Annotated in this window: 60 protein-coding genes, 3 tRNA genes, 1 rRNA gene, 1 pseudogene and 1 other annotated feature; of the genes and pseudogenes, 57 read left to right on the plus strand and 8 right to left on the minus strand. The window is 40.0% G+C overall.

All coding sequences use genetic code 11. From position 1 onward, the window contains the following. Window positions 1–215 (plus strand): 16S ribosomal RNA (locus A3GQ_RS0113850); the annotation flags it as partial. A 422-nt stretch (window positions 216–637) separates the two neighbouring features. After that, window positions 638–1198, plus strand: a complete 561-nt coding sequence (locus A3GQ_RS0113855) for a hypothetical protein (protein ID WP_028777558.1) — start codon at window positions 638–640, stop codon at window positions 1196–1198. A 321-nt stretch (window positions 1199–1519) separates the two neighbouring features. Here A3GQ_RS0113855 and A3GQ_RS0113860 read toward each other — a convergent pair whose 3' ends face one another. Next, window positions 1520–1915, minus strand: coding sequence for a hypothetical protein (locus tag A3GQ_RS0113860; RefSeq protein WP_028777559.1), 396 nt, complete (start codon window positions 1913–1915; stop codon window positions 1520–1522). Between the two features lie 634 nt (window positions 1916–2549). Here A3GQ_RS0113860 and A3GQ_RS26315 point away from each other — a divergent pair. Next, entirely contained in the window at window positions 2550–2729 is a 180-nt protein-coding gene (locus A3GQ_RS26315) for a phage holin family protein (protein ID WP_281170838.1), read from the plus strand. A 69-nt stretch (window positions 2730–2798) separates the two neighbouring features. Here A3GQ_RS26315 and A3GQ_RS0113870 read toward each other — a convergent pair whose 3' ends face one another. Further along, window positions 2799–4388: an MATE family efflux transporter gene (locus tag A3GQ_RS0113870; RefSeq protein WP_028777560.1), complete on the minus strand. Its 1590-nt coding sequence runs from the start codon at window positions 4386–4388 to the stop codon at window positions 2799–2801. Window positions 4389–4784: 396 nt separating this feature from the next. After that, a complete protein-coding gene (locus A3GQ_RS0113875) occupies window positions 4785–5660 on the minus strand; it encodes an AraC family transcriptional regulator (RefSeq protein WP_028777561.1) in 876 nt (291 codons plus the stop codon). Between the two features lie 166 nt (window positions 5661–5826). Between A3GQ_RS0113875 and pnuC the strand changes: the two genes are divergently transcribed. Both pnuC and A3GQ_RS0113885 read left to right on the plus strand, forming a co-directional pair. Continuing rightward, complete coding sequence (gene pnuC / locus A3GQ_RS0113880) at window positions 5827–6456, plus strand: nicotinamide riboside transporter PnuC (RefSeq protein WP_028777562.1); 630 nt, start codon at window positions 5827–5829, stop codon at window positions 6454–6456. A gap of 12 nt (window positions 6457–6468) precedes the next feature. Beyond that, the gene (locus tag A3GQ_RS0113885; RefSeq protein WP_051271830.1) at window positions 6469–7509 is read left to right on the plus strand and encodes an AAA family ATPase; all 1041 of its coding nucleotides are present in this window, start codon (window positions 6469–6471) and stop codon (window positions 7507–7509) included. Between the two features lie 35 nt (window positions 7510–7544). On the opposite strand, the gene A3GQ_RS0113890 is transcribed toward A3GQ_RS0113885, so the two are convergent. Further along, window positions 7545–7763, minus strand: a complete 219-nt coding sequence (locus tag A3GQ_RS0113890) for a hypothetical protein (RefSeq protein ID WP_028777564.1) — start codon at window positions 7761–7763, stop codon at window positions 7545–7547. A 163-nt stretch (window positions 7764–7926) separates the two neighbouring features. Here A3GQ_RS0113890 and A3GQ_RS0113895 point away from each other — a divergent pair, with 163 nt between their 5' ends. From A3GQ_RS0113895 to A3GQ_RS27135, 10 genes are all read left to right on the plus strand, one after another. After that, window positions 7927–8715: an SDR family NAD(P)-dependent oxidoreductase gene (locus A3GQ_RS0113895; RefSeq protein ID WP_156877728.1), complete on the plus strand. Its 789-nt coding sequence runs from the start codon at window positions 7927–7929 to the stop codon at window positions 8713–8715. Continuing rightward, entirely contained in the window at window positions 8712–9482 is a 771-nt protein-coding gene (locus tag A3GQ_RS0113900; protein WP_028777566.1) for an SDR family NAD(P)-dependent oxidoreductase, read from the plus strand. Before A3GQ_RS0113895 ends, A3GQ_RS0113900 begins: the two co-directional genes overlap by 4 nt. 285 nt (window positions 9483–9767) lie before the next feature. Further along, a complete protein-coding gene (locus A3GQ_RS26320; RefSeq protein ID WP_083964243.1) occupies window positions 9768–9941 on the plus strand; it encodes a sigma factor G inhibitor Gin in 174 nt (57 codons plus the stop codon). Between the two features lie 95 nt (window positions 9942–10036). Further along, window positions 10037–11455: an aminotransferase class I/II-fold pyridoxal phosphate-dependent enzyme gene (locus A3GQ_RS0113915; protein ID WP_028777567.1), complete on the plus strand. Its 1419-nt coding sequence runs from the start codon at window positions 10037–10039 to the stop codon at window positions 11453–11455. Window positions 11456–11475: 20 nt separating this feature from the next. Continuing rightward, a complete protein-coding gene (tmk, locus tag A3GQ_RS0113920) occupies window positions 11476–12096 on the plus strand; it encodes a dTMP kinase (RefSeq protein WP_028777568.1) in 621 nt (206 codons plus the stop codon). A gap of 135 nt (window positions 12097–12231) precedes the next feature. Continuing rightward, on the plus strand, window positions 12232–13035 hold the full coding sequence (locus tag A3GQ_RS0113925; RefSeq protein ID WP_028777569.1) for a PSP1 domain-containing protein: 804 nt from the start codon (window positions 12232–12234) through the stop codon (window positions 13033–13035). A gap of 80 nt (window positions 13036–13115) precedes the next feature. Next, window positions 13116–13472: an initiation-control protein YabA gene (locus tag A3GQ_RS0113930; RefSeq protein ID WP_028777570.1), complete on the plus strand. Its 357-nt coding sequence runs from the start codon at window positions 13116–13118 to the stop codon at window positions 13470–13472. A 42-nt stretch (window positions 13473–13514) separates the two neighbouring features. Continuing rightward, the gene (locus tag A3GQ_RS0113935; RefSeq protein WP_028777571.1) at window positions 13515–13778 is read left to right on the plus strand and encodes a GIY-YIG nuclease family protein; all 264 of its coding nucleotides are present in this window, start codon (window positions 13515–13517) and stop codon (window positions 13776–13778) included. Further along, a complete protein-coding gene (rsmI, locus tag A3GQ_RS0113940; protein ID WP_028777572.1) occupies window positions 13771–14646 on the plus strand; it encodes a 16S rRNA (cytidine(1402)-2'-O)-methyltransferase in 876 nt (291 codons plus the stop codon). The genes A3GQ_RS0113935 and rsmI overlap by 8 nt, the downstream gene beginning before the upstream one ends. 168 nt (window positions 14647–14814) lie before the next feature. Then, a complete protein-coding gene (locus A3GQ_RS27135) occupies window positions 14815–15216 on the plus strand; it encodes a hypothetical protein (RefSeq protein ID WP_156877729.1) in 402 nt (133 codons plus the stop codon). A 148-nt stretch (window positions 15217–15364) separates the two neighbouring features. Here the strand turns inward: A3GQ_RS27135 and A3GQ_RS24465 are convergent, their stop codons facing one another. Beyond that, a complete protein-coding gene (locus A3GQ_RS24465; RefSeq protein ID WP_037465050.1) occupies window positions 15365–15637 on the minus strand; it encodes an AbrB/MazE/SpoVT family DNA-binding domain-containing protein in 273 nt (90 codons plus the stop codon). A 189-nt stretch (window positions 15638–15826) separates the two neighbouring features. Between A3GQ_RS24465 and A3GQ_RS0113960 the strand changes: the two genes are divergently transcribed. From A3GQ_RS0113960 to A3GQ_RS28075, 6 genes and pseudogenes are all read left to right on the plus strand, one after another. After that, the gene (locus tag A3GQ_RS0113960; RefSeq protein ID WP_028777574.1) at window positions 15827–16777 is read left to right on the plus strand and encodes a DNA double-strand break repair nuclease NurA; all 951 of its coding nucleotides are present in this window, start codon (window positions 15827–15829) and stop codon (window positions 16775–16777) included. 15 nt (window positions 16778–16792) lie between these two features. Further along, entirely contained in the window at window positions 16793–18631 is a 1839-nt protein-coding gene (locus tag A3GQ_RS0113965) for an ATP-binding protein (RefSeq protein ID WP_028777575.1), read from the plus strand. 501 nt (window positions 18632–19132) lie between these two features. Continuing rightward, window positions 19133–19846: a hypothetical protein gene (locus A3GQ_RS0113970; protein ID WP_028777576.1), complete on the plus strand. Its 714-nt coding sequence runs from the start codon at window positions 19133–19135 to the stop codon at window positions 19844–19846. 365 nt (window positions 19847–20211) lie between these two features. Next, window positions 20212–21174 (plus strand): GDP-mannose 4,6-dehydratase, encoded by a 963-nt coding sequence (locus tag A3GQ_RS24470; RefSeq protein WP_037465105.1) that lies wholly within the window; start codon window positions 20212–20214, stop codon window positions 21172–21174. Window positions 21175–21690: 516 nt separating this feature from the next. Continuing rightward, window positions 21691–22419 (plus strand): NAD(P)-dependent oxidoreductase, encoded by a 729-nt coding sequence (locus A3GQ_RS0113980; RefSeq protein ID WP_028777577.1) that lies wholly within the window; start codon window positions 21691–21693, stop codon window positions 22417–22419. A 14-nt stretch (window positions 22420–22433) separates the two neighbouring features. Further along, window positions 22434–22686, plus strand: a pseudogene (locus A3GQ_RS28075) (DUF2269 family protein); the annotation flags it as partial. On the opposite strand, the gene A3GQ_RS27140 reads toward A3GQ_RS28075, so the two are convergent. After that, the gene (locus A3GQ_RS27140; protein ID WP_156877730.1) at window positions 22637–22789 is read right to left on the minus strand and encodes a hypothetical protein; all 153 of its coding nucleotides are present in this window, start codon (window positions 22787–22789) and stop codon (window positions 22637–22639) included. The pseudogene A3GQ_RS28075 and the gene A3GQ_RS27140 overlap by 50 nt on opposite strands. A gap of 181 nt (window positions 22790–22970) precedes the next feature. Next, window positions 22971–23193 (plus strand) — a binding site (T-box leader). Between A3GQ_RS27140 and metG the strand changes: the two genes are divergently transcribed. The 12 genes from metG (at window position 23191) to spoVG (ending at window position 32156) form a co-directional block, all read left to right on the plus strand. Next, window positions 23191–25209: a methionine--tRNA ligase gene (gene metG, locus A3GQ_RS0113990; protein ID WP_281170839.1), complete on the plus strand. Its 2019-nt coding sequence runs from the start codon at window positions 23191–23193 to the stop codon at window positions 25207–25209. Its footprint overlaps the feature before it by 3 nt. An 80-nt stretch (window positions 25210–25289) precedes the next feature. Beyond that, window positions 25290–25814: a signal peptidase I gene (gene lepB, locus A3GQ_RS0113995; RefSeq protein WP_028777579.1), complete on the plus strand. Its 525-nt coding sequence runs from the start codon at window positions 25290–25292 to the stop codon at window positions 25812–25814. 28 nt (window positions 25815–25842) lie between these two features. Further along, entirely contained in the window at window positions 25843–26610 is a 768-nt protein-coding gene (locus tag A3GQ_RS0114000; RefSeq protein ID WP_028777580.1) for a TatD family hydrolase, read from the plus strand. A 14-nt stretch (window positions 26611–26624) separates the two neighbouring features. Continuing rightward, window positions 26625–27176, plus strand: a complete 552-nt coding sequence (gene rnmV / locus A3GQ_RS0114005) for a ribonuclease M5 (protein ID WP_037465052.1) — start codon at window positions 26625–26627, stop codon at window positions 27174–27176. Then, a complete protein-coding gene (gene rsmA / locus A3GQ_RS0114010; RefSeq protein WP_037465054.1) occupies window positions 27173–28063 on the plus strand; it encodes a 16S rRNA (adenine(1518)-N(6)/adenine(1519)-N(6))-dimethyltransferase RsmA in 891 nt (296 codons plus the stop codon). Before rnmV ends, rsmA begins: the two co-directional genes overlap by 4 nt. A gap of 65 nt (window positions 28064–28128) precedes the next feature. Then, entirely contained in the window at window positions 28129–28602 is a 474-nt protein-coding gene (locus A3GQ_RS0114015; protein WP_028777583.1) for a ribonuclease H-like YkuK family protein, read from the plus strand. A gap of 106 nt (window positions 28603–28708) precedes the next feature. Beyond that, window positions 28709–28990 (plus strand): biofilm formation stimulator Veg, encoded by a 282-nt coding sequence (gene veg, locus A3GQ_RS0114020; protein WP_028777584.1) that lies wholly within the window; start codon window positions 28709–28711, stop codon window positions 28988–28990. Window positions 28991–29265: 275 nt separating this feature from the next. Continuing rightward, window positions 29266–29451 carry a small, acid-soluble spore protein, alpha/beta type gene (locus A3GQ_RS0114030; protein ID WP_028777585.1) on the plus strand — a complete coding sequence of 62 codons (186 nt, stop codon included), beginning with the start codon at window positions 29266–29268 and terminating at the stop codon, window positions 29449–29451. Window positions 29452–29646: 195 nt separating this feature from the next. Then, a complete protein-coding gene (gene ispE, locus A3GQ_RS0114035) occupies window positions 29647–30540 on the plus strand; it encodes a 4-(cytidine 5'-diphospho)-2-C-methyl-D-erythritol kinase (RefSeq protein ID WP_028777586.1) in 894 nt (297 codons plus the stop codon). 23 nt (window positions 30541–30563) lie between these two features. Next, window positions 30564–31397: a pur operon repressor gene (gene purR, locus A3GQ_RS0114040; RefSeq protein WP_028777587.1), complete on the plus strand. Its 834-nt coding sequence runs from the start codon at window positions 30564–30566 to the stop codon at window positions 31395–31397. Continuing rightward, window positions 31394–31771, plus strand: a complete 378-nt coding sequence (locus A3GQ_RS0114045) for a RidA family protein (protein ID WP_028777588.1) — start codon at window positions 31394–31396, stop codon at window positions 31769–31771. The genes purR and A3GQ_RS0114045 overlap by 4 nt, the downstream gene beginning before the upstream one ends. Before the next feature lie 91 nt (window positions 31772–31862). After that, window positions 31863–32156: a septation regulator SpoVG gene (gene spoVG / locus A3GQ_RS0114050; RefSeq protein ID WP_028777589.1), complete on the plus strand. Its 294-nt coding sequence runs from the start codon at window positions 31863–31865 to the stop codon at window positions 32154–32156. A gap of 122 nt (window positions 32157–32278) precedes the next feature. Here the strand turns inward: spoVG and A3GQ_RS0114055 are convergent, their stop codons facing one another. Further along, on the minus strand, window positions 32279–32923 hold the full coding sequence (locus A3GQ_RS0114055) for a DUF4328 domain-containing protein (RefSeq protein ID WP_028777590.1): 645 nt from the start codon (window positions 32921–32923) through the stop codon (window positions 32279–32281). Between the two features lie 221 nt (window positions 32924–33144). On the opposite strand from A3GQ_RS0114055, the gene glmU reads away from it, so the two are divergent. The 10 genes from glmU (at window position 33145) to A3GQ_RS0114105 (ending at window position 44839) form a co-directional block, all read left to right on the plus strand. Next, window positions 33145–34554, plus strand: coding sequence for a bifunctional UDP-N-acetylglucosamine diphosphorylase/glucosamine-1-phosphate N-acetyltransferase GlmU (glmU, locus tag A3GQ_RS0114060; RefSeq protein WP_028777591.1), 1410 nt, complete (start codon window positions 33145–33147; stop codon window positions 34552–34554). A gap of 14 nt (window positions 34555–34568) precedes the next feature. Next, window positions 34569–35516, plus strand: a complete 948-nt coding sequence (locus A3GQ_RS0114065) for a ribose-phosphate diphosphokinase (protein WP_028777592.1) — start codon at window positions 34569–34571, stop codon at window positions 35514–35516. A gap of 38 nt (window positions 35517–35554) precedes the next feature. Then, a complete protein-coding gene (gene pth / locus A3GQ_RS0114070; protein WP_028777593.1) occupies window positions 35555–36130 on the plus strand; it encodes an aminoacyl-tRNA hydrolase in 576 nt (191 codons plus the stop codon). A 34-nt stretch (window positions 36131–36164) separates the two neighbouring features. After that, window positions 36165–36392, plus strand: a complete 228-nt coding sequence (locus A3GQ_RS0114075) for an anti-sigma-F factor Fin (protein WP_037465057.1) — start codon at window positions 36165–36167, stop codon at window positions 36390–36392. Between the two features lie 76 nt (window positions 36393–36468). Beyond that, window positions 36469–40014: a transcription-repair coupling factor gene (gene mfd / locus A3GQ_RS0114080; RefSeq protein ID WP_028777595.1), complete on the plus strand. Its 3546-nt coding sequence runs from the start codon at window positions 36469–36471 to the stop codon at window positions 40012–40014. Beyond that, window positions 39998–41026, plus strand: a complete 1029-nt coding sequence (locus A3GQ_RS25760) for a peptidylprolyl isomerase (RefSeq protein ID WP_028777596.1) — start codon at window positions 39998–40000, stop codon at window positions 41024–41026. Before mfd ends, A3GQ_RS25760 begins: the two co-directional genes overlap by 17 nt. A 139-nt stretch (window positions 41027–41165) precedes the next feature. After that, a complete protein-coding gene (gene spoVT, locus A3GQ_RS0114090; RefSeq protein ID WP_028777597.1) occupies window positions 41166–41708 on the plus strand; it encodes a stage V sporulation protein T in 543 nt (180 codons plus the stop codon). Window positions 41709–41956: 248 nt separating this feature from the next. Then, entirely contained in the window at window positions 41957–42337 is a 381-nt protein-coding gene (locus A3GQ_RS0114095) for a hypothetical protein (RefSeq protein ID WP_028777598.1), read from the plus strand. Window positions 42338–42586: 249 nt separating this feature from the next. Beyond that, window positions 42587–44176 carry a putative polysaccharide biosynthesis protein gene (locus tag A3GQ_RS0114100; RefSeq protein WP_037465060.1) on the plus strand — a complete coding sequence of 530 codons (1590 nt, stop codon included), beginning with the start codon at window positions 42587–42589 and terminating at the stop codon, window positions 44174–44176. 255 nt (window positions 44177–44431) lie between these two features. Continuing rightward, entirely contained in the window at window positions 44432–44839 is a 408-nt protein-coding gene (locus A3GQ_RS0114105; RefSeq protein ID WP_028777600.1) for a hypothetical protein, read from the plus strand. A 423-nt stretch (window positions 44840–45262) separates the two neighbouring features. Here A3GQ_RS0114105 and A3GQ_RS0114110 read toward each other — a convergent pair whose 3' ends face one another. Beyond that, window positions 45263–45466 (minus strand): hypothetical protein, encoded by a 204-nt coding sequence (locus tag A3GQ_RS0114110; RefSeq protein WP_028777601.1) that lies wholly within the window; start codon window positions 45464–45466, stop codon window positions 45263–45265. Between the two features lie 324 nt (window positions 45467–45790). Between A3GQ_RS0114110 and yabN the strand changes: the two genes are divergently transcribed. From yabN to A3GQ_RS0114185, 14 genes are all read left to right on the plus strand, one after another. Continuing rightward, window positions 45791–47272 (plus strand): bifunctional methyltransferase/pyrophosphohydrolase YabN, encoded by a 1482-nt coding sequence (gene yabN / locus A3GQ_RS0114115; protein WP_028777602.1) that lies wholly within the window; start codon window positions 45791–45793, stop codon window positions 47270–47272. Then, a complete protein-coding gene (locus A3GQ_RS0114120; protein WP_028777603.1) occupies window positions 47259–47516 on the plus strand; it encodes an RNA-binding S4 domain-containing protein in 258 nt (85 codons plus the stop codon). The genes yabN and A3GQ_RS0114120 overlap by 14 nt, the downstream gene beginning before the upstream one ends. 68 nt (window positions 47517–47584) lie before the next feature. Then, window positions 47585–47869 carry a sporulation protein YabP gene (gene yabP / locus A3GQ_RS0114125; protein WP_028777604.1) on the plus strand — a complete coding sequence of 95 codons (285 nt, stop codon included), beginning with the start codon at window positions 47585–47587 and terminating at the stop codon, window positions 47867–47869. Beyond that, window positions 47866–48408, plus strand: coding sequence for a spore cortex biosynthesis protein YabQ (yabQ, locus tag A3GQ_RS0114130; RefSeq protein ID WP_028777605.1), 543 nt, complete (start codon window positions 47866–47868; stop codon window positions 48406–48408). Before yabP ends, yabQ begins: the two co-directional genes overlap by 4 nt. Beyond that, on the plus strand, window positions 48395–48766 hold the full coding sequence (locus A3GQ_RS0114135; RefSeq protein ID WP_028777606.1) for a septum formation initiator family protein: 372 nt from the start codon (window positions 48395–48397) through the stop codon (window positions 48764–48766). The genes yabQ and A3GQ_RS0114135 overlap by 14 nt, the downstream gene beginning before the upstream one ends. 155 nt (window positions 48767–48921) lie before the next feature. Then, window positions 48922–48998: transfer RNA gene (locus tag A3GQ_RS0114145), tRNA-Met, on the plus strand. A 6-nt stretch (window positions 48999–49004) separates the two neighbouring features. Then, window positions 49005–49080 (plus strand) — tRNA-Met (locus A3GQ_RS0114150). A gap of 15 nt (window positions 49081–49095) precedes the next feature. Next, window positions 49096–49172, plus strand: a tRNA-Met gene (locus A3GQ_RS0114155). Window positions 49173–49260: 88 nt separating this feature from the next. Next, the gene (locus A3GQ_RS25765) at window positions 49261–49749 is read left to right on the plus strand and encodes a ribonuclease FAU-1 family protein (protein ID WP_169818298.1); all 489 of its coding nucleotides are present in this window, start codon (window positions 49261–49263) and stop codon (window positions 49747–49749) included. A gap of 265 nt (window positions 49750–50014) precedes the next feature. Further along, complete coding sequence (gene spoIIE / locus A3GQ_RS24490) at window positions 50015–52459, plus strand: stage II sporulation protein E (protein ID WP_051271845.1); 2445 nt, start codon at window positions 50015–50017, stop codon at window positions 52457–52459. Between the two features lie 99 nt (window positions 52460–52558). Next, on the plus strand, window positions 52559–53968 hold the full coding sequence (tilS, locus tag A3GQ_RS0114170) for a tRNA lysidine(34) synthetase TilS (protein WP_028777608.1): 1410 nt from the start codon (window positions 52559–52561) through the stop codon (window positions 53966–53968). A gap of 77 nt (window positions 53969–54045) precedes the next feature. Continuing rightward, complete coding sequence (gene hpt, locus A3GQ_RS0114175) at window positions 54046–54594, plus strand: hypoxanthine phosphoribosyltransferase (RefSeq protein ID WP_028777609.1); 549 nt, start codon at window positions 54046–54048, stop codon at window positions 54592–54594. A gap of 129 nt (window positions 54595–54723) precedes the next feature. After that, entirely contained in the window at window positions 54724–56709 is a 1986-nt protein-coding gene (gene ftsH, locus A3GQ_RS24495; protein ID WP_037465062.1) for an ATP-dependent zinc metalloprotease FtsH, read from the plus strand. Window positions 56710–56898: 189 nt separating this feature from the next. Next, window positions 56899–57660 (plus strand): type III pantothenate kinase, encoded by a 762-nt coding sequence (locus tag A3GQ_RS0114185; RefSeq protein ID WP_028777610.1) that lies wholly within the window; start codon window positions 56899–56901, stop codon window positions 57658–57660. Window positions 57661–57671 lie beyond the last annotated feature (11 nt).

A 57671-nucleotide genomic window follows, 5' to 3' on the forward strand; every position in this document is an offset into this window, starting at 1 on the left:
TGAAGCTGGAATCGCTAGTAATCGCGGATCAGCATGCCGCGGTGAATACGTTCCCGGGCCTTGTACACACCGCCCGTCACACCACGAGAGTTTGTAACACCCGAAGTCGGTGACAGAACCCTTAGGGGACTGAGCTGCCGAAGGTGGGACAGATGATTGGGGTGAAGTCGTAACAAGGTATCCCTACCGGAAGGNGGGGATGGATCACCTCCTTTCTATGGAGTACCTTTTGGTACAAATTCGGTTACCAAATAATCAGGCGTGTTACTCACTCTTCGGTTTTCAGGGAATAAATGAGACCCTAGTACATAAGTACTAGGGTCTTTTGATCTTATAAGGGTATTCTGTACAATTTCTATTTGGATTGCATTCATATATGGAGTAGGTTAAAAAGATGATTCTAAGTTATTATTAGACATCTTGTATAAGTATTTTTTATTGGTTTTCATTACGATTTCTGAAATACATGCTAAGTTAACATAAAAAATGTAAATCTTATCGTTTATCATTTGAATGGATGTGAATTGATTTCGTTATCATGTGCTATTGAGGAAATTGAGATATAGAGTAGCGTTCCTAACATAATTCGATTAATATAAATGTAATCCGTTCCTTGCTCATCACACGAGGATGTGTCATGACAGTCGTTATCTTTGATGTGGTCGTGGCCATTTTGGTCATGTTGTACCTGTCCAAGGTCAACAAGAGCGCGAATGGGATGGTCAAGAAGTATCTGATCGTCCCAGTCATTCTCATCTGGGTACATCTGGTGGGGAATGCATTGCAGGAGAACAACATCGGTCCGGAGTTCCTTCAAGGACATCTTCACGACCTTGGTGTTGCTGCCATGTGGTGTATGGTGGTGCTAAGGTACTTCGTACACCCTAGCACTACGATCCCGTATTACCAGAAGGCCGTTGCTACCGCGAATTCTGTCTTGAAGCTCACTGTTCCTTTGCATGGAGTTACCACACTCTTGTGCATTGGTTACAAGGTAAGCCAGGTCACCGTGTTCCGTGAGGAGCATATCGCAAAGGGCTACTCCGGAATGCTGGACGTCGCAGACATTGCGGCACTCTGCGTCGGCTTCCTCGTCATGGTCGTCAACCACTACCTCCTTCGTGGGTCGGTTCGTCGCCAGATGAAGGGAGCTATCCCGAAAAACGACATGTTCCGTCTCTCCTCAAGTGATGGATAAGTCGAGCTGAAAAGTGTCGATTAGCTAAGAACAACTGCTGTCGATACAAACGACGCTCGGTAACTTGGAGAGGTTGCCGAGCGTCGTCGGTTATTATACTTTTTCCATTACTCAGGTTGGTTTATCGATGCTTCACCTGCTGTAAATGGTGTTGCACCTTCATAGAGTAAGTGCATCACCATTCCTACTGCTGCGTGGTTAAAGTTATGACAACATGATCCATCCAGATCCCAGGGTTATCAGCGATGATCGCCACTTCATAAGTATGAGTCCTGACCCTCTATGAATAGATAGTCTTTTTACAAAAGTTTTTTCAAGTGCTTAGTATTCGTTGTTGATCCATCCGTAGGAATTACATCTATTATTGTCCCAGGACGAATAAATATTGTCACATTTCAAGTACAAATAATATCTATTGGTCAATCCATAAACTGTTCCACTCGTGGAACCATAAGTATACAATTTCCCAAATCGAACGATTACTCCAGTCCAAGTATCTCTTATATACCATTTTACGTCGAAGTCAGTATAGTTCTCCACCTTGTATTTGATGTAACCGCTTGAATTTGGACCAATCCGACTGGAAACATTAGAGCTGGTAGAACCATAAATCTGGACAGTGGCCCAACTAGCAGCATATGTGTGTAGTTGAAATGCAAAACTAAAGACCATTGCTAAAATTCCGGCGACTGTAGCCATAGTATATTTCTTTCGCAAGATACTCACCTTTTATCCTTTATTGTTTGGAACAGATGACCTCGATTTTAAAATAGTCCGAAATAATGCGTTTTACCTATTCTTTAGGTATCTCCTTAATATAAATCCACTCATTTTTTCATCCTATACGAGTGTGAAACGTAAAGCATAATAACTTTGGGTGCAGTGAAGTTACGCATTTTTTGCTACAAAACACTTTTGTAATCGCTATCATTTGAATGATCATTGTTTTTTTCGGTTTTCTACATTACTATTTCAGACGGAATGCTATAAAGACTAGTGATAAGAGCCTAACAATTCAAGTGAGTTAAATCCTACCCCGCTGTACTCACCCCCTTCCTCAGAGAATTATTCTAATAGTAATTATTTTTATACATTTAGTCAATTGCTATTTTTTTATATTTGGAGAATATTATGATTGTCTTTGCATGTATAGTTTATGCTTTCAAGTAGATGGATCATAAATCGTAGGAGAACAACATTGGTCCGGAGTTCCTTTAAGGACATCTGCACGACCTAGGTGTTGCTGCAATGTGGGGTATGTTGGGGCTAACGTACATCGTACACTCTAACACTGCGATCCGATATTACCAGAAGGCAGCTGCTACTGCGAATTCTGTCTTGTATTTGGCAGATCAAGTGGCTTTTATCACTTGTCACCTTAGGTATGTTTGGATTGATCATTAGTATCGTGTTGTTTTGGGGACTTAGTTTCTTTGTAGATGGCTTTGATATTGATGGTGTTGTACCAGCGGTTCTTGGAGGTTTGATTCTGACGATAGGATCATCGCTTGCAAGTGGTTTAGTGAAATAAGATTGTTGATCCAAATAGGTCTGAACAGTGCTACACACTCCCTAGCGAGAAGGAGTGTGCTTTTTTAGCCTATTGAGCATCCTTGTCTACTGCTTCTCGGCTCCACTTTGGCATCCAAATCGGAAACCACATCGGAAGCCAAGCAGGAGTCCATGCAAAGCCCGTCAAGATCCATTTCTGGTTTTTCTTTTTCTGGGTTTTCTTTGGGGTTTCCGCAGGAATCCACTTGCGCGAATAAAACCGAACTACGCAACTCAGACAGAGGATGGTCCAGTAGACCAGTTGCATGTAATAGATGAACTTGTAATCCCACCCCTTGTGGATTGCAAACAGGACTCCACCGAACAGAACCAGAGCGGCAATGAGATTACTTGTGAACTGACCTTTTTTGTACGAGACCCCTCGAAGGGATCGAATTGCAACAAGCTGAACAGCCCAAATGGCATCCATGATCACCAGAACCGAAAGCATCCAGTGGCTCATGGAGATGATATGGGCATCATCCGTAAACTGGCTAATGATCCATTCCCCTGTGAAGAGTTGGACTCCCCACATGATAGCCGAGCCTACAGACACGATTGCGATGGCCCAGTTACAGTATCGGAGGGCTTCGTTGTATCTCTTCTTTCCGAAACACTCTCCGACAAATGGGGCCACAGAACTGGCAAAGCCTTGGACCCATGCCACAGTCAGCAGCATCTTGATCTGCCTTGCAATGTGCCCAGCCGCATACACTTCCGTTCCATACTGGAGCATGGTCCGGTTCATGTAGAACAGGGCCAACTGATGCACCAGCCCTGCACCAATCATGGGAATAGCTTGCTTGACCAGCTTTTTCTGAAGCATCTTATGACGACGCCACGAATTGCTGTCAGCAAAAATCTTTTTCTGTACCTTCCTCCATGTGTAGTTCAGCTGAAAGAGATTGTGGATGGACGTCATGCCAGTCCAGTTGTCAGACAAAGAACTTCTGCCAAAGATCTTTGTCCTGACCGCTAGCCACGTGAATACCAGTCCAACGAGGTTAGCGAGAACAGTTGCCAATGCTGCTCCCTTTACTCCCCAATCAAAGGTAAAGATGAATACATAACCCAGTGGCAAGTGGATCACATTCATCGTTACCCCAGCGACGAAAACAGCCTTACTGTCTTTGATTCCGAGGAGAATATTGGTCATCATTCCCATCATGCAAGGGATGATGGCACAACCACCCACAATTCGCAGATAGTCTGCTGTTTCTGAAGTCGTTTGGGAGTCGGCTCCAAACAGGATCTGAACAAGCACAGGAGCAAGACAGATGAACAGAGCCCCAAACAAGAAACCAAACTTGATCGAAAGGAGGATTCCTTGGGCCGCACCCAACCGAATCTGCTTGAGTTTGGATGAATCAGACAGAAGATTCTTGTCCTTTTCATCCAAAAGATTCTTGCCTCCTCGGCTCTGAGATACGAACACACTTATCTCACTTGCGATTGTGCCGGTAACCTGTTGCTGGATCAAAAACAGGATGCTGCTTGAAATCCCTACAGCGGTAACCGCCACCAAACTGATCTTGGACACCATCCATGCATCAACAAGGTTTAGGCTATTCTGGGATAGGCTTGTGAAAATACCAAACCATCCCATCTTTCCGAGCTCACGAAGATGTTTGAAACGCACAGCAACTCCTTTTGTTGTTGAAGGGGAGAGTTAACAATATTATATTGTATTTTTAATATAACTAATATTTAAATTTTCGATTTATCCTTTTTTATTTGTTTCACACTATTTAGTGGTACGCTATTCATTGAAATATGCTGTGTTAAAATCAAATAAGATACAGTGGAGCAAGAAAATAGGAGAGAAGCCTATCACATTATGACTTTCAAAAAATGAACATCCTTACTTTTTAACGTGGTGTCGGATTGTGTTTCTGGATGAATGAAATATTCTATTTTGGAAGGATAAAAAACAGTATTTTATGATAAAAAAGTTATTAATGGGTTTTGTACGGAAAGATAAAAACAGACTTGAAATAGCTTTCAAGTCTGTAAGCTGGATTTTTATATTGGGTAATCAGCGTGATTTTTGGACAGGTATCCAGATCTCACTTTTGTATGAGGTAGAAGTTGTGTCTTTGCATTCGTTCCATAATATTTCAGGGCCTTCTACCTGTTCGTAATGAGAAGATGGGAACCACTCGGAATAGATTCGTCCCCAAATGTTTTGTAAGGTGTTTGGAAATGGCCCAATAGATTCAAATACAGCCCAAGTATAAGCAGAAACTTCAAGACAATTCCAATTTGCTGGAGATTCCTTGGTTGTTGCTACTCCAATATAATGATCAAGCTCTCCTTTTTCCTCCATTCGCCCTTCAGAAAAATTAGTAGATGCACTAATGATTCCTTTTGGTTCGATATTGGATAAGTTTTTTAGCTCTCTAATCATATCATCGTCTAAGCTCTTCACCATAGAAGTCATTTCTGGATTTACTCCATGAAAGATGATAGGTACTCTTTTTTTCAGACCTACAATCCGAAATGCTTCTTTTTCCTCTATTCGGTATCGCATCTCTTCGCCCCCTTGAATGGTTAATTGGAAGGTCATCCGCGGAAAGGCTTTTAGGATTTGTTTCTTTACTGTGACTTCAGATGGAGAGATACCATGTAGTTTTTGAAAAGCTCTCGAAAAAGAGTCTGCGGAACGGTAGCCATATTCGACTGCAACATCTATGACTCGAAATTTTCGTTCCATTAAGTCAAAAGCAGCAAGGGTTAGGCGTCGGTTACGGATGTATTCAGATAAGGATACTCCAGCAAGAAAGGAAAACATTCTTTTGAAGTGATACTCTGAACACAGACTTATCCTAGCTACTTCTTGGTAATCAATTTCTTCCGTCAAATGAGTTTCGATATAGTCTATCGCATCATTCATTCTTTTAAGCTCATTCACGAGATGACCTCCCTCATACATAAAGCATAACAAGGTTTATTTGGATACATCCGACTTTTGGTGCACCAATTAGTCGGTAGGTATTTTTTCATTTTCATTTTTTTTCGATATGGTAATGTATTTATTATAAAAATAAATACTAGCTAGATTGGATTGATTTTACTTTATGAAAAGAATTTATGGAGAAGGTTTACTGTTTGTTTGTATGGCTATTTGTGTATGGCTTTCCACATCGGCTTTGGAAATGGTCGCAACCCTGACTGGGTTGTTATGTGTTTGGCTCACTACCAAAGAAAATATTTGGTGTTGGCCTATTGGATTGATCAATGTTGGTTGTTTTTTTGTGATGTTTTATGAAGCCAAACTATATGCAGACATGACCCTGCAAATATTGTTTTTTATCCTTAGTATCCAAGGCTGGATCATTTGGTTGACCAAAAGACAAGATGCAAGTGTAAGACCTACAAGAAGGTTATCTGCTCGAATGAAGTGGATTTTACCGATTATTCTTGTTTTGGCAACCATTGCTTGGGGATATGTTTTGACCCATTATACAGATGCCTCGATTCCGTATTTGGATGCGTTTATCGCTACGCTTAGTATCATTGCACAGTTTCTATTATCCAGTAAAATCTTAGAAAATTGGTATGGGTGGATCGTGGTTGATGTATTATCGATTGGAATGTACCTCTATAAAGAACTGTACTCGGTGGCCTTTCTATACTCCGTTTTCCTTGTTCTTGCTATCTTAGGGATGATTTCTTGGAAAAAAACATATTCACTTGCAAAAGAATAAAGGATGTTGACCATGAAAAAAGTAAAATCAAATCGAGAGGGATCTAAAAAGATTGGTCTTACACTTGGAAAATTTGCTCCACTTCATCAAGGGCATCAATTTATGATGGAAACAGCTATACACGAAATGGATGAAGTAATTGTGATTATTTATGATAGCCCTGAGACGATAAATATTCCATTGCCTGTTCGTGCGAGATGGATTAGAACCTTATATCCCACAGTCGAAGTGATAGAAGGTTGGGATGGACCATTGGATATCGGTGATACACCTGAGATCAAACAAAAACAGGAAAACTATATATTAGGATTATTAAAAGGCCGCAAGATTACACATTTTTATTCAAGTGAATTTTATGGAGATCACATGAGTAAAGCTCTTGGTGCAATAGATCGGCGAGTGGACGAGAGTCGTGAAAAATATCCGATCTCAGGAACCGAGGTACGCGAAGATCCATATCTGAAACGAAACTATGTAGCTCCAGTTGTATATGCCGATTTTATAACCAAAGTCGTTTTCCTTGGAGCTCCCTCAACAGGAAAATCAACAATAGCACATCAATTAGCAGAGGAGTTTCAGACAGTATGGATGCCAGAATACGGTCGAGAGTATTGGGAGGAACATCAAGTTGATAGACGCTTAACAAAAGAGCAATTAGTTGATTTGGCAAATGGACATATAGAACGAGAGCAGCAAAAGATAATGAAAGCAAAGGAATATTTGTTTGTAGACACCAATGCAATAACAACTTATCTCTTTTCACAAGATTATCATGGGGAATCCCACCAAGAGTTGATTCAACTGGCTGATGAAGCCAGCACAGGATATGATTTGGTTTTCCTATGTGAGGATGATATACCTTATGAAGATACATGGGACCGTTCTGGAGCTGTTCATCGAAGTATCTTTCAGAAGAAAATAAGAGCAGATCTATTGGAGCGAAAAATACCGTATTTTTCATTAAAAGGAACATTGATTCAACGTATAGAGAAAGTAAAAAAGGTATTACAACGATTTCAGAAGTACGATAGCTTAGGAAGACTGTTTATGTAATCTGCTTTATGAAACATGTTTTTGTTCTGGAAAGATCACATTAAATATAAAACATGAATGAAAAGCATTTCAGTATGAGATACGATAGGTGTGTAAGAGCTGTCCCAGAAAGATATATGGATAAAATCTTCGTTGCTGAAGTGGCTGAGCTCTCGAAATGGAGCTAGTTCTTTGCCGGATGGACTTTCCTGAGTGAAAGTCCACCCGCACACATTTACTTTTGTTACTTCCCCAAGTAACTGGACTTTCTTCATCGATTTAATCTTCTGTGAAACGGATCTTTATGTTTGGGAATTTCCCATAAAATGTGAAACAATGAGTGGAAAATGTACTTTATTTGTGTTTTTTTATGATGATTCTTTTACATATTGTTCAAGTATAAAAACATATACCTGCTAAGATAAAGGAGTTTTGAAGTTGAACGGTACGGTACTTATTACAGGTGCTTCGAGTGGTATTGGCTGGGAGTTGGCTTTGCTTTTTGCTGAGGCAGATTACCATGTTCTTGCTGTAGCGAGAAATGAAATAAAACTGAAGGAATTGCAACAAACGGTACAACAAAAATACGGGGTGGAGCTTGACTATATTCCCAAAGATTTGGTGCAACCTCAAGCTGTTGATGAATTAATAGCGGAACTAGGGCAGAGATCTCTTTCCATTGATTTTTTAGTGAATAATGCTGGTTTTGGATTATATGGGCCCTTTATAAAGACAGATGCGAAAGATGAGATGGATATGATCACTTTAAATGTAGGAGTCTTAACTCATCTTACGAAAAGCCTTATACCTCATATGATGGAACAAAAACGAGGTGGAGTCCTAAATGTTGCCTCTACCGCCTCTTTTCAACCGGGTCCCTTAATGGCGGTTTATTATGCAACCAAAGCATATGTCCTTTCTTTTTCGGAGGCATTGGCAAATGAATTGATTGGTACGGGAGTGACAGTTACGGCATTGTGCCCTGGTCCTACTGCTACAGGGTTTGAAAAACGAGCGAATTTGGGAACATCGAAGTTATTTCAGAGTGGAGTAATGGATGTTAAATCCGTTGCAAAACATGGATTTCATGGCTTTCTAAAAGGTAAAGCAGTTGTGATACCTGGTTGGAAAAATCGCATTTTAGCAAGCTCTACTCGTTTTGTCCCCAGAAATATCGTCACCAAAATCGTGCGTAAACTTCAAGAAACACGAGGTGGGCAGAGTTGAACCGAACAGCTTTAATAACAGGAGCTTCTTCTGGTATTGGAGAGGCATTTGCGGTTGAGCTAGCAAAACAAGGCTATGATGTTGTTTTGTTGGCTCGCTCTAAGGATAAGTTAGAAGATCTTGCAGCACGATTAGAGGAGTATCCGATTCGAATCGAGACAATTGTTCAAGATTTAAGCGTAGAATATGCGGCAAAGATCATAAAAGAAAAAGTAGAGAAATATGGCTTATCTATCGATTTTTTAGTGAATAATGCTGGATTTGGAACAAGCGGAGAGTTTTTATCTAATACAATGGAACTCGACCATCAACAAGTGATGGTCAATGTAGCATCTGTATTGGATTTAACACATGTATTTTTGCCTTCTATGGTAGAACGTGGTCATGGGACAATTATCAACTTAGCATCCTTGATTTCGTTTGTACCTATGCCATATATGAGTGTATATGGAGCGACGAAAGCATTTGTGCTTGCCTTTTCTCAGACATTAGCGGAAGAATATCGGCATAAAGGTATAGACATACTAGCCCTTTGTCCTGGTCCTACGGAAACCAAATTTTTTGAAGTTGCAGGAAGTAATGCAAGTGACGGAATGAAAATGCGAACTTGTGATCAAGTTGTAAAAACCGCTTTTCGTGCTTTGGCAAATCGAAAAAGTGTAGCGATTGATGGATTTGCTAATACCATTCTTGCTCAGTTGCCGCGTTTTGTAAGTCGGAGTAGCTTAACCAAAGTTATAGGAAGACAGATGCGAAAAAGAAATTAAACTCTTCTTCGAAAATGAGCAATGAAAAACGCACAAATGCGTGCCAAAATTAATAATGGTATAAAGTAAGCAAACAAAAATGTTATCATTGTTTTCGCTACCATTTGACTATCCCCTTTTGCTTTACCATTCCTTTTACATAGAAAAAATATACAAAAAATAAAGCTCATTTGTTCTAGACAAGGGAAATTTCTAATAGAAGTAAAAGAAAACAACTTGTATCTTTATCGGCAAATTGGGAATAATAACAATAGAAAGAATGCTAGATAAAGGTGGGCGGGTAAAATGAAACCATGTGAAGAACGAGAGGTCTGTATCGTTTGTGAAAAAGAAAGAAGAGATGTCCTCCATATTCTCGATCAGCCAATTTGCACCGTTTGTGAACAGGACATTGCTGGAGTAAATGTATCTGATTTGGCGTATGATTTTTATATAGCCAGACTAAAAGAGATTTGGTAGGATTTTACGAGAGATGTTGAACGAGGCGACTCTTATGGAGGGTCGCTTCTTGTTGGTGGAAAGTGCATTTTTTATATGAAATGGGAGCAGCAATGATGGATCACAATCGAGTACCATTGTGGGAAGCACTAAAAAAACACAAATCGTTTACCAAGGCAAACTTTCATGTACCTGGGCATAAAGCAGGACAAGCATATGATCAAGATGGATATCGCGATTTTTCCAGTATTCTACCTTTTGATTTGACCGAAGTAGGGGATTTAGATGATCTACATGCCCCAGTAGGTGCGATAAAAGAGGCACAAGAATTAGCTGCTGATGCGTTTGGTGCTGTTCATACTCGGTTTTTGGTGGGAGGGACAACAGCGGGGATACTTGCATCCATTTTGTCGATATGCCAACCAAATGACAAAATAATCGTGGCAAGACATTGTCATCAATCTGTTTTTCATGGATGCTTTTTGGCCGGGGCAACTGTGATTCCCATACCTTATACGATTGATCCTGCCTCAGGCTTGGAATTACCTGCTTCGTCCAAAGTGACTGAGCAATTGCTCAAGGAACATCCCGAAGCAAAAGCGGTAATTCTCACCAGCCCCACTTATTTTGGAGTGGTGCAACAAGTGAGAACCCTATCTGAAATCGCCCACCGCTATCAAGTTCCGTTAATTATTGATGAAGCACATGGAGCCCACTTTGGTTTTCATCCGAATCTCCCCACATCTGCTATGTGCAGTGGTGCGGATATAAGTATACAATCCTCTCACAAAATGCTACCAGCCATGACCATGTCTTCTATGTTGCATATAAATAGTAGATTAGTCGATACAGGCCAAGTAGATTTGTATCTGAAAATGATTCAATCCAGTAGCCCTTCCTATCCATTGATGGCATCACTTGATTTAGCTAGGCGTTATATGAGGACAAAAGGGGAAAAGCAGCTTTCCCTTACGTTGGAACGCGTTCGTTCTTTTCGAGAGAAACTAGAAAAGATACCATCAATACAAGAATTAAAGATATCTATTAACATGGACCCATTGAAACTCTCCATAGAAAGTGAATATTATACAGGATATGAATTGGCGGAAATATTGGAAGGAAAGGGAATATATACAGAGTTAGCAGATGAACAAAAAATACTTGTTGTTTTTTCAGTTGGTACAAAACAAGTAGAATTGGATTATTTGCATCAGACTTTGACCGATTTGCATATGGACAAGCAGGTAGCAAAATCGAAAACTAAACCTATGCTTCTGGCTCCAAGAGAAGGAGAGATTCTTCCTTATGCCGAATGTAGAACAAGAGAACGCTGCTTTATTCCAGTGAAACAAGCATTTGGAAAAAGAAGTGCTACTCATTTGGTTCCTTATCCTCCAGGCATTCCTCTCCTGTTAATGGGTGAACGTATTCACCAAGAAGTTATAGACTATCTATTGTTTTTACTAGCATCAGGTGGAAAAGTTCGTGGATTAATCGAGCATCAAGGGGAGTATTGGTTGTATGCATATCATTAAATAAAATGAGGTCACCTATCATGGAAGGCATTTTTATAACATTCGAAGGAATTGAAGGTGTAGGTAAGTCCACTCAAATCGCAAAAGTATATGAATATTTATCGAAAGACTACTCTGTTATTCAAGTACGGGATCCTGGAGGGACCGAGATTGGAACGAAAATTCGCGAAGTTTTGTTGGATCCTTCTATAAAGGAACCGTTTGCGATGTTTACAGAACTTTTTTTATATGCAGCTTCTCGAGCACAACTCATGAATCAAGTTATTGTTCCTGCTCTCAGGAACGGGACAATAGTTTTATGTGATCGATTTATTGATTCTACTATTGCATATCAAGCATATGGAGCTGGGGTTCCCTTAGCTGATGTTCATCAAATTAACTGTCAAGCAATTGGGGACTATTTTCCAACTAGGACCTACCTATTGGATCTTTCGCTTAAGGTATCGCAAAAAAGGCTTTCTCAACGTAGCATGGGAAAAGATCGAATGGAACAGAAATCGTTGAAGTTTCATGATCGTGTTCGACAAGGATATTTGAAATTAGCAGAAGAGAATAAAGAACGTATCAAGCTGATCGATGCTACGAAAAACAAAAAAACTATCTTTCAAGAAATAGTTCAAGATCTCCACACGTACATATAATCCCAAGTATTGGATTTCTTTTCATTTGCCGAAGCGAATCTACCGATGATAGAATAGAGATAGATAGTGTTTGAAGATAGATGAACAACTCAATGGGATATGGATATCCCCCAAGAGTTGGAGGGTTGATCAGCCATGCTAAAAGTAATAGGTGTCCGCTTTAAAGAAGCGGGTAAGATATACTTCTTTAACCCTGATGAGTTACAGATGGAGCGTAATTCATCTGTAATTGTAGAAACTGTCAGAGGGGTCGAGTTTGGAAAAGTAGTTTGGGGTGTTCGCTATGTAGAGGAAGATGAAGTAGTTCTTCCTTTAAAACGTGTTATTCGTCTAGCAACAGCAGATGATACCCATAAACAGCAATCCAATCAAACTGCTGCAGCCGAAGCGTTGCAAATATGCTCAGAAAAGGTGAAAGAGCATCAACTAGAGATGAAATTAGTTGATGCAGAGTATACCTTTGACCGCAATAAATTAATATTTTATTTTACCGCAGATGGTCGTGTTGATTTTCGAGAGTTAGTTCGTGATTTGGCAGCGGTTTTCCGAACACGAATAGAGCTTAGACAGATCGGAGTTCGAGATGAGGCAAAAATGTTAGGCGGGATTGGTCCCTGTGGGCGCGTTCTTTGTTGTTCTTCTTTTTTAGGTGATTTTGAGCCTGTATCGATAAAAATGGCGAAAGATCAAAATCTTTCTCTCAATCCAACCAAAATCTCTGGATTATGCGGACGATTGATGTGTTGTTTGAAATATGAGAATGATAATTATGAGGAAACGAAGGATACATTACCAGATATTGGTGATGCGGTGTTTACTCCAGAAGGACTTGGTCAAGTGATGCTCCTCGATTTGATAGAAAGAAGAGTAAAAGTTCAGCTGGAAGCTACAGGAACCATGGTAGAACACTCGCTAGATGAAGTTACTGTTGAAGCGTGAGCTTCTATTGCCCCCTACGAGCTAGTTTGTAAGAGAAAAGGATGAAATGCTTGTCCTTTGGAAGAAGGTGGGGTGGAGATTTGGATAAACAAGCCATTTTTAAACGTGTTGCGCAAGTAGAGGAACAGATCGGTGAATTATACAAAGAGTTGGGTGGTTTGAAATCGGAAATTGTACAGCTCATGGAAGAAAATACACGTCTCACCCTCGAAAACGACCAACTACGTAAGTTACAACAAGAAGTTTCCCATGAAAATGCTTCAACTTTCGTAGATGAAGCGGGCCAAACAACTCTACACCAAAGTATCGGAAATCATCATTTGATGAATCTGTATGATGAAGGATTTCATATATGTAATGTACACTATGGTCGGATGCGTACAGATGGTAATTGTTTATTTTGTATCGCTTTCCTTGATAAGACCAAAGAAGATTAAAACGCCGGCATGCCGGCGTTTTTCTTTCGAAAGGGAAGATTTATGTACACGGTTTATATATTAGAATGCCAAGATGGAACATACTATACAGGCATTACCAATAGACTAAATACCCGGTTGAAACAGCATCAATTAGGCAAAGCTTCGAAATATACACGTGCACGTCTTCCCGTGCGATTGGTGTACCAAGAAGCAGCAATCGATAAATCACATGCACTAAAAAGAGAAATCGAAGTGAAATCGTGGCCAAGAACAAAAAAGCAAAAGTTAATCGATACTTATGTGGGAGAACCAGTAGATGAATAGACAAAAGAGTTTTGCAAATGACCACCTTGAGACAGGCAAATTATATATAGTGGGAACACCCATTGGAAATTTAAATGAAATGAGCCCAAGGGCAGTCCAGACGCTAAAAGAGGTAGATCTGATTGCTGCGGAAGATACTCGACATACACGCAAACTGCTTTCTTATTTCAATTTTTCTACTCCACTAACCAGTTTTCATGAACATAATCAAGAAAGCAAAAAAAGGGAAATCGTTGAACAGCTATTAGCCGGCAAATCGGTAGCTGTTGTGAGTGATGCAGGTATGCCAGCTATTTCGGACCCGGGAGAAGTATTAGTCGATGCAGCACTACAAGCTGGCATATCCGTTATTCCTGTATCAGGGCCGAATGCTGCCCTAAACGCGTTGGTAGCTTCTGGCATCGCTGCACAACCTTTTACGTTTATTGGCTTTCTTCCTCGTCAGAAAAAGGAACGAAAGAAAGAGTTAGAAAAATGGGCGAAGATCCCGACGACCCTTATCTTCTATGAAGCGCCTCATCGTGTAAAACAGATGTTGCAAGATAGCTTTGCAATACTTGGGAATCGACAGATTGCTATTGCTAGAGAATTAACCAAAAAGCATGAAGAATGGCTTCGAGGGACGATTGAAGAAGTTTTGACCTATGTCCAGCAGACAGAGGCATTAGGAGAGTATTGTGTTGTGATCGAAGGAGCTTCTGAAGATACGAAGGAAGAACAAACCAATTGGTGGGATGAGTTAACCATTATCCAACACGTCGAACACTACATAACAGATGGAATGGATAAAAAAGCAGCAATTCGTCAAGTAGCAGACGATCGGGAAATACCAAAAAGAGAAGTTTATCAGATTTATCATGAGCATTGATCTGTATAGAGGAAACTTGCAGTAAAACTGCCTGAGGAAAAGGGAGAAAACGAGATTACAATGACCATGAAGTTTTTGGAAAAATAAAGTTCTGATAGCTTACATTTATTGTGGGATTTGATACAATAACTTCAGACACAGACCATCCACGTTCTCCATGGAGGAACCATGCAGGAGATGTCCTACACTCGATCCTGTCGAGTCTCAGAAGAAGTCCGCAAGCGAGCATATTTCTGCTTGGCCGTACTGGTCAAGCTCAACAGCGAGGAACGGTACTTCCATCTGCTGGAGGAAGCGATCAACGAATTCCTCTCTGAGGTAGTGAAGAGTTGTTGGAGTTCCTTCAACAACTCGTTCGACTGCTGGGAGATGGAGAACTCCATCACTACTGCCTTGGATGATTGGCAGAGGTTGCTCGAAAGCGTCGAGACTGTCGATGAATCCCAGAGGTGGAAGTACATCGAGTGTGGCCAGCAGTACGCGATCCTTTGTCTCCGTCCCCTCAAGGAGGACATGGATGACAGGCGCCGTCTTCGTGATCTCCTCCGCAGCATGACTCTCGCTGCGTAGAACGTGGGCCCCTCGGATCTGGGAGAGCACTTCTCCCCGATTCGAGGCCACGCAAATATTTCATATTTTAATAGAAGAAAACCGAGCATAATCGCTCGGTTTTCGTATGTGTTTCTGTGTTGCAATATGTTATGTTTGATAGGAGAAATTACTCAGCAGTTACTTTGTTTCCATTGATCAATTCGTACATTTCTTCGATACACTTGCGGCTTACTACTTTATTTTTATAACGAACTGTTTCATCCACTTCGCCAGTGAAGATACAAGCTGGTTCATATTTTTTCAATACGATGCGCTCGCCATCTACATAGATTTCAAGAGCGTCTTTTTCACCAATACCTAAAGTTCGACGCAATTCGATAGGAATCACCACTCGACCTAATTCGTCCACTTTACGTACAATACCTGTAGATTTCAACATACTTGATTTCTCCTCTCAATTCTGATCTTTGGAGTTATTTTTTTCTCTTTATAATTGCCGTCAAATTTCGACATCATTTAATTCTTCCTCATCATACCAGCGATTCCCAAACCAGTCAATATAACAATAGGGTAATTATAGAAAATTTCTTGAAGAATGTTGGAAACTTGTTAGGAAAAGGAGAGAGCCATGTTACCAGTATCAGTAGAGCTTAAAAATAAGTTAAAACAAGTGAATGAATCGTTAAGAAAGCAGTATCCAAGTACGAATTATCAGCCTTACGAGATTCGACAAAAATTGCAAGAGGCAGGGAAGTTTCATCGATTTGACAAATTTCAAAAAAATGAATTAAACCATTTACTAGGAGATAAGAGTATCGTTGGTGTGGATGGATCTGTAAATTCTACCAAAGGTACGGAAAAGAGAGTGTTATCTGTTTTCCAAGCATTGGCAAAAGCGACGAGAGGTGGAGAAAAATGGGCTGCTGATGTCTATACGCCGCTTTTAGAAGAAGAAATGGAAAAAGAGCAAGAACCTGCGCGTCATGCAAGAAAAAGAGGTACACTTCTCTCCAATCTAGAGATGGAAGTTGCAATTCAAGCAATGAGAGAGTGGAAACCGAAGGCGATGTTGATGGATGGTTCCCTCTTGCACTACCATATAGATGATATGGGAAAATGGGAGACAGTGCAGCGTGTTGCTTTGGAAGAGAACGTAAGTGTGATAGGAATCGCTGAAGAAATGGGAACGAGTACTCTAGTCAATGAACTATTTCCATCTTATAGAGGCTGGACAGACCGAGATCTACTCTATGGAGTATTAGAGGTAGGAGAAGCTTTTTTATTGGATGAGCGATATTTTGGCGGGAAGATGTGGAGAGCAGTTTTTCGACCATCGGATAGTCCTGTTCCAGTAGGATTAGATGGCATTATTGGCCAGCTTGATGATCAATTGGATTTGATTCGTTTGGTTTATAGCTTAACCCCTCAGCAAGGAAGAGGGATACCTTATTGGCTGGATATTGTGGACAACCAAGTGAGGGTAACCAATGCTCTCGTTCAAACCATGGTGGAAGAATACATCGATGAAGATTTACGAAGACGGTTATTGGTTACAAAGAGAGATGAGAGAATTATTTAGTAGGGAGAGAAATTCATGCAAGTAGTTGGGGTTACGACGCAACAAGAAGTATATATTGTTTCTCGTGAACGCAAGTTTTGTATCAATGAATTTTTGGTCATGGTAGATGATCATTTGGGAGATCCAATAGGTGAAGTAGTAGAGACACTATCCTATAACCGGTTGATTCCAATGGGACTCGATAAATCGATCGTAGACGCTCAAGTTTTGCAGACATTGCAACAGATTGGCTATGATGTGGAATCAGAAGAGATCAATCTAGCAAAAGTTCGTCTGTTAGAAGAGGCAATCCATCCGATTCGTACAGGCTCGATGGTACGCTTGCCGCATTTTGAAGAAGTACGTCACCTACTCATTAAAACAACGCCAGAAGAAGGAATGGTACTTGGAGAAATCAGAGGTACAGATTCACTTATCCCTTCCATGACAGAGGATTTGCACGATCAAGTGGTGATGATGGAGCAAGGTGAGTTAAGGCCGCAACATGGAGTGCCTTTCTTATTTGATATTCGAACAATGCAGCAGTATCCACATATGGGGATTTTCGGAGGATCAGGTTCGGGAAAGTCATTTGGTCTTCGGGTGATGCTGGAAGAATTGATGAAGCTTTCGATCCCTACACTCGTTTTTGATCCGCACTTTGAGATGGATTTTGCTGATTATTTACCAGAGTTAGAGAATAAAGCAGCACCTTTGCAGTCTCGATTTGTGCGGCTTGCCGTAGGGAAAGAGATCGGTATATCTTTTGAAGAACTGACAACAAATGATCTGATCAATCTTTTACGTACCGTTGGGGATCAGTTTTCGGAAGCGATGACGAATGTTGTGCAGATGTTACATAAGCAAAAGGATTCGTATACTTCTTTTAGTGATCGAATCTCGAATCTAGTAGAAGCGTTGGAAGAAGGAAATGCTTTTGATCGTTCAAGTAAACGAGATAGTATATCCTACGCAGAAGGACAGCGAGCGATTGATCTTCAAGAGTTAAAGCGGAAATATGGGGATTTGCCTTTGGCTTCTATTAAAGGAGTACGCTGGCGACTAAATCGTTTGGAGAGGGCAGGCCTATTTCACCAAGATATCCATTCCGTAAAACGTGGCCTTGAACAAGGCAAATTGGTCGTTGTCCAAGGGCCTTCCTGGGTATTGCAAGTGTTTGCGAACTATGTGATAGGAAGCTTGTATCGCAGACGAAGAGAGTATAAAGATGCGAGGATGAATGGAGAAGAAGGGCAATTCTTCCCTCCCTTTGTGATTGTGACAGATGAAGCGCATAATTTTGCACCAAAGGCAATCGATTCACCAGCTAAAGCAATTATTAAAGAAATCGCCCAAGAGGGAAGAAAATATGGTGTATTTCTTGTACTTGCAACACAACGGCCAACTTTACTCGATGAGACAACCACTGCACAACTCAATACCAAATTTGTTTTTCGGACCGTAAGGGGAACCGATATTGCAACAATAAAAGAGGAAACAGACCTGACCCAAGAAGAAGGAAAAAGACTACCTTACTTGCGTTCAGGAGATACCTTTGTTTCTTCCGCAGCGTATGGAAGAACTTTATTTATCCGCATTCGATCTGCCTATACGAGAAGCCCTCATCTTCTCAATCCTTTTGATGAGCTACGCCAGTTGCAGGAGAGCAAAACAGAGGAATTGGTTGATTTACTAAAAGCAAAAATGCCGTTTTTTGATACGGATTTGGTAATGGTATTGGCCGATGTCAATCGGGAATTGGGTAAAAGTTGGGATGTAGAAAGATTGAAAGAAGAGTTACAAACACTTGGCAGGAGTATGCAGATTAAGATTAAGGAGACTCCATTTGCAACAAGATATGAGAAAGTGAAGTAATGCAGTGTAATGATAAAAGATAACGTTCAACATTACTCATCAACTGTGAGGTATGATGGAAGCCACGTATGAAATCGATGAAGCATGGGTTTGTGCTTGCGAGTTCAGGAGGAGCTGGTCTTCCTCTTGTGAAGTACATTGTACCGCTCCCTTTGGGGGGGCAGTTCTGCTTTCGCGAACGCATGAGTAATTGTTCCATTACTTGGAGCAGGCTGGTTCTTTAATCACAGAGCCAGTCCAAAGTAAAAGTCACACCTGTACCAAGATTTGTTTGGATACAGGTTTTTTTATTTGCAAAGAAAGGGTAGGCGCTTCCATATCTATTTTAGTCTTATTAAGCTTTTGACTTACTTTTATATAAATAGAGAATATTGTTTATAATAGTATGAATAGAGTAAAATATTGTAATATGAAATGATTATCTAAAATCGAGATTTGGTATTCTTTTTTCAGAATCTATCAATAAGATATGGAAAATTAAATAAGAAAAGGATGAATATAGTGGTAACAAAAAAGAGCCTTATTATTGCTGTAGTAGTCGTTTTTCTACTATTAATAGGTATTTATATAGGAATAACGATGTCCTCTTCGTCGGCAGATAAAAATGCTGGTACAGATAACATTTCAGAAAAAAATAATGTTTCCATTAGCAAAGATGACTACACCATGCAACGGGATTTATCGAAATATGAAAAGTTAGCAATGGAATACTTGCTGGAAGCAACTTCTCCAAATGCAAATACACAAAAACTGATGCAATTAGGTGGATGTGAGGAAGATGGTTGCGAATTAGTGAATAATTTTTATGATGTAAATGACAATATCACCGGGAAAGCTCCCGAATTTTTATCCAAAGCCGGAACGTATTATGTAGGTTCTGATATAAACAATCAAGTTCCAGAAGGGGAGTCAACACAAACATTGGTCTATGTGCTCGTTCCGCCTAAGAGCATGACAAGTATGGAAGACAAAGAGCCGCCGAATACATACGGTCATCAATACTACCCCCATTCCAATTTGGTTGTTTTTAATATATCTCTAAATAATGAGGGGAAATACAAGCTGAAAAACTATGATGCTTCTAGTGCTGCTGATTATGATAAATATTACGAGTATAACGATTTTACAAACTCGGAAATAGGACAACAAATTACAACCGAAGCAAATTTGAATTGGCGGGCAGTGAATGTACAATCGAAGACAAAGTATCAGTAATCGCTTCTAAATTTGGAGCACGACTAATTCTGCATTTTTGTGGAACCAGTCGCCCAAAATCAAGGGTTAACCGATATATCATGTGTAACCCCATCCGATTTGTTACGATGGGGTTATTTGCATACTTATGTGTCAACTATATAAATGTGATGTTTCTCATCAAATATGATAAGATAACCTCATTGTCTTTCTGTATATGTTTTATTTCGTTTATAAAATTAGTTATTTTTAAATATATTTTATTATTTATTTTATACATATAATATATAAAAACTCGAATGATTTTTTATATAAACCAGTACTTATCCATATCGATGAGTACACAGAGACATGGGGATTTCCTCCATACAATGGGGCGTGAAGATATGAATGTGTTAATTACTGGCGGTGCTGGTTTTATTGGTAGCAATCTTGTACAACATCTTTCCTTATTTACTCAGTACAAGCATATAGGAGTAGTAGATAATTTTGACCCTTTTTACCCAAGTGAAATGAAGATGAAACGGATACAAAAATGGGAAAAGATGCACAATATCCATTTCTACGAAGCGGATATTCGGGATGAATCGGAGATGGATGCGATCTTTCAAGCAAAAAATTGGGATACCATTATTCATCTTGCTGCCGTTCCATGTGCTCGTTCTTCCATTCAAGATCCTGCTTTATACAGTGATGTGAATGTTACAGGGACTGTACAGATGTTACAATTGGCAGCAGAGTATAAGGTCAAACGTTTTATTTTTGTTTCTTCTTCTTCTATTTATGGATCAGTAGACCAGCCATATCCTTTCCATGAGGATGAAATCGTCTCCATCCCTATCTCTCCCTATGCAACATCCAAGTGGGCAGCGGAAACCTATTGCCAAATGTTTTATCAATTATATGGTTTTGATATTACAGTCTTACGATTATTTACAACCTTTGGACCTGGACAGCGACCAGATATGGCCATGCATAAATTTGCAGAGCAGATACTAGCTGAAAAGCCTGTAACTGTATATGATCCAGAAAGCACAAGGGACTACACCTATATCAGTGATGTGGTTGAAGCTATACGAACGACCTTAGAATGGACAAACGGTTATCAAGTATATAATGTTGGTTCAGGTATATCGGTAGGTATTATGCAAATGTTGGATATCTTATCCAATGCACTTGGGATTCCACACAAAGTTAAGATATTAGGTGAACAAGAAGGCGAAGTTAAACATAAAGTAGCCGATATTCGTAAAATGGAGCAAACGATGGGTTTTCGTCCAAAAGTAAACTTCCATGAGGGGATGTTATTGTTTGCTAACTGGTTTTTAGAAGAGAACCCATCAAGATAGATTATAATAATTTTTTAAAAATCAATGGCTAATTATGGGTATTTTATAGCCTCTGCAATCTTATTATTTCAAATAACGACATGATTAAAAAACTTAGTTGCAGTCATCCTATTGATTAGGATGAGATCGTTCTACCATCTAAATAGAAGGTTAGGGAGTTTTTGAAAAAAAGATAAACCGACATCAAGAAGCTAGAAATTTACATTTTTTATATGGAGTAGAAAAAGAACCATTGTTAGAATTTTCTTTACACTGTTAATGGCTATATCTCTTTGTAATTCCCAAAACATAATATAGAAGCCAAATGGTTTTCATAAAATGATAGGAATGTTTCGCCAATCTGTCTTTAGAAATTTCCTGTCCTCCCGAACTCCGCGTGAACAATTAAGTCAGCCCATTCTGTCATGCTTACTTTTGAGTAAGTACCCTACTTTAAAGTGGGTTCTTAACATAATATTAAACCGATGCTAAGCTTGAGTTAACCAAATATTAGCCATTTAAGAGGAGGAAAGAACAATGAAAATTATTGTTTTTGGAGCGACGGGGAATACAGGAAAAAGAGTGTTGGCGCAAGGGATAAAAATGGGTCATGAAATGACCGCATTTGTGCGAAATTCTGAGAAGCTTTATGATCAACTAGGTGAGCATTCCGCACAGCATGTGAAGGTGATCGTGGACGATATTATGGACCCGGTCAGCGTTGGTGAGGCGCTCGCGTATCAAGACGCCGCTATTATTGCAGCCGGCCATGCGGGCCAGGGAGAAGAGTTTGTTCGTATCATCGATAACATTATAACCCAATGTGAATTCCAACCTAGTTTCTCTGGGCGGGTATGGATAATGGGAGGAGCTGGACTGCTGGATATTCCATACACCGATCTTATCGGCAACAATTTACCTGGCTTCCCGCCTGAGTATAAAAATCACAACCGGAATTTCGAACGGCTACAGCAGACTCAACTCGATTGGTCCATTATGTGTCCGGGAACAATGATTGATTCGATAGAGCATCCAGATCCGGTTCATCTGCATGTAACAACGGAAACCTTGCCCGTTCCGATTCCGGAGATGATCAAGGAATATTCCGAGGCAGATATAGCTCGTCACTTGTTCAGCCGATTTCAAGAGCTGGATGTTGCTTATGACGATGTCGCGAAATGTATGCTGGACCATATAGAGCTCGGAGGATCGTTTAAAAGAAAAAGGGTCGGTCTTGCCTATCAAAGCGATATTCTGGTGCACTGAGGAGAAGGGAGATAATCGGTTTGTTTGGATTACTGCTCGTTTTGCATATATTGGCTTCGATCGCCATAATTGGTCCAGCATTCGTGATTCCTATCATTCGAAGATCCGCTAGAACCGTCGGTCAGCTGCGCTTTGCTTTTGGTATAACGACCAAGCTTGCCATAATACCTAAAATTGGGCGGAGCTGTACTTATTATAACCGGGGTTTGGCTTATGATCATAACCAAGATGGGGTTATCTCAAATGTGGCTGAATGTATCCTTCCTTCATACTGTGGCGCTGGCATGAGATTTAGTAATCCAATAATACCGAACGCCAATAACATCAATCCAAATAAATAACGAATAACGGTTATAGATTTCTTCTTCATCCTATTCACTTCTTGTGTATTAACTATTGCTTGGTTTTTCTATGACATAAAATCTGGTGAAACACTTCTGCTAAAAATTTCCGCTTTATTTTCTATTTCTCCATTTGTGCGCCATGGAAGTAACGATACGATACAACTTGAATTTATTATCGCTTTTCCGATATAATAACGTGAAATGGATAAAATGTCCGCGATTGGGATGAGTACTTGTTGGAACCTATTGACAGAGAGCCGGATGAGGTGAAAGCCGGTATAGGTGAAGGAAGGAACATGGCCTAGGAGACGCTTCTCTGAATGTACAGTAGGAGGAGACGATTTACCCTCGTTATTGGGTACAAGAGGTGTGGAAGATTTCTTTTCTACATAAAGTTGGGTGGTACCACGTGAACAATCTCGTCCCTATTTTTAGGGGCGAGTTTTTATATTTTTCAAAGGAGATAATTGACATGAGCAAACCAAAAACGTTTTATATTACGACTCCTATCTATTATCCAAGTGACAAATTGCATATCGGTCATGCGTATACAACCGTAGCAGGGGACACCATGGCTCGCTATAAAAGGCTTCGTAGATATGATGTGATGTACTTGACAGGAACCGATGAGCATGGCCAAAAAATCCAGAAAAAAGCACAAGAAGCTGGAAAAACACCTCAGCAATTCGTGGATGATATCGTAGTAGGGATCAAAGAGCTATGGAACAAACTAGATATATCTTACAATGACTTCATTCGTACGACAGAAGATCGCCATAAAGTGATTGTACAGAAAATTTTCACCCAGTTACTCGAACAAGGAGATATTTACCTTGGAGAATACGAGGGATGGTACTGCATTCCGTGCGAGGCGTTTTTCACAGATCGTCAAGTCGTAGACGGCAAATGTCCCGATTGTGGTCGGCCTGTGGACCGTATCAAAGAAGAAAGTTATTTCTTTCGTATGAGTAATTATGTGGATCGTCTGCTTAAACATTACGAGGAGAATCCAGATTTTATCGAACCTGTTTCACGTAAAAATGAAATGATCGAAAACTTTATTAAACCGGGTCTCGAAGATCTTAGTATTACTCGAACGACATTTGACTGGGGCGTACCTGTTCCTGGAAATCCAAAGCATGTAGTCTATGTTTGGCTTGATGCGCTTGCGAACTATATTACTGCACTGGGTTATGGTACAGATGATACGACCAAGTATGAAAAATATTGGCCGGCAGATGTGCACTTGATTGGGAAAGAGATTGTTCGTTTTCATACGATTTATTGGCCTATATTCTTGATGGCACTTGATCTGCCATTGCCAAAAAAGGTATTCGGACATGGATTTTTCCTCGTAAAAGGCGAAAAAATGTCCAAGTCAAAAGGCAATGTGATCGATCCTGTACCATTGATTGAACACTTTGGACTTGATGCTGTCCGGTATTACATGCTTCGTGAAGTTCCATTTGGTAGTGACGGGATTTTCACACCTGAAGCGTTTGTAGAACGTATTAATGCTGACTTAGCGAATGATTTAGGCAATTTGTTGCACCGGACTTTGACCATGGTAGAGAAATATTTTGATGGAGTTATTCCTACTTATGTTCCAAATGCTTCTGAACACGATCAGGCATTTGTATCGTTTGTATCCGATGTTGTATCCAAAGTGGAAGAATCGATGGAGAAAATGCAGTTCTCAGTTGCTTTGACGCAGATATGGGAGTTGGTTCGTGCAGGGAACAAATATATTGAAGCAACCACTCCTTGGAATTTGGCAAAAGCTGAAGAAACCCGTGAGACACTTGGTTCTGTACTCTATCACTTATTAGAAGGTCTCAGAGTGGTCAGTATTATGATTCAACCCTTTATGACAAGAGCGCCGCAGGCGATGTTCCGTCAATTGCAATTAAAAGAAGAAGAAATCCAATGGGATACGATTCATCAGTTTGGTATTACCCAGTCGGGCAAAAAAGTAAATAAGGAAAAACCAATTTTCCCTCGTTTGGAAGTAGAGAAAGAACTTACTGCTATAGCGGAGTTGATGGATCAAGCTGCCAAGCGACGCGAAGAACCATCCGAAAAAGCAGAAGAAGCAAATGAGGAAAAAGCAGCAAAAGAGGAAGAGTATATATCGATCGATGATTTTGCAAAAGTAGAACTTACCGTAGCAGAAATCACTGCTGTTTCTCCTGTCAAAGGTGCAGATCGTTTGTTACAGTTGCAGTTAGATCTCGGTTATGAGCAACGACAAGTTGTCTCGGGCATAGCAGAACATTATTCAGAAGAACAGCTACTAGGACAAAAAGTAATTGCTGTTACAAACTTGGCACCTGTCACCCTTCGGGGAGTTCGATCAGAAGGAATGATTCTAGCGGCAAAAAAAGGAAAGAAGCTAGTTTTATCCACTGTATCGGATGACATTCCCAATGGAACACGGGTGAAATAATCGCTTGAAATATGCTATGATGGGTCCAATCCACTCATTTTCAATAAAGTGAATGAATTAAGTTTAAAGGACGTGACCAGATGTCGACTGCCAAGGGCTCTGTAAAAAGCTCAATCATTGAGTGGGGAGTAGCGGTAATCTCTGCGTTATTGATTGCGGTAGTAATTCGCTATTTTCTTTTTGCGCCTTATGAAGTAAATGGAACTTCCATGTATCCTACTCTAGACGGCAATGAGCTATTGATCGTAAATAAATTTATTTATGATGTGAGCAAGCCAAATTATGGGGATATTGTTGTTTTTCATACAGATGAACATCGGGATTTCATCAAGCGTGTCATTGGTATACCCGGAGATAAGATTGAAGTAAAGAATGGACATGTATTTCGTAACAATAAACAATTAAAGGAATCCTATCTAGCAGAGGAAATGATAGGTGACTTTGCCCCCGTTGTAGTGCAGGAAGGTCATTTGTTTGTTTTAGGAGATAATCGCAACAATAGCAAAGATAGTCGTATCATAGGTGCTGTAGATGATAGTGCCATTGTTGGTCGGGCAGACGTTGTCGTGATGCCTTTTAAAGAGTTTCGGTTGTTAAATAAATAGATAAGTGAAGTAGTTAGGGGTAAAAGGCATGTTATTTGAAACGCATACTCATCTCAACGCAGAGCAATTTGATGAAGATCGTGAAGAGGTAATCAAGCGCACTACTGATGCAGGTGTTTCTTATATTTTAAACATTGGTTACAATCGGGAAACGATCCCAAGTTCGATCCAATTAGCTGAAACATACCCTTTCTTCTATACTTCTGTAGGATGGCATCCCCAAGATGCCATTTCTTGTACCGAAGAAGATTTGGTTTGGCTTCGAACGCTTGCCTCACATGCAAAAGTGGTTGCTATTGGTGAGATTGGATTAGATTATTACTGGGATACTTCTCCAAAAGGTATACAGCACGATATTTTCCGGAAACAGATCCGCTTGGCCAAAGAAGTGAACTTGCCGATTATTATTCATAACCGAGATGCAGATGAAGATGTTATTCGTATCTTAAAAGAAGAAAATGCTGAAGAAATTGGTGGAGTGATGCATTGTTTTTCTGGAGATATAGTGTTAATGGAGCAATGTATCTCTCTTAATTTTTCCATTGGTATTGGTGGTCCTGTTACCTTTAAAAATAGACCAGTATTAAAAGAAGTAGCAAAAGTTGTTCCCCTAGATCGGCTTTTACTCGAAACGGATTCTCCGTATCTTGCACCACATCCGTTCCGAGGAAAACGCAATGAATCGTCGTATGTTCGTTTGGTTGCAGAAGAAATTGCCAGACTTCGGGAGATGCCTTTAGAAGAACTGGCACATATTACAACACAAAATGCTAAAAAACTGTTTGAAATTAAATAGATAGGGTAAAGATTATGCGGAAGGTGAAAGAAATTATTGTTGTTGAAGGAAAAAATGATACATTAGCTATCAAACGAGCGGTAGATGCAGATACAATCGAAACAAGAGGTTCGGCAATTCCAAACCATGTGTTGGACGAGCTTCGACGGGCTCAAGGAGTTCGTGGGGTGATTGTATTTACAGATCCAGATCATGCTGGTGAACGGATTAGACGGATTATTTCCCGAGAAATACCAGATGTAAAACATGCATTTATCGAAAAAGAACTTGCTTTTGTAAAGAAAAAAATAGGCGTTGAACATGCACATCCTTCTGATATTGTTAGAGCGTTAGAAAATGTTCGTACGATGGAAGAGGAAGTTGATCCTTGGCTAACTTGGCAGGAATATCTTTCATTTGAGTTGGTAGGGTATCCTCATTCCAAGCAATTGCGCGAGCAATTAGCAAAAGAGTTAGCGATTGGGTATGCAAATGCGAAACAATTTTATCAGAGGTTGCAAACTTTACGGGTAAGTAGGGAAGAATGTGAACATGCACTCCTGAACATTAAAGGTGGTTGGTCATGAGTTTTGGTATCTCATCAAAAACACGGAAACTATTAAAGCAGCATAATATAGTACTAAAAAAGAGCTTAGGGCAAAATTTTTTGACGGATGCTCATGTACTACAACAAATTATAGATGCTGCTGATCTTGATGAGCAAGCAGGTGTGATCGAAATTGGACCTGGTTTAGGCGCTCTGACAGAAGGACTTGCGAAGTCGGCGAAAAAGGTAGTCGCCATCGAGTTAGATAATAGACTCATACCCATTTTACAAGATCTTTTTCAAGACCAATCCAATGTAGAAATTGTACATGCTGATGCGTTAAAACTCGATTTTGCACAGCTTATCTCCGATAAATTTTCATCTTGTTCAAAGGTGCACGTAGTGGCAAATTTACCTTACTATGTAACCTCACCTATTTTAGTAAAATTGTTAGAATCAAAGTTATCGCTAAGTAACATCGTAGTGATGATTCAAAAAGAAGTAGCAGAACGCATTCTTGCAAGCCCAGGTTCGAAAACCTATGGCTCACTCAGTGTCTTTGCACAATATTTTAGTGAGCCAAGCAAAGTGGTGCAAGTACCAGCACATGTTTTTGTGCCACGGCCACAAGTGGACTCGATGGTGATACGCTTATCCATGTTACCGCAGTCCCCTGTGCCAGTGGATGACGAAGCTTTTTTCTTTCAGGTAGTGAGGGCTTCCTTTGCTAAAAGACGCAAAACGTTGCTCAATTCTTTGAGTAGTTCGTTGCCTTTTCCTATCGAAAAAACACAACTGGAAGAGTTGATCCGCAGCATAGGGATTGACCCTAGCTGTCGAGGTGAAATGTTGTCAATCGAGTCTTTTGCACAGTTATCCAATGTTTTGCTTCAGGTGAAAAATGGAGTGACTACCAAACAACCGTAACAATCTTAAGTCAGATGTTGTCGTGACTGCAATCTCCATGCCAAAACAACTTGGAGGGTGATAAAATGGTGTTTTTTCATCCAAGAAAAGGTAAGTACAGTATGGATATGATGATAAGAGAAATCAAGGATTATCTAGAAGCAGATCGCAATAGAGACTACAAAATTATGATTGGTACAGATTCTCAGACAAGAACAAGTCAGACATTGTTTGTCACTGCAATTATTATCCAACGTATCGGGAAAGGTGCGCTATTTTTTTACACGCGTAAGTCGCATCCAGCAATGAATGATTTAAGGTATCGGATTTATCGTGAGACGGAGTACAGTCTTCATTGTGTAGACGTATTGAAGGAAAGTGGCTTTTTCCGTTTAGCAGAAAATATCCCCATGGAAATTCATCTCGATGTTGGTCAACGCGGAGAGACGAGAAAAGTAATCCAGGAAGTGGTTGGATGGGTTACGGCTGTAGGTTACGAAGCAAAAATAAAACCGGAATCGGTAGCAGCTAGTGCTGTTGCAGATCGATTTACGAAATAAAAAATTGATTGACAAATCCTTTGTACCATTGCTATAATACTACATTTGACTTTTGCTTTCTCATGTTATATAATCTTCTATGAGTGAAGTGAGGTGGTCGTAGACAATGGGCAAAAACGCACTATCAGAAATCAAACTAAAGTTAGATGGCTATATCGGACAGAAAATCCACCTAAAGGCCAACAGCGGACGCCGCAAGACCATTGAACGGACAGGTATCTTAGAAGAGACATACCCTTCTGTCTTTATTGTGAAACTGGACGAGGATCAACATTCTTTTAAGCGTGTTTCCTACAGTTATGCAGATATTTTGACAGAGTCGGTAGAACTCACCGTTTATCAACCCGATAATGAACAGGTTCAAGTAAAATACATCAAGGCAACATAAACAAGGAGATCCTTTGGGATGTCCTTTTTCTTTTGTTCTCATGGTAAGAAAATACTTGAGCAAAATCCGAAACCCACCGTAACCGTGGGAACGATCGATACTATGTGTATCGCTAGAAAGGTTCCTTACATGGGATTCCAAATACCGTTGTCCTCTTCTGCTGATTAAAGGAGAAATTTGGTGATCTGAAGTTCCTTTGGGTGTTTCTGAGAGTAATAATGAACAACCTTTTACATACTAAACATACCCTGCAATACTTGAGGAGGCGATGGTCAATGGCACGTCGTGGTGTGATGTCTGAAGCCTTTAAAGTGGAATTAGCCAAGGAGCTTGGTTTTTACGATGTCGTACAGCAAGAAGGTTGGGGTGGAATAAAAGCCCGTGATGCTGGAAATATGGTAAAAAGAGCTATTCAATTAGCGGAAGAGCAGTTGGCGAAACAACAAAAAGCAGGGGAATAATGAAAAAGCCAAGGATATCCTTGGCTTTTTTATATAGAAACGAAAGTACAAAGTTCCGAACCTCGTTCTGTAATCAGTTAGTTTTCATATTGGTACAGATTCCCTCTCGTGGTACAATAGGAAAATAAAACTGGACCGGACATGCATCAGGGGTTCCCAGAATTGCTTTGGGATGTTACGAGAGGAGTATGATTTTTGTTTATTTCTGAGAAAGCGCCAGCGAAAATAAATCTAACTTTAGACGCGCTATATAAACGAACAGATGGCTATCATGAATTGGAAATGGTGATGACTTCCGTTGATTTAGCCGATCGGATCGATTTACTTGCTATTCCTACATCCGCTATCTTGCTTGAATCGAGTTCTGGTTTAGTGCCACAAGACGATAAAAATCTCGCTTATATGGCTGCTAGTTTGTTGCGCAAAAAAATGGGGATTAGACGGGGAGTAGCAATTAAAATAGATAAAAAAGTACCTGTTGCCGCTGGACTGGCTGGAGGAAGTAGTGATGCAGCTGCCACTTTGCGTGGTCTAAATCGCTTATGGGGGCTAGGGCTTAGTTTACGCGAACTTGCCGAAATCGGGGCGGAGATTGGTTCTGATGTCCCTTATTGTATTTATGGGAATACGGCACTAGCAAAAGGAAGAGGGGAAAAACTGCAAGTGTTACCAGCCCCTCCTTCTTGTTGGGTTGTATTGGCCAAACCACCTCAAGGTGTTTCAACTGCCGATGTATTTGGCGAATTGCGAGTAAACAAAGTAAAAGGTAGACCCAGAACAAAAGAAATGATTGATGCTCTGTATCGTCAAGACTATTTGGCGATAACTCGTTTGATGGGTAATGTACTAGAACCAATCACGATGAACATGGAGCCGGATGTTCGGAAATTGAAAGAAAAGATGTACCAGTTTGGTGCAGATGGTGTGCTGATGTCAGGGAGTGGACCAACCGTGTTTGCCCTTGTAGATCGAGAGTCTAGAGCGAAAAGAATGGTTAACAGTTTAAAAGGTTTTTGCCCCCAAGTTTTCGCTGTTAGAATGCTGGGAAACTTGAATAAAACCAAACAAAATGCTATAGTTCAGGCATGATGTTCGGATTTTGGGGGATTGCTATGGAAAAATGGAAACGGAGTGCTCGCTTAGTAGATATGACGCAACAACTACTAAACGAACCTTATCGATTGATTCCGCTCACTTCATTTGCAAAGCGGTATCACGCAGCAAAATCTTCCATCAGTGAAGACTTAACCATTATTCAAGATGTACTACATGCGGAAGAAAGTGGTCAGTTGGAAACGATGGCTGGAGCTTCTGGCGGTGTTCGATATATGCCCCATATAGGGCCTAGAGAAACAAAACAAATTCTGGCAAATTTATGTGAGCGTTTGACGAATGCCGAACGTATTTTGCCAGGTGGTTTTTTATTTATGTCCGATTTATTAGGAGATCCTATTCTTTTGCACCATCTTGGACGTATTTGGGCTAGAATATTCGGCCGAAGCAAAATTGATGCCATTGTAACAGTGGAAACAAAAGGGATACCACTAGCTTATGCGGCAGCATTTCATTTGCGTAAACCTGTAGTTATTGTGCGTTATGATACTACCGTTACAGAAGGTTCCGTTGTAACCGTCAACACCGTATCTGGATCTAGTGGCAGAATGAAACAGCTATCTTTGGCACGGAGAAGCTTAGAAAAAGGATCAAGGGTATTGGTAGTGGATGATTATATGAAAGCGGGCGGAACGGCAAGAGGGATAATTGAATTACTACGTGAATTCGAGGCAGAGGTTGTAGGTGTTGGTGTTATGGTAGATTCAGTTGTTCCGGAAAAATTGGTAGATCAGTATGTTTCCTTGACTACTGTTACCGAAGTGGATGAAAAAGAGAAACGAATAAACGTAGATTTTGGAAATCTATTTGACCAAGGGGCGTATAAACAATGAAAGTCATACAAACAAATAAAGCACCGCAAGCAATAGGACCATATTCTCAAGCCGTTCAAGTCGGTAATTTTCTATTTACTTCTGGACAAATTCCACTTACTCCATCAGGAGAATTGGTAGTTGGAGATATTCAAGAGCAGACACACCAAGTACTAAAAAATATTACTGCTTTATTGGCTGAAGCAGATGCAAAATTGGAAGATGTAGTGAAGACGACGCTTTTTATTAAAAATATGGATGATTTTGTGGCGATAAATGAAGTATATGGTCAATATTTTGATACTCATAAACCTGCTCGTTCTACGGTGGAAGTGGCTCGTTTACCAAAAGATGCAGGTATTGAAATAGAAGTAATCGCTAATCTTTCTAAGTGAAAATAATTTTTTTGTCATAATTGGAAGGATTTTCAAGTGTTTCCGCGAATACTAAGATTAAAGTCATCTTGGTAATAGGTGGTGCATTTGGATGGAAATAACAGACGTAAGATTGCGTAAGGTAAATCGTGAAGGGCGGATGCGTGCGATTGCTTCTATCACGATTGATAGCGAGTTTGTGATTCATGATATTCGTGTGATTGATGGAAATAATGGTATGTTTGTTGCAATGCCAAGTAAGCGTACTCCTGACGGTGAATTCCGGGATATAGCTCATCCAATTTCTCCATTAAGTCGTGAGAAAATTGAGTCAGCAGTATTGGAAGAGTATCGTCGGGCAGATGATATAGAAGAAGATATCATTCCTACGCCAAAAGCATTATAAGGAAAAAGCCTAGTACTAGTTTGATGGTGGTCTTATCCCTGTCAAGTAGTGTTAGGCTTTTTTGTTTTATGATTAGAATGAGTAGAGATGTTGTGTTATGAAAATGAGGGAGAAGTAAGCGATCATTCACTAGAGCCTAGTGATTGGTATGTTTGTTCTTGTTTTTTACTTAATTTGTGGATTAATAAATAAACAGAAACAATCGATAGAAAGTCAAATAGGGTCAATGCGATGTCGATCTTCATATTGAAGATTATATTTTCTTTAGTTGGAGGATTTATGATAAATCGAAATGTTATAAAAGAGGACACAAAGAAGATCCACCACCATTTAATTAGAGAAGAAGTACTTTTCTTTTCATTTCCGGTGTCGCACGCGTCCCATACATCCTTCATGCCTTGGTATGGCTTATAGAAATTAGCGATGGGGACAAAATACCACCCTACTGCCCAACCTGGCGTCATTCTTAAATAGTGGTCAAATCCAAATGAATACATATTTTGATAAATTCGGTAAAGCCATAGACAGTAACAGATGATAATAATAAAAAAAACAATATCAGCTGCAAGTCCCCAATAGTCCATCTGAGATGTTTGCATATCAGTAGGAAGAAGAATTGATTTTTCTGAATATAATTCTAAAAATTCATATGAAGCGATAACGGAAAAGATAAGGCAAATAAAATAAATTAATAGCATCATTTTTAAAAAAAATGCTATTTTTCCAACATTTTTGTAAGGGAAAGAAGAGCTATGATATTTCTCCATAAAGTTTCTCCTCTATGTATATTTTTTATAATAAACATCCACTATTATAGCAATATAGCATTATCATTGTTACTGTCAATAACTGTCTGTGAACCTTACGTTGTTCAGTCTGAGTTTATTGTGTATTTTCAGTATTTTATGCATTTTACAATTTAGAATAGAATGCATTAGTTGCATAAACCCCTATTTTTACGATATATTCAGGAGGGTAATTTATTACGATGGGGGCTTATATAGTGAAGGAGAACCTAAACGCGGTTATCTTAGCAGCGGGTAAAGGCACTCGGATGAAATCGAAAAAACATAAGGTTTTACATGAATTATGCGGGAAGCCAATGATACACTATATCTTAGATACACTAGAAGATATGGGAACTACCCAAACCTTAATGGTAATTGGTCATCTAGGAGAGACATTAGAAGAAGCACTTGCGGGTGAAGTTACATTTGTGAAACAAACCAAGCAATTAGGAACGGCACATGCTGTGATGCAAACAGAAGAGTTTCTTCAAGGAAAAGATGGTATTACTCTCGTCCTCAATGGGGACCATCCACTATTCACCAAAGACACCTTACAATCGTTGATCCAGATTCATCGACAAAAAGAAGCTGCAGCAACCGTATTGACGGCCGAATTGGCTGATCCTACGGGATATGGTCGTGTCATCCGTCAAGGAGATGGTAGTGTATCACGAATTGTAGAACATAAAGATGCCACAGAGGAAGAGCGTTCTGTTCATGAAATAAATACAGGAACATATTGCTTTCATAACAAAAAATTGTTTGAAGCACTCAAATTAGTAAACAATAACAATGCACAAGGGGAATACTACCTTCCTGATGTGATTTCCATTTTACAAGAACAAGGTGAAGTTATTGCCGCATCCATGATGGCAGACGAGAAGGAAGCAATGGGAGTCAATGACCGCTTTCAGTTAGCTGAAGCAGAGGCATATATGCAACAGCGAATTTTGAAAACGCATATGTTAAATGGAGTAACGATTCATCAGCCATCTTCTGTTACCATCGGTCCAGATGTGGAAATTGATTCGGATACAGAAATATTCCCAGGTAGTTCGTTGAAAGGGAATACAAAAATTGGGAATAATTGTGTGATTGGACCTGAAGCAGATCTTTTCGATGTTTTAGTAGCAGATCATACAAAAATTCGTTATAGTGTAATCGAAGATAGTGAGATTGGAAGTAACGTAACAGTAGGTCCATATGCTTATATCCGCCCCAATACATCTTTGGCGGAAAATACAAAAGTAGGTGCTTTTGTTGATTTGAAAAATGCACAGATAGGGAAAGGATCAAAAGTTTCTCATCTTGCATACGTAGGAGATGCTGAGGTAGGGCAAAATGTAAATGTTGCATGTGGTGTAGTTACGGTTAACTATGATGGTTTTACAAAACATAAGACAGTAATCAAAGACGGTGCTTTTATAGGCTGTAATACCAACCTAGTAGCACCAGTTACAGTGGAAGAAAAGGCTTATATCGCAGCTGGCTCTACTATTACTGATGATGTACCTCCTGAAGCATTTGCCATTGCTAGACAAAAGCAAGTGACCAAAGAGAATTATGTTCCAAAGTTGCGCAACAAAATCAATAGACACAATTCATTATAGGTGGAGATAACGTAATGTCCCAAGCAAACTCTCGTATAAAGGTTTTTAGCTGTAATTCCAATCCGCTGTTAGCCCAAAAAATTTGTAATCACTTAGGGATTACGTTAGGTGATTCCAAAGTGAACAAATTTAGCGACGGGGAAATTCATATCCAGTTAAATGAAACAGTTCGAGGTTTGGATGTATATGTTGTACAGTCAACTTGCGACCCTGTAAACCAACACTTGATGGAATTGCTTGTTATGGTAGATGCTTTAAAACGAGCATCCGCTGGCACGATTAATGTTGTTATTCCTTATTATGGATACGCACGTCAAGATCGAAAGGCTCGTGCAAGAGATCCAATCACAGCTAAATTGGTCGCTAACTTGATTGAAACTGCTGGAGCGGACCGTGTAATTGCGATGGATCTACATGCTACGCAAATTCAAGGGTTTTTTAATATCCCAGTAGATCATTTGCTTGGTGTGCCTATCTTGGCAAACTATTTCCAAGGGAAAAATTTAACCGATTTGGTTGTTGTATCTCCAGATCACGGTGGAGTGATTCGTGCTCGTCGCTTAGCAGAACGTCTTGAGGCTCCTTTAGCCATTATTGATAAGCGTCGACCTGAGCCTAATGTATCTGAAGTGATGAGTATCATTGGGAAAGTTGCTGGAAAAACAGCAATTATTATCGATGACATTATCGATACCGCTGGGACTATTGCGTTAGCAACAGAAGCGATTTTAGAACGTGGTGCCAAAGAAGTCTATGCATGTTGTACTCACCCTGTACTGTCTGGGCCTGCATTAGATCGTATTCAAAATTCAGGTATCAAGCAATTGATTGCTACAGATACGATTCCACTAAAACCAGAAAAAATGTTGGACAAAATCGAAGTTCTCTCTGTAGCCCCAGTGATTGGAGAAGCAATCTATCGTATACACCATGAACAATCTGTAAGTAAATTATTTGTATAGGCGACTTACGTCGCCTTTTCCTTTTTGAGGTGAGAGCGTTGAAAGTGATTGTTGGTCTGGGGAATCCAGGTAAAAAATATGAAATAACAAAACACAACGTTGGTTTTTGGGCTGTAGATCAGCTGAGTGATAAGTGGGGTATTCCTTTTCAAAAAGAAAAATGGAATAGCGAAGTCGCTGAAGGTGTAGTGAACGGTGAGAAAGTATATCTTTTAAAGCCTCTTACGTATATGAATTTATCAGGAGAAGCAGTAGGGGCTGCAATCCGTTTTTTAAAAATACCAATCGAAGATTTACTCGTTATTTTTGATGATATGGATATTCCATTGGGACAGTTGCGCTTGCGTCAGAAAGGGGGCTCTGGTGGGCATAATGGCATCAAATCCCTTATCCAACATCTAGGAACAGAACAGTTCAATCGTATAAAAATCGGTATTGATCGTCCGCCTGCTCGTATGTCTGTTGTAGACTATGTGCTTGCTCCTTTTTCCGAATTAGATCACTCCTTGGCAGCAGACGCAGCAATTGCTTCTGCAAATGCTGCAGAAGAGTGGCTGAAGAATGATTTTCTTATCGCGATGAATAAGTATAACGGAGCCATCTTACGACCATAATAAGAATTGACTCTTTAGAAAGGGAGGCATCTTCATGGTGGAGTATGTCTGCCGCTTTTGCCAATCATCGCTCGGTAAGTTGAATGATTCAGTATATTCAGAAGCGGAACTAGGTCTTGATCAGTTGACCACAGAAGAACGAGAAGATATAATTATCCATGACACAAATGGTCAGATGCAAGTTCGAGTTGTTTGTGAGAACTGTGAACGCATTTTAAACCATTACCCGGAACGTTCCCTTCTACCATCACTGTATCATTAAGTACAAATTGCATGGAGAAGTATAGCCTTGGCACACAATGCTGAGGCTTCTTTTGTATAGGGAGAAGGAGGATACCTTGCAACCGCTTACCAATCTTTTAGAACATGATAAAGATGTCCAGTCCATCCTTCACGGAGTTCAAACGGGACTTCGTGAACAATTAGCAACTGGTTTAACAGGATCAGCAAGAATGATTCTAGTTGCCGCAATGTATAAAAAAACAAGCCGATCTTGTGTGGTAGTTACCCACAATATGAATCAAGCCCAAAAAGCTGCCGATGATCTAAGTGAATTGTTATCAAAAGAGGAAGTCCTTTTATATCCAGCAGACGAGTTGATTACGACAGAAGTAGCACTTGCTAGTCCTGAAACGCTAGGCAATCGAATTGATGTTATCACTCGTCTTACCTCTGGGTTTTCAGGGGTATTTGTTGTTCCTTTCTCAGGTCTTCGAAAAATTTTCCCGCCGAAATCAACGTGGAAAAAATATGCTGTTCCACTTGCTGTAGGAGATACTTATCTGATTGCCACCTTATCAGAAAAATTGGTTTATATGGGATATGAACGAGTAGATATGGTGGAAAAAAGGGGAGAGTTCTCTGTACGTGGTGGAATCGTAGATATTTATCCAGTGACCTTTGAACAACCGATTCGTATAGAATGGTTTGATGATGAGGTTGATTCGATTCGCCCTTTTTCAGTAGCAGATCAACGTTCTAAGGATAAATTGCTTTCTGTCGTTCTTCCTCCAGCTAAAGAATTATTCGCAGATGCTGAAATGTTGTATCAAGCGGGAGAACACGTTCGCCAATTATTGACAGAACGCTTAGAAAAGACGAAAGACCCTGCTTTAAAAGAGAAATTACAAAAGAGTATTGGTTGGGATATTGAACAGCTTCAATCTGGAATTTATTTCACGGGGATTTACAAGTATATATCCCAGATCTATCCGCAAGGAGAGAGTATTTTAAACTTTTTGCCAATGGATGCAGTTCTTGTATTGGATGAACCTGCACGTATTCAAGAGACGGCTAGACAACTAGAACGTGAAGAAGCAGAGTGGCAAACTGCTTTATTGGAGCAAGGAGAAATGTTACCTTCTCTTAAATTGTCCTATTCGATTGACGAAGTTTGGAAAACAAATCATCAAAAAATTTATTTATCGTTATTTATGCGTCAATTACCACATATGCAGGCTCATAATATTGTACAGTTTATGTGTCGCAGTATGCAGCAGTTCCATAGCCAAATGCATGTCCTAAAAGCAGAGTTAGAAAGATTGGTTAAAGCCAAATATACTATTTTGTTTACTGCTAGTACAGATGAACGTCTGTTGCGCTTAATCCGTGTTTTGCAGGATTATGGTATGGAAGTAAGCAGGATTGATGATACTGGTCCTTTACCAATTGGAAAACCAGTTGTTCGGGTATCTGCTCTTTTAAACGGTTTTGAATTGAGTAGTACAAAGCTTGCTGTTATAACAGAAGGGGAGGTATTTACCCAGAAACAGCGAAGAGTTCGTCGATCGACTAAACTGGATCATGCCGAAAAGATCAAGGACTACCAAGAGCTAAAACCGGGAGATTATGTTGTACATATCAACCACGGAATTGGAAAATACCTTGGAATCGAAACCTTAAATGTAGCTGGATTGCACAAAGATTATATGCATATTCAGTACGCAGGTAATGACAAATTGTATGTGCCTGTGGAACAGATTGATCAAGTGCAAAAATACGTGGGTAGCGAAGAGAAAATTCCCAAAGTCTACAGCTTGGGTGGCAGTGAATGGAGTAAAGTCAAAAGCAAAGTCCGTACTGCTGTAGTAGATATTGCACAAGATTTAATCAAGCTTTATGCAAAACGTCAAGAAGCTAGAGGTTATGCTTTTCATGAAGATACTCCTTTTCAACGTGAGTTTGAAGCGATGTTCCCATATGAAGAAACTCCCGACCAACTTCGTTCCATTGTTGAAATCAAAAAAGATATGGAGCGTTCTCAACCGATGGACCGCCTTTTATGTGGTGATGTAGGGTATGGTAAAACGGAAGTTGCAGTCCGTGCGGCATTTAAAGCTATTATGGATGGAAAGCAAGTGGCTGTGCTAGTGCCTACTACTATTTTGGCACAACAACACTATGAGACTTTCCGCGAACGATTCGCGGATTTCCCAATCGAAGTACATGTGCTCAATCGTTTTCGGAGTCGGAAAGAACAAAAAGGGACGATAGAAGGTTTAAAGGCTGGATCGGTCGATATCGTAATAGGAACTCACCGTGTTTTATCAAAAGACCTTGGTTTTCGTGATTTGGGTCTATTGATCATCGATGAAGAACAGCGTTTTGGTGTGAAACACAAAGAAAGAATCAAAGAGTTAAAAACAAATATAGATGTATTGACGTTGACGGCTACCCCTATTCCTCGTACCCTGCATATGGCAATGATGGGTGTGCGAGATTTGTCTGTCATCGAAACGCCTCCAGAAAATAGATTCCCTGTTCAGACGTATGTGATTGAGTATTCAGCAGCTTTGGTTCGTGAGGCGATTGAGCGTGAGTTGTCGCGTGGTGGGCAGGTATACTTTTTGTATAACCAAGTGAACAATATCGATCGGATGGCTGACCAGATTCGGATGCTTGTGCCTGAAGCTCGAATCGCAGTGGCTCATGGTCAAATGGTAGATACAGAGCTGGAGAGAGTGATGCTGGATTTTCTCGATGGGGAGTATGATGTCTTAGTTAGTACCACGATTATTGAAACTGGGGTTGACATACCCAACGTAAATACGTTGATTATATATAATGCAGACAAAATGGGCCTTTCTCAGTTGTATCAATTAAGAGGTAGAGTAGGGAGATCAAATCGGATCGCATATTCTTATTTTACGTATCAACGGGATAAGGTGTTATCTGAAACAGCAGAGAAGCGACTTCAAGCGATCAAAGAATTTACAGAACTCGGTTCTGGATTTAAGATTGCGATGCGTGACTTATCTATTCGCGGAGCTGGTAATTTGCTTGGAGCAGAACAGCATGGTCATATTGCGACAGTTGGATTTGAGATGTACAGCCAAATGTTAAAAGACGCAGTAGTAGAGTTGCAGCAGGGCGTAAACGAAACTCCTGAAGTAACAGAACCGCAATTAGAATTAAATGTGGATGCTTATTTGCCCAGCGAATATATAACAGATGAAAAACAGAAAATCGAGCTTTATAAAAAAATCCGCAGTCTACAGACATTGGAACAAGTATCGGATCTGGAAGAGGAAATGGAAGATCGATTTGGGGATTTACCTGATCCTGTCCAAAATTTAATTCGAGTGGCAAAACTGCGTGCGTATGCCATGAAGTATGGAATTGAAACGATGGTAGAAAAAGGTTCAGAGATACATGTCACTCTTCGTACAGAGGAAAACGTTAGGATAGATGGGCAAAAACTATTTAAATTAGCTCATCAATTCCCGGGGAGAATACGACTTGTCTCTGGGAAACATATTGGTATGATTTTTAAGAAGACAGGACTAACTCCTAAGGCGATACTAGAGATGATGGATGCATTCTTTAAACAATATGAGCAAGTAAGAAAAGTACAAGGAGTGGTTCAAAGTGCAACGATCGACTAAATGGATAGCAGGTATTGTGGCAGTAATACTAGTAGTAGGTAGTGTCATTGCCACTACTACCGCATTTTGGGGAAGCAAGAAAACGGATAACCCATCCACCCAAAATCCTACACAAAATAATTTCAAGCCATTAGACACTTCAAGTCAAAAAATAGCTGGTGAATACAAAGGCGGAAAAGTGACCGAAGGAGAGGTAAATGCCTATATCAATATTAACTCTTTCTTTGACCCTCAACTAGCAGCTATTTTTGGCTCAACAGATGCTGCTGCAATAGCACAACAGAAGCAAGCACGTCAAGAATTTGCTAAGGTTTATCTCACGAAAAAGTACATAGCGAGTTTGCAAAAAGTAACACCAGCAGAACAAAAAACAATCGACAAACAGGCAAAAGAACTGCAACAACAAGTTATTCAATTTTCCCAAATGATGAACCCAAATGCCAAAATCAAGACGTTTCAAGAGGCGATAACCGGGAAAGGGTTTACGCAGAGTCAGTTGATTAAGGTGGCAGAACAAGATTCCAAAGTCGATATGTATCTTGGAAAACAGATCGAAAACAAAACATATGAACGAGTGAAACTACGTCATATTCTTGTTTCCTTTACACAGCCTGGTGCACAAGTGCAACAAGGCCAACCCAATCGTACAGAAGCTCAAGCAAAAACCCGTGCAGATGAAGTCAAAAAGAAATTGGATGCTGGTGGAGACTTTACCAAGCTTGCGAAAGAATATTCAGATGACCCAGGTTCAAAGGACAAAGGCGGCCTTTATGATTCTGATGTGAGTGGGTTTGTTCCTGAATTTGCAAATGCAGCAAAAACACTGCCTATTGGTAAAATCAGCGATCCAATCAAAACAGAGTATGGTTTCCATGTGATGAAAGTTGAAGAAAGAACACAAGCGAAAGTAAAAGATGCTCCAAAGGATCAACTCGAGCAAATTCAGGGCGTCAAAAAACAAGAAGTATTTACCGAGATTCAGAAAAAAATAGGGGTTAAGCTATTTTTTTAGAGGGGACAACCCCTCTTTTTTTTGTCTATCTCCAAATCAAATTAATTTATTCCCCGCATAAGATGTTACCAGTAGATTCATACTATGGCTTATAAGACCAAAAAGAACCAAGGAATATAGAACGGAGGCAATCATGACAATGAAAGCAACTGGCATCGTCCGTCGTATCGATGACCTTGGACGTGTAGTTATTCCAAAGGAGATTCGTCGGACACTTCGCATTCGTGAAGGAGACCCATTAGAAATTTTCGTAGATAGAGATGGGGAAGTTATTTTAAAGAAATACTCTCCTATTGGCGAACTAAGCGATTTTGCCCAAGAATATGCAGAAGCCCTATATGAAAATATTCAACATGCGGTTATAGTATGTGATCGCGACAGTATCATTGCAGTAGCTGGAGGATCGAAGAAAGAGTATTTGGAGAAGCCAATCAGCTCGATGATCGAATCATCAATGGAATCTCGTCGTCCTCAACATGAGTACAATGGTGGAGTTACTGAGATTATTAAAGGCAGCCCTGAAGAATATGCTTCTTATATTATTGTGCCAATCAATGCTGGTGGGGATCCTATTGGAGCAGTAGTAATCATATCGAAAAAAGACGGTAATAAAATGAGTGAGTTGGAAAGCAAATTGGCAAGTACAGCCGCTACGTTTCTTGGGAAGCAGATGGAGAACTAAAACAGGTATAAGAGGGTTAATAAGACCTACATATCTGATTTTGTCCTTATTTCTTTGATATTGATCGATAGATAGTTGCTGGTCTTTCTTTATAACCATAAACAAAAGCGGTGATGCTCATTTTTGAGGTATCACCGCTTTTTATTTTTTGCCGAATTTATGCTACTTTTGCATATTATTTGATAGTTTATATCACTAAATATAAACTAGGAATAGTACAGACCTTTCAAATACCCTAGGGGAATTGCATGCGTAAGCTTGTTGAGACCATCGGCATTCAGATTCGAGTGATGGTGGCCAAGAAGAAGTGGTGGGTTGATCCGATGGAAACTCTGAATATGGAAGGATTCCGCGATCAGCTCTTTAACCGGGTTGCTGTTTTTCTTTCTGATAAGGCTAAGGAGTTGAATTCGGTAGGTCCCAAGATTTTTCCTGTCTGGGACGGCTATCGTCAGGATTTCGGACTGATCTATGCGAAGACAGGCTCTGTAGATGGAGAGTCTGCTCACAACTGGTACGGGCTTGATGACTTTGAGCTTGGCTGGTTCCTCACTCCTGAAGGGGAGCTGAATGTGTATGTGCGTCGTGGGAAAGACACTGTAGAGAAGTATACGTATAGGAGCAGGTAGTTCCCATAGCGCCCTTGTGCTGACCAAAAGATCAACAGGTCAGTACAAGGGCCATGTCTTTTACGTTTCAAATGTGGGTTTTTAAAATAATAGACTTTCATTTAAGCTGGCTTTCTATACATGCGATGAAACTCAATATAAGGCGTTTTAGTAGAGAAGTAATATTTCTGCAAGCAGGAGAGATTGAATTTTGTTATATTAAAATGGTTGTTTGGATGAAAATGTGTGTGAAGATAGTGGGTGTTTGTTATGGAGAAAATACAACGCTCTTTTCTAACTGGTGCATTAATTTTGAGTGCTGCTACCATGATCTGCCGATTTTTGGGGGCGGTTTATCGTATCCCTTATCAAAATATTACTGGTAACGAGGGAATGTTTGTTTATAGTCAAGTCTATCCCTTATATAGTGTCCTGCTCCTGTTGGCAACAGCAGGTTTCCCATTGGCTATATCAAAATTAATTTCGGAGCGGGTAGCTAGCGAGGACTGGGCCTCCGCAAAGCAGATTTATCATGTCTCCATGACTGTGTTATTTGTGATGGGGAGTATAGGTTTTCTTATTTTATATTTTGGGGCACCATACATTGCTACTTGGATGGGTAGCAAAGAGCTTTTAACACTTCCGATTCAGGCTGTTTCGTTTGCTTTACTTCTTATTCCATTTACCGCGACATTGCGAGGAGTATACCAAGGCCAACAAGAGATGATGCCATCGGCTGTATCACAAGTATCGGAACAATTGGTTCGGGTTGTTACGATACTCGTTTGTGCATGGTATGCGATGAGTACGGGACTAGGTGTAGTGTATGCGGGTACTGGGGCAGTTTTTGGGGCTACGACAGGGGCATGCATTGCCGTGTTGGTTTTGTTTTTGTATCGAAGGAGAAGTAGTGGGTTTAAAAATATGGTTATGACAGCTTCGAGTTATCCTTTACGGCATTGGGATGTTCTAAAAGCGCTTTTTGCGATCTCGATACCTATCTGTATCAATTCACTGTTGTATCCATTGTTTGGCTTAGTGGATTCCTTCACCATATCCAACTTTTTAGTAGATGAGAATTGGAGTATTGCGGCATCCATTAATGAAAAGGGTATTTATGATCGTGGCGGTCCTCTGCTACAGTTTGCTGCTTTTTTTGCTACAGGTATTGCTCTGTCCATTGTTCCAGCTATGACAACAGCGAAACAGCAAGGAAAAGAGAAGGATGTCTTTCAACGAGCGAATGTAGCTATTCGTCTAACGTGGATGTTGGGTCTGCCTTCTTCCATTGGATTAGCAGTGATCGCAATGCCAACCAATGTCATGTTGTTCAAAGATGCGGCTGGTTCAGATACACTGACGATTTTAGCATTTTCTACGATTTTCGTTACATTAGTAGTAACGTCAGCAGGTATCTTACAAGGACTGGGTCGTGTGATGCTTCCGGCCATCACCATTGGAGTAGCAGTTTTATTCAAATGGGTGTTCAATTACTTTTTTATTCCGTTCTGGGATATAAGAGGGGCGGCCGTTGCTACAGTACTTGCTTATGCATTGGGTGCGATCATCAATTTATTCGTTCTAAAAAGATCTGTCTCATCCATCGATATACCATGGAAAAAACTATTTTTGTCCAATATTCTGCTTGCTGGTGCAGCCATGATTGTAAAACTTTTGTTAATGGAATGGACCTCAGGGTGGGAGAGTGAGCGGATTGCTATGACCGTTACAAGTCTTGGTTCTGTAATAGTGGGTATCATGATTTATATTTGGGCGGTTCTTCGTTTTCGATTGATTGAGGATGAGGAGCTGAATTTGGTTCCGAAGTTGCAAAAATGGTTAGGAAAGAAAAGAAAATAGTAGATGAATGAAATGATTCCTATGATTTTGACATATAAATTTCAAAAAGGTATCCTATTTATATAGGGTATTTTTTTGTTAACAACAAAACGATAGATGACTGTTCTCACTGGTTTCATATGGTTAGCTCCCGAAGCTCGCTGTATGAAGCCAGTGAGGACGGTCTGGGTAAATCTGAATTTGGTTGAGACGTTTCATCCGACTCCCAAATATACCTAGGATGCTTTCCGCCCGCTGGCGCAGGAGTGGAAGTTCATGTCAAGAAAGTCGAAGAAAAACAAGAACGAGGAGCAGCTTCAGAAAGTAGAGCTGAAACAAAAGCGATTAGACCTCAAAAAATCAAAGCAGACCATGCATTTTGATCTGGAGGCAAACAATCGCAATAAAGCAGCTGAGAAGCGAGCAGTGGCGAAGGAACTCCGCGAGTCAGAGGATCAGCAAATCAAGCGATCTGCTGACATGCGTGAGGAAATCAATACTTGGCTCAAATACCTCGCCCTTGTGACCACTGGTGGATTAAGTGCAATCAAATTGAGTATGGTGACGCCTCTTGTTGCCAATATCATGTTGAGTGTGCTTCTTCTCTTCTGGTCCGGTACAGCGGGAGCTCTAATCACACGTGTTGTGAAGAAGAGCAGAAAGGATCTGAAAGGCAAGCAGTAAACCCCTATCAAGTTTTGTTGTTGAAAATAGACAGATGGTGGAAACCGTCTGTCTAGCTGCTATTATAAATTTACTTAATATTCAGATATATATTTAGATACCTGCCCAATTTTTTACAGGCAAGCAGTAATACCCCTATCACATTTTTACCTGTTGTAAAAAATAGACAGATGTCTTTGGGCAGGTGTAATTATTATAATCTTTTTCATTCCATGAATCAATTTGATAGTACATATATATACAAAAGAATAAGGATGATGATGGATGTCCCACTGATAAATAAAGTTAGTGCAAATCGGTAGTTTTGATTATTTCTTTGTCTTTCTCTGAATGTTTGGTATAGCGTACCGCTGAAAAAACCTGCAATTACAAGTAACATGAGAGTTATAAAATCTATTTTATACATATTTCCCCCATAAATAATTAGTATATCTCGCTAAATCCTCCTGTTGTTATGAACCATAAAAAGATGATAAGAAGTGCAGTTGTGATAAGAAGCATCATTAGAGCAAAACCGTATGGTTCATTTGCTTTCCAGCGTTTTCGAAAAGCCTGAACCGAAATTCGGTAAAAAATCAAAATCCCTGCAAAGAGTAACACCGATGCAATAAAATTAATATCCAACATCGTTCCTCCTGAGTAGCTAAGGAGCAAATTTTACTATTTAATTCAGTTATTACCCTCATTTTATTAAAGACAATTCAAATATTACAAACGTGACTTAACATATATATAAAGTTTAGCACAATTACTTTTGATTTTTAAAAGAGAGACAGGTCTATACAAATTATCTTTTCTAAATTTCATGTTTCATTTACTCTGCAAAAGATGTAATAAGTGAATAGAAGAGAGAGTGTTTTACACTGTTGATTTTAGATTATGCGTCACTTTCTTATCATTCATGATACTATATTTATTAAGTATCTGGTGCAAAATGAGAGGAAGGTAGCAGTGAATCCAAAGATTACAGTTGTTGGTTTGGGTTATGGGAATGAAGATAGTTTGTCTATCGGTACGTGGAAAATTTTGCAATCAGGTGATCCTATTCTTTTGCGTACCGAAGATCATCCTATTTCCCCTTGGTTGGGAAAACAAGGCATTGAATTTTCTACTTTTGATCACATATATGAAAGACATGATAAATTTGATTCCGTTTATCGCCAGATAGCTGATGAGCTCCTTCAGTTATCGGAGGAACACAATCACATTATATATGCCGTTCCTGGTCATCCAATGGTTGCTGAGCGTACCGTTCAACTTCTGTTGCAAGAAGGGCCAGCCGCTTCTGTGAAAATTGATATACAGGGTGGAGGAAGTTTCCTTGATATTGCATTTGCAAGACTTGGGATTGATCCAGTTGAAGGATTTCAATTATTAGATGGGACAGACTTAACGGAAGGTTATGTTCTTGTTCCGAATCAACATATCTTAATAGGACAAGTATATAGTTCATTAGTTGCCTCTGATGTGAAGTTGACATTGATGCAAGTATATCCTGATGATTATGAGGTTGTCCTTGCGGATGCGCTCGGTGTAACAGGCAAGGAAAAGATTATTCGTGTGCCGTTGTATGAATTAGATCGTCAAAATTGTTTTACGAATCTTACAAGCGTGTATGTACCGCCTGCAAGAGAAGAGAGCGTTTTTTATAAACAGTTTTCTTTTTTGGTCCAGATCATGAAAAAGCTCCGAGGTCCAGAAGGCTGTCCTTGGGATCGAGAACAGACTCATGAATCACTACGCCCCTATTTGATAGAAGAAGCTTATGAATTTATTGATGCCATCAACCAAGAAGATGATCAAGCGATGTTAGAAGAGCTGGGCGATGTTTTGTTACAAGTGATTTTTCATGCTGTTGTTGCGGAGGAACGATATGGTTTTGAAATTGGTGATGTGATTCAGACATTGAATGAAAAGTTAATCCGCAGACATCCACATGTATTTGGAACCGTTGATGCCAATACATCAGAGGAAGTCATTCAGACTTGGGATGCAGTAAAGCAAGAAGAAGGAAAAAATACAAAAGATTCTATCCTAGATAATATCCCAAAATCATTTCCTGCGATCCTTATCGCATATGAACAGCAAAAAAAAGCAGCAAAAGTTGGTTTTGATTGGGACAGTGTGGATGGGGTTTTAGATAAAATGAAGGAAGAGTTAACAGAATTAGCGGAAGCCTCCACTCCTACAGAAAGAGAAAAGGAATTGGGAGATGTACTGTTCACTGTTATCAATATAGCTCGTTTTTATAAGATTGATCCGGAATTAGCTCTATATCAAACTACTCGTAAATTTGATCAACGTTTTCGACATGTTGAAAAAAGAGCGAAAGAATCAGGACAGCCCATGGGGAATTATACATTGGAGCAGTTAGAGATTTGGTGGCAGGAAGCAAAACAAAAGGAAAGAGATGAGAACAATGAGATTGGATAAATTTTTAAAAGTATCACGAATGATCAAGCGGCGTACCTTGGCTAAAGAAGTGTGCGATGGGGGCCGGGTCAAGATCAATGAAAAAGTCGCAAAGGCAAGTTCTGAAGTGAAAGCAGGAGACATACTCGCTATTCGTTTTGGACAGAAAATAGTCACAGCAAAGATCGAAAGAATAGCAGATAATGTATCCAAAGATATGGCTGATACCTTATTTACCATCGTAAAAGAAGAACCTGTTACCTAATTTTCGTTCTAATCTTGAGGTTGTCCCCATAAGTTATACCAAAGCATTATTGGGAAGGGGATATTAGCATGTTACAAGATGCCAATAGTCATCACGAGTTAATTATGACCAACCGCAATGAACTAGAGATAAGCGGAGTGACAGGAATAGAGAGTTTCGATAGTGAGGAATTTTTATTAGCTACCGAATATGGCTATGTTGGTATTCGAGGTCAAGAACTTCATTTGAAAAATTTAGACCTAGAACAAGGAATTATTTCGATACGTGGTCAATTTTTAGATATTAGTTACTTGGATGTCAATCATCCGAGATCAGATAAAAGCAAAAGCGTACTAGGGCGGATCTTCAGGTGACCCTTGCTACACAATGGGTGACTTTGTCGTTGATGTTTGCTTCGGGCGCATTGTTGGGAGTGTTCCTTGATCTTTATCGTATCTTGACTCGTAGGTTTACTCTACGAGGCTGGCCTATTTCTTTGATTGATCTGCTTTTTTGGGTGTCGTCTGCTTGTTTTGTATTTGCTGTACTTTTATGGAGCAATTGGGGCGAGATGCGATTTTATATTATGATAGCTATTATTTCGGGGATTTTATTTTATCTACGTCTTCTTACTAAACCGGTAACTTTGATTTTGACCAAATTGTTGAGATTCGTAGAATGGCTGATCAACTTCCTCATTCGTACGATTCTTGTATTGATTTATCATCCGATTGTGTGGGTGGTACTGCTCTTTTGGAGGATTTTTCGATGGATCGTTCTTTTTATTTGGAAAATAATAACAAAACCGTTATTATGGATACTAAGTCCTTTGATTACCTTTTGCCGACCATACACCACTAAACTCAAGACTTGGTGGGCTAGCCGAAAGAAGGGAAATGATGAACCTGAATAACAATGTACTCCGGTTTCGTTCACCCGAGCCGACAAGTACAGAACCAAAGATGATACCAAAATCATTACCACCAAAATTACATCCTAAAGTAAAGCGACGACGCATTGCTTGGCTTGTGTTGATGGTATTGTTTTTTTGCTGGTGTGTTACACAACTGGTAATGCAGGAGATCAAAATCTCCAAAAAAGAAGAACTTTTACATACACGTCAGCAAGAATTGGCAACTTCAGAAGCAGCCACTAGGAAATTGACCAAAGATGTAAAGAAATTTCAAGACAAAGATTATTTGATGGAACAAGCCCATAAACATGGGTATGGCAAGCCAGGTGAAAAGAATATGAAAGTAGATAATGAATAAGGAAGTCTGGATGTGCGTTCTCGCACATCTTTTTATCATTTTACGAACAAGGAACATCATGATTTATCCATCAGGAAAGAAAAAGAAGGCACAGAAAAATTTGTTCTTGACTTTTGTTGGCGGAATAGACTACAATAAAGTCTGTTCGCTGATGCCGCGGGGTGGAGCAGTCCGGTAGCTCGTTGGGCTCATAACCCAAAGGTCGTAGGTTCAAATCCTGCCCCCGCAACCATATTAACACAGGGTGGAGCAGCTGGTAGCTCGTTGGGCTCATAACCCAAAGGTCGTAGGTTCGAATCCTACCCCTGTAACCAAATTTTTATATGTTTGGCGGCGTAGCTCAGCTGGCTAGAGCGTACGGTTCATACCCGTGAGGTCGGGGGTTCGAGCCCCTCCGCCGCTACCAAAAAGAGAGGAGAAGGCGGAATCACAACCTTGGCACAAGGTTGCGCATTACGCCTTCTCTTCTTGTATGGAAGAGTGGGAAATATCTGGTGAATGTGGTAATCAAAAAGGTAAAGTTTACTACTATTAATAAAACCTATACCGAAAAAGTCCGTGATTGGCGCGGCCGGTCCTGCTTTTCCACTCAATATGCCAATCCTGATGGCAAACGGATTTTTCACACTTATTACTTTGTGAAAAAAGGATATACCATTTCAAAGGTTTTTCATAAAAATGGCGAGTTTATGTATTACTACTGTGATGTAATGGAAATGAAAGAGATTGCACCGATGCGATATGTTATGGTCGACCTCTTACTAGATCTGATCATATACCCGGATGGCCGGTATCACTTGATTGATGTAGATGAGTTTGCAGACTCCATTGATAAAGGTCATCTGCGTAAGCGACAACAGGTACATGCTCTTCGGACATTGGATACCATGTTACAGTTGCAAACAAAACGTAGATTGATTCCTCGATTTGTCCAGGATGCTGAAATGGTTCCCATCGTTCCAAACCCAATCGCGAGAAAGTAATATTTCGACATGAAAAAAGCTGCTTTTGAGAAGTTTTGTCAGACAAACCACCCACATTTGGCATATCGACATGATAAGACGAAATAAGAGACGGAGTTTTCCTGTTTTTAGGGAGTCCCGTTTCTTTTTTTATTTCATGAAGCTTCTATTTATCTGATGTATACCCATTGTCGGAAACTTTTTTTTGAATTCCAGCCTTTTTGACAAACATTTTTAAAATCGCCACCTATAATGGAGAGCACAAATATGCAAACGGGGGTAGATTATGTCATTTATAAAAAATATTCTTTATCGTCCATCTTTTTTGAATAAAGGTTTGGTAAAACGGTTTTCTCACCGATTGACGAGAATGTGGAATTTTCCAGTTTTAGCAATGGGGTTTTTACTAGGAAGAGCGACGATATTAGAATCCGTTTCCCCCTTTGCATTAGCCTATCTAGCAGTGCTTTTCCATCTTGGTAGGCGAGAATGGCCACTAGTGATGTTTTCCCTTCTACTTGGAGCATCTACCCTTGGGCCAATGGCAACAGTGAAGATGACTGGTTTTTTTATGGTGTTGTTCATCGTTCACAAGTTATTCCAATGGGTTGGACGCGGAAGTTTGTCATCGACCCCGTTTGTCGTACTAATCAGCAGCACCGCGGGCCACCTAATCGAATTGAGCTGGCACTCGTACACGAATTACCCTTATTTGCTTGCAGCTGTAGATGTATTACTCAGTTTTATTCTCACCTTTATCTTCGTACAATCTTTACCGCTTTTTACAGTGAAAAAGAATCGACTTGGTTTAAAGCATGAAGAAATGGTTTGTCTCGTTATTTTAATGGGCTCAGTGTTGACTGGAATGGTTGGATGGTACATTGGTGATTTATCCGTTGTCCACATTGCTTCTCGTTATATGATTTTGGTGTTAGCTTTGATTGGAGGTGGAATGTTAGGAGCTTCAATGGGAGTAGTCACGGGACTCATATTAAATTTATCAGACATTCGGGCAATCATCGAAATATCATTGTTATCTTTTTCAGGATTGTTAGCGGGATTGTTTCAAGAAGGACGAAGAATTGGAGTAGCTGTTGGTTTTTTACTGGGTTCTACTATTTTGTCATTGTACCAGGCGAATAATGGTAACTTTTGGTTATCGTTAGAAGAAAGCCTGATTGCAATTTTTATCTTTTTCCTTACAAAAGAATCTGTATTTCTCACATTATCGCGATTGGTTCCAGGAACTTTTGAAAATCAAATGGCACACCAAGAATATATACGGCGATTGCGAGATGCCACAGCAGGTAAAGTAGAGCGTTTTACAGAGTTATTTTATGAACTAGCTGGTAGTTTTCGAGAAGACGTTTCGAAGAAACGTCAAGATGATGAAGAGCAAGTAAATCAATTTATCGGTAATATCATGGGTGAAGCTTGTATGGGATGCCGAAGATTTACCGATTGTTGGGAAAGAAAAGTGGTTAAAACGTATCAAGGAATGACCAATTTGCTTACTTTAGTAGAAGCTCACGGAGAAGGGCCTATACCTGTTCCCTCCTTTTGGACGGAGCATTGTATTAGACCAGATAAAGTATTGGAGTCAAGTCAAGCCCAGTACGCTTATCATCATGAACGTGTCTATTGGAAAGAGAAAATAGACGAATCCAAAAAAGTCGTTTCAGATCAACTTAGCGGTATGGCAGAAGTAATGGAGAAGTTGACTAGAGAGATTCGGCATGAAGCCCAAGTTTTAACGGTACAAGAAGATCAAATTCATGCTGCATTGGAAACATTAGGAATAATGATACAACGGGTAGATGTTTTAAACCTTGCAGAAGGAAAAGTAGAGATAGAAGTGGTTATGCCACATATAGATGCTTTAGACGAATGTAAAAAACTAATCGCTCCATTGTTAACAGAGATTATTGGGGAACCGATAAATGTGCATCGTAAAATGGTACAAGATGGTGTCTCCGGCGCGATTATCACACTTGGGTCTGCTCAAAAATTTGAATTAAAAACAGGTTCTGCTGTTGCAGCGAAAGGTGGAGCGGTTGTCTCAGGAGATAGTTTTTGCTCCCTGCATTTGGGTACAGGAAGAGCTGCTATAGCCATTAGTGATGGCATGGGGAATGGGCAACGTGCCCAAGAGGAATCAAGTGCTGCTTTGAAGTTGCTGCGACGATTGTTACAAGCAGGTATGCATGAAGAAAGAGCAGTGGATTCGGTCAACTCGATATTATCTTTAAGGACAATGGATGAAATGTTTGCAACGATTGATCTTACTATGATCGATTTGAATTCTGGAAAAGGCAGATTTATGAAAATCGGGTCAACACCTGGATTTATCAAACGCGGTAAAAAAATTATCAAACTTGCAGCTTCCAGTCCACCAATTGGAATTCTAAAAGAAATTGATATAAAACCGATTGAAATGCAGTTAGAGCCGGGGGATATTTTGATCATGATGAGTGATGGTGTTTATGATGCTTCTCGACATGCGATGAATAAAGAGGCATTTATGAATCGTATTATACATGAAATAGACACCAAAGACCCCCAAGATTTCGCAGATTGCTTGTTGGGGAACGTCATACAACAGCATCATGGAGCGGTACACGATGATATGACTGTAGTTGTATCCAAAATAGAGAGATATGCACCTGAATGGTCATCCATTCGCATTTCAGGGATAAGAAGAGTAGATCGAACGGCAATAGTGAGTAGTTGAGCAAGCCACTTGGTTGGATTCTTTTCTTCAAATTGATAAAATGAAAGTAACAATTCCAATCCCGGTTAGCGCCGGGATTTCTTAATATGGGGTGGCAAGTTGTTTTTAGCAAAATTAGAGACGCATATTCGTGCAAATAAACTTTTTAGAAACAACGAACGGCTTCTTGTAGGGGTTTCAGGCGGATGTGATTCGATTGCTTTATTAGATGCTCTGTATCACTTGACTATGCAGTTTGGTTGGCAGGTTTATGTTGTTCACGTCAATCATCACTTGCGGGGAGAAGAGAGTGATGCAGATGCTCGTTTTGTAGCTGATTTTTGTCAGGAAAGGAATATTTCTTACCAGCACAAGCATGTGGATGTAAAAGCCAAATTAAAAAAAGAAGGTGGAAACAAGCAATCTATTGCTCGGGAACTGAGGTATCAAGCTTTTCAAGATGCTGCTCAATCATGGGGTATCAAAAAAATTGTTTTAGCACACCATGCTGATGATCAAGTAGAAACCATACTCATGCGTATCATACGTGGTACTGGTCCCACAGGGTTAGCGGGTATTCCTGTTATACGAAAATGGGGTGACTTAGAGATCGTACGCCCGCTATTGTACTTTTATCGAAAAGAATTAGCCGAATACCTGAATGAGAACAACATCAATTATCGGGAAGACTCGAGTAATCAGTCAACAGAATATACAAGAAATCGACTACGGTTGGAATTAATTCCCGAATTGATCCAATATAATCCTCAAATCAAACAATCTATTTTACAGCTGGGCAGCATGATGGCTGATGAAGAGGCTGTTTGGGAGAAATGGACGAATGAAGCATTAGGTACTTGTTTGAAAAAAATAAATGAAAAAGAGTACCAAATTTCACTTCCAAGCTTTCTTTCTTATCCTGTTGCTTTACAAAGGAGAATGGTTAAACTAATATTAAATTGTCTAACTGATGAAAATCTACTTTATCAATCGATTGAACAGGTGTTACAATTAGGGGTACACCCATCTCCTTCGGTATGGATTTTCCTTCCCGGTGGAATAAAAGGAGTAAGATCATATGAAGTACTCCGTTTGACCAAAGATTACATAAATAAAGGGGAAGAGAAGTGGTCTTATCCTTTTTCTGTCCCGAGTAAAATGTACATACCACAAGGTGCAATTGAATCCATTATCTCTAGCGCATCTACTCCTTATCGTATACGTGAATCTCATCACAATGCGATATTTGATGCCGATGAATTGAACTTAGCTCAATTAGTTGTACGCAATCGTCGCCCAGGAGACAAGATTCAGCCTTTCGGTTTCTCAGGTCATAAGCGAGTAAAATCACTGTTGATGGAACACAAAATCCCTCAAGTTAATCGGGGAAACCAACCTATTGTCGTTTCAGATCAAGAGATTATTTGGATACCTGGTATTCGCCGATCTGCCGTTGCGCCTGTAACCTCATCAACTACCAAATTTCTAATCTTAGATTGGACTCCTGATAAAGCAAGTTCATTAAGTTAGTTTTTATGGTAGAAAAAGTTATACATATTTGGAAACAAAAGGAACAGTCTTACGTGCTGTTTGGAGGGAAAATTACTTTGCATCAAGATGTGAAAGAGATTTTAGTTTCAACAGACCAAATCCGAAACAAAATTATCGCCTTGGGCAAGCAAATTACAAATGATTACCAAGGAAAAGACCTGCTATGTGTGTGCATATTAAAGGGAGCGGCTCCTTTTATGGCGGATTTAATCCGTGAAATTGAATTGCCTATGGAAATTGATTTCATGGCGTGTTCTAGTTATGGTGCATCCACTGAATCGTCTGGACAAGTGAGAATTTTAAAGGATTTGGACTCGTCTGTTCAAAATCGTGATATTTTGCTTGTGGAAGATATCATTGATACGGGACTTACATTGAGTTATTTGGTTGATTTGTTTAAGGGGCGGGAAGCACGTTCTGTTAAGACCGTAACTTTACTCGACAAACCTTCCAGACGGCAAGCTAACTTGGTTCCTGATTATTTTGGTTTTCAAGTCCCGGATAAGTTCGTAATCGGTTTTGGGCTTGATTATGATGAGAAGTATAGGAATTTGCCTTACATAGGAGTTTTGAAAGAAGAAGTCTACAGTACAAAAAACACCTAAAATTGGTTGAAAATTAGAAGGAGTGTAGTCGGCTATTTTTACATGTGCTAGAATGAACAAGTGCTCTTTAAAGAAGAACACAATTTTTTCATATAAATGGACTGATATAGACCTGAGAGGGGGCCAAGGATGAAAAACTACTTCCTCAGAAATGGATTATTGTATGTTACCCTCATCCTTGTTATTGTAGGTGTATTTAATCTCGTAGCTAACACAAGTTCTGCTACGAAACAGCTAACATACAGTGAATACCATAATCTGTTGACAACCAACCAGATTGACAGTGTAACGATTCAACCAGAAGGTGATACATACCACATCACTGGTAAGTATAAAAAAAATAAATCAAAATCGTTTGTAACCCAAGGCCCATTAGGTTATGGTTCTACGGTCACTCAAGATTTGCAGAAATACAAAGTGAAATTTACGGTTGAGAAAACCAAAAGTGATTCCATTTGGATCTCTATCTTTACATCCATTATCCCGATCGTTGGTGTGATCATTCTATTCCTTTTCCTTATGAATCAGGCACAAGGCGGTGGAAGCCGTGTGATGAATTTTGGGAAAAGTAAAGCGCGATTATACAACGAAGAGAAAAAACGCGTTACCTTTGACGATGTAGCAGGTGCGGATGAAGAAAAGACCGAACTGATCGAGATTGTTGATTTCTTAAAAGATAACAGGCGATTTGCACAGATGGGAGCTCGTATCCCTAAAGGTGTCTTGCTTGTTGGACCTCCAGGAACAGGTAAAACGTTGCTTGCTAGAGCGGTTGCTGGGGAAGCAAAAGTTCCATTTTTCTCGATAAGTGGTTCCGATTTTGTGGAGATGTTTGTTGGGGTTGGAGCTTCTCGTGTTCGTGATTTGTTTGAACAAGCAAAGAAAAATGCTCCTTGTATTATTTTCATCGATGAGATCGATGCTGTAGGTCGTCAACGTGGTGCGGGTCTTGGTGGCGGTCACGATGAACGTGAACAAACCTTGAACCAACTTCTTGTTGAGATGGATGGATTTGACGCGAATGCGGGTATTATCATCATGGCTGCAACCAACAGACCTGATATTTTAGATCCTGCCTTGCTCCGCCCCGGTCGTTTTGACCGTCAAATCTTAGTGAGTCGTCCCGATGTTCGTGGAAGAGAAGAAATTTTAAAAGTTCATGCACGAAACAAACCAATAGATCCAAGTGTGAAGCTTTCTGTAGTAGCACAGCGTACAACTGGTTTTTCTGGTGCAGACCTTGAAAACTTGCTGAATGAGGCAGCACTACTCGCAGCACGGGAAAACAAGCGAAAGATCACCATGCTAGAGATTGACGAAGCAGTAGATCGTGTTATTGCTGGTCCTCAGAAGAAGAGTCGAGTAGTAAGTGCAAAAGAACGACGCATTGTCGCTTTCCATGAAGCTGGTCACGTCATTGTCGGTTATTATGTAAAAAATGCAGATACCGTCCATAAAGTAACCATTGTTCCTCGTGGTCAGGCTGGTGGATATGCAATGATGCTTCCGAAAGAAGATCGATACATCGCAACCAAAGGAGAACTTCTCGATCGTGTTACTGGACTACTAGGTGGTCGCGTAGCAGAAGAAGTAGTCTTTGGTGAAGTGAGTACAGGAGCAAGTAACGACTTCGAACGGGCCACAGGTATCGTTCGCTCCATGATTACCGAATATGGTATGAGTGAGAAATTTGCGACCATGCAATTCGGGAAAACACAAGGCCAAGTATTTCTAGGCCGGGACTTAGGTCATGAGCAAAACTACTCGGATCAAATCGCTTATGAAATCGATACAGAAATGCAAGAAATGATCCGCAGTTGCTATGACCAAGCAAAACAAATGTTGACCGAACGTCGCGACCAGTTAAACTTACTTGCTGAAACTCTTCTGACTCGTGAAACTTTGGATGAAGAACAGATCAAACAACTTTTGGAAACTGGCAAGATTGATGATTCCGTTGTTGTGACGATCCAAGGTAAAGAAGATGAAGTGGTAAAAGAGGAACCAAAAGTAGAGGAAATCAATCCTCCTAATACAAACATAGAAGAACCGAATGTAGATCAATCGAACTTAGATAAATCAAACGAGGAAGAACCACCTAAAAAAGATCTTTAATGATAAAAACCTGGTACTTGGACTCGATGGGAGAAAGGAACCAAAAAGCTAGAGATACTCACTTTCTCTAACTTTATTCCCTTTCTCTCGTCAAAGAACAAGTACAGGTTTTTTTTGTAGATAAGAATGCTTTTTATAGACACAACATGGTAGCCTGGTTTATTGGCGTGAAAGGATGTAATAAGTACAATGTTACTTGTGATGGATGTGGGAAATACCAATATCGTTTTTGGTATTTATGAAAAAGATACACTTGTACACCATTGGAGAATGCAAACGGATAGAAATGCTACAGAAGATGAATATGCCATGACATTCAAACAATTACTTTCCCATGTGGATTTAAAATTTCATCAGATAGATGGTGCTATTCTCTCTTCTGTTGTTCCTCCTATTACCTATGTATTAAGGAAGTTATGTGAGAAATATTTGCTGATTGATCCACTGGTATTGGGGCCTGGTGTCAAAACAGGGTTGCATATTCAAACAGATGATCCAAGAGAAGTTGGTGCTGATCGAATTGCCAACGCAGTAGCTGCTGTAGAGTTGTATGGAGCTCCAGCGATCATTGTTGATTTTGGAACTGCAACTACCTTTTGCTATGTAGATGAACAGGCTAGGTACTTTGGAGGAGCAATCGCGCCTGGCGTCCAAATATCTGCTGAAGCTTTGTACCAACGAGCAGCGAAGCTGACCCGAGTAGAGATTGTCCAACCAACAGAGGTGATTGGAAGAAACACGGTTCACAGTGTTCAGTCAGGTATTTACTATGGATATGTAGGATTGGTTGATGGAATTGTGAATCGGATGAAAGCCCAATACCCTGTGAAACCAACAGTTATCGCAACTGGAGGATTAGCAAGTTTAATTTGTCACAGCGCAGAAACGATTGATAAAATAGACCCTCTTCTCACACTAGAGGGATTAAAGCTAATTTACAAACGAAATTAGGAGGATTCTTC

Origin of the sequence: Shimazuella kribbensis DSM 45090 (genome assembly GCF_000428065.1) — a bacterium.
In the GTDB taxonomy this organism is placed as follows: Bacteria; Bacillota; Bacilli; order Thermoactinomycetales; family Thermoactinomycetaceae; genus Shimazuella; species Shimazuella kribbensis.

Coding starts and splice junctions, on each gene's coding strand:
- glmU (WP_028777591.1), top strand. CDS start 33,145: ATGGGGGCTTATATAGTGAAGGAGAACCTAAACGCGGTTATCTTAGCA.
- A3GQ_RS24470 (WP_037465105.1), top strand. CDS start 20,212: ATGAATGTGTTAATTACTGGCGGTGCTGGTTTTATTGGTAGCAATCTT.
- A3GQ_RS27135 (WP_156877729.1), top strand. CDS start 14,815: ATGCAGGAGATGTCCTACACTCGATCCTGTCGAGTCTCAGAAGAAGTC.
- spoVG (WP_028777589.1), top strand. CDS start 31,863: ATGGAAATAACAGACGTAAGATTGCGTAAGGTAAATCGTGAAGGGCGG.
- rsmI (WP_028777572.1), top strand. CDS start 13,771: ATGAATAGACAAAAGAGTTTTGCAAATGACCACCTTGAGACAGGCAAA.
- A3GQ_RS0114065 (WP_028777592.1), top strand. CDS start 34,569: ATGTCCCAAGCAAACTCTCGTATAAAGGTTTTTAGCTGTAATTCCAAT.
- rnmV (WP_037465052.1), top strand. CDS start 26,625: ATGCGGAAGGTGAAAGAAATTATTGTTGTTGAAGGAAAAAATGATACA.
- A3GQ_RS0114075 (WP_037465057.1), top strand. CDS start 36,165: ATGGTGGAGTATGTCTGCCGCTTTTGCCAATCATCGCTCGGTAAGTTG.
- purR (WP_028777587.1), top strand. CDS start 30,564: ATGGAAAAATGGAAACGGAGTGCTCGCTTAGTAGATATGACGCAACAA.
- A3GQ_RS27140 (WP_156877730.1), bottom strand. CDS start 22,789: ATGAAGAAGAAATCTATAACCGTTATTCGTTATTTATTTGGATTGATG.
- spoIIE (WP_051271845.1), top strand. CDS start 50,015: ATGTCATTTATAAAAAATATTCTTTATCGTCCATCTTTTTTGAATAAA.
- A3GQ_RS0114135 (WP_028777606.1), top strand. CDS start 48,395: ATGAACCTGAATAACAATGTACTCCGGTTTCGTTCACCCGAGCCGACA.
- A3GQ_RS0113925 (WP_028777569.1), top strand. CDS start 12,232: ATGCTAAAAGTAATAGGTGTCCGCTTTAAAGAAGCGGGTAAGATATAC.
- A3GQ_RS0114095 (WP_028777598.1), top strand. CDS start 41,957: ATGCGTAAGCTTGTTGAGACCATCGGCATTCAGATTCGAGTGATGGTG.
- tmk (WP_028777568.1), top strand. CDS start 11,476: ATGGAAGGCATTTTTATAACATTCGAAGGAATTGAAGGTGTAGGTAAG.
- yabP (WP_028777604.1), top strand. CDS start 47,585: ATGTTACAAGATGCCAATAGTCATCACGAGTTAATTATGACCAACCGC.
- A3GQ_RS0113980 (WP_028777577.1), top strand. CDS start 21,691: ATGAAAATTATTGTTTTTGGAGCGACGGGGAATACAGGAAAAAGAGTG.
- A3GQ_RS0114105 (WP_028777600.1), top strand. CDS start 44,432: ATGTCAAGAAAGTCGAAGAAAAACAAGAACGAGGAGCAGCTTCAGAAA.
- A3GQ_RS0114030 (WP_028777585.1), top strand. CDS start 29,266: ATGGCACGTCGTGGTGTGATGTCTGAAGCCTTTAAAGTGGAATTAGCC.
- A3GQ_RS0114045 (WP_028777588.1), top strand. CDS start 31,394: ATGAAAGTCATACAAACAAATAAAGCACCGCAAGCAATAGGACCATAT.
- A3GQ_RS0113855 (WP_028777558.1), top strand. CDS start 638: ATGACAGTCGTTATCTTTGATGTGGTCGTGGCCATTTTGGTCATGTTG.
- A3GQ_RS0114110 (WP_028777601.1), bottom strand. CDS start 45,466: ATGTTGGATATTAATTTTATTGCATCGGTGTTACTCTTTGCAGGGATT.
- A3GQ_RS0113885 (WP_051271830.1), top strand. CDS start 6,469: ATGAAAAAAGTAAAATCAAATCGAGAGGGATCTAAAAAGATTGGTCTT.
- A3GQ_RS0113960 (WP_028777574.1), top strand. CDS start 15,827: ATGTTACCAGTATCAGTAGAGCTTAAAAATAAGTTAAAACAAGTGAAT.
- A3GQ_RS0114000 (WP_028777580.1), top strand. CDS start 25,843: ATGTTATTTGAAACGCATACTCATCTCAACGCAGAGCAATTTGATGAA.
- A3GQ_RS0114120 (WP_028777603.1), top strand. CDS start 47,259: ATGAGATTGGATAAATTTTTAAAAGTATCACGAATGATCAAGCGGCGT.
- spoVT (WP_028777597.1), top strand. CDS start 41,166: ATGAAAGCAACTGGCATCGTCCGTCGTATCGATGACCTTGGACGTGTA.
- A3GQ_RS0114055 (WP_028777590.1), bottom strand. CDS start 32,923: ATGGAGAAATATCATAGCTCTTCTTTCCCTTACAAAAATGTTGGAAAA.
- pnuC (WP_028777562.1), top strand. CDS start 5,827: ATGAAAAGAATTTATGGAGAAGGTTTACTGTTTGTTTGTATGGCTATT.
- A3GQ_RS0114185 (WP_028777610.1), top strand. CDS start 56,899: ATGTTACTTGTGATGGATGTGGGAAATACCAATATCGTTTTTGGTATT.
- A3GQ_RS0114100 (WP_037465060.1), top strand. CDS start 42,587: ATGGAGAAAATACAACGCTCTTTTCTAACTGGTGCATTAATTTTGAGT.
- A3GQ_RS24465 (WP_037465050.1), bottom strand. CDS start 15,637: ATGTTGAAATCTACAGGTATTGTACGTAAAGTGGACGAATTAGGTCGA.
- A3GQ_RS0113965 (WP_028777575.1), top strand. CDS start 16,793: ATGCAAGTAGTTGGGGTTACGACGCAACAAGAAGTATATATTGTTTCT.
- rsmA (WP_037465054.1), top strand. CDS start 27,173: ATGAGTTTTGGTATCTCATCAAAAACACGGAAACTATTAAAGCAGCAT.
- A3GQ_RS0114015 (WP_028777583.1), top strand. CDS start 28,129: ATGGTGTTTTTTCATCCAAGAAAAGGTAAGTACAGTATGGATATGATG.
- A3GQ_RS26320 (WP_083964243.1), top strand. CDS start 9,768: ATGAAACCATGTGAAGAACGAGAGGTCTGTATCGTTTGTGAAAAAGAA.
- lepB (WP_028777579.1), top strand. CDS start 25,290: ATGTCGACTGCCAAGGGCTCTGTAAAAAGCTCAATCATTGAGTGGGGA.
- A3GQ_RS0113935 (WP_028777571.1), top strand. CDS start 13,515: ATGTACACGGTTTATATATTAGAATGCCAAGATGGAACATACTATACA.
- A3GQ_RS0113890 (WP_028777564.1), bottom strand. CDS start 7,763: ATGAAGAAAGTCCAGTTACTTGGGGAAGTAACAAAAGTAAATGTGTGC.
- ftsH (WP_037465062.1), top strand. CDS start 54,724: ATGAAAAACTACTTCCTCAGAAATGGATTATTGTATGTTACCCTCATC.
- veg (WP_028777584.1), top strand. CDS start 28,709: ATGGGCAAAAACGCACTATCAGAAATCAAACTAAAGTTAGATGGCTAT.
- A3GQ_RS0113915 (WP_028777567.1), top strand. CDS start 10,037: ATGGATCACAATCGAGTACCATTGTGGGAAGCACTAAAAAAACACAAA.